The sequence below is a fragment of the Tunturiibacter psychrotolerans genome, from assembly GCF_051013365.1.
Lineage (GTDB): Bacteria > Acidobacteriota > Terriglobia > Terriglobales > Acidobacteriaceae > Edaphobacter > Edaphobacter psychrotolerans_A.
Genome location: NZ_CP132941.1, coordinates 1,610,339 through 1,667,641, shown reverse-complemented (window position 1 = coordinate 1,667,641; position 57,303 = coordinate 1,610,339). Strand labels below are relative to the sequence as shown.

Below are 57,303 nucleotides of genomic sequence, written 5' to 3'. Positions count from 1 at the left end.
CGTGGTTACAGCCCTCCGTGGCTTTTTCAGATACCTCCGGCATCGCGGCGAGATCGATACGGATCTCGCTGGCTGCGTTCCTCGCGTCCCAGATTATTCGTTCTCCACGTGCCGAAATTCCTGCCAGCTGGCAGCGTGGAGAAAATCCTGCGGCGCACCGACCAGAGCACACCGCGAGGACACCGAGATTATGCGACCTTAATGCTCCTCGCCAGGCTGGGGCTCCGCACCTGCGAAGTCGTCCGCTTAGAGCTTGGAGATATCGATTGGGAATCTGGCCAAATCACAATCCGGGGTAAGGGTGGAAGGTGGTCCAAGTTGCCGCTGCCGCCCGATGTTGGCGAAGCCCTTGCCGTCTATCTGCAGCATGATCGGCCACGCTGCTCAACACGCCGATTATTCGTCACTCAACGCGCTCCGATCACGGGCTTGTCCACGGGCTGCGCAATCGTGAAGACGGTGACGCGTGCTCTGAAAAAGGACGGCATCGTTTCTGAACGGAAAGGCGGCTACCTGTTCCGCCATACGCTGGCGACTGAGATGCTCGGCCGGGGAGCATCTTTGCAGGAAATCGGTGAAGTGTTGCGTCACCGGAAGGCAGATACAACACGGATCTACGCCAAGGTGGACTTTCGCGCGTTGCGAAACCTCGCTCAGCCGTGGCCAGGAGGTGCACGATGAGAGATCTGAGAAAAAATCTGCGGGAATACATCGATCTCCGCCGCGCTCTTGGATTTAGACTGCGCAAACACGAACGGCGGCTGAGCGAATTCATCACTTTTCTCGAAGCAAGGCGCACCGACCATGTCACGACCAAACTAGCCATCGCCTGGGCAATGGAGTCTTCGAAAGGCCATAAACACAGTTGCTTTGAAAGGCTGAGCTTCATTCGATCCTTTGCCACATACGTGAGCTCGATGGATGCTCGAACGGAAATTCCACCAATGGGCACAATGCGCCGGCCGGCAGTCGCTCTCCGGCCGTACATCTATACGCGGGAAGAGATCGGCCGGCTGATGGCAGCGGCACGCAACCTGTTTTCACCGCACAAACTCCGCTGTCACACGTATTACCATCTGATCGGATTACTCGCCACGACCGGCATGCGCAGCGGCGAAGCGGTACGGCTCGCAAACAGCGACGTGGACTTGGCCGAAGGATTGATAACGATCCGTGAAAGCAAGTTCGGCAAGTCGCGCGTTGTTCCGCTTCATTCCACGACGGTAAAATTACTGGCCGCGTATAAGGCTCGTAGGGATGCATTTCTCAATAAAGTCGAGGCGCCTAGGTTCTTTATCAGCGAGAGTCGCGGGCCAATCAGCAGTCCCCATGAAAGCTTCCGCGAGATCCGTCGGGCGGCGGGACTGGAGAAAACCCGCAATGGAATTCCTCCCAGGATGCATGATCTACGTCACACGTTCGCTGTCCAGACGCTACTCGCCTGGTACCGGAACGGTGTAGATGTCGAGCGTAATCTGCCGATTCTTTCAACCTTCCTCGGGCACAGCCACGTTGCAAACACCTACTGGTACCTAACGTCCACGCCAGAGTTGCTGGGCGCCGCTTGTGAGCGGCTCGAAACACGATGGAGGAGTTCACAATGAGTTCGACAAATTTCGCGGCATTGCTTGAGACATTCTTCACAGACAGGCTGATTGCTCAACGGCGAGTCAGTCCTCACACAGTGGCATCGTATCGGGACACCTTCCGCCTGCTGCTGCAATTTGCTCATAACGAGTTGGGGAAGTCGCCATCCAAACTCGCCATGACGGATCTGAATACGACGCTTATTGGCGCGTTCCTTGACAACCTGGAGAAAGCTCGAGCCAATAGCTCGCGCAGCCGAAATCTTCGGCTCACCGCGATCCGGTCCTTCTTTCGCTATACGGCGATGGAGTGCCCAGAGCACTCGGCAGGAATCCAGCGCGTACTCGCGATCCCACCAAAACGGCAATCCAGCCGATTGGTTGATTTCCTGACGAGACCTGAGATTGAGGCTCTCGTGGCCGCACCGGATCAAACGACTTGGCTTGGTAGACGAGATCGTGGCTTGTTGCTGTTCGCCATTCAGACCGGGCTTCGGGTCTCGGAACTCATCGGACTCCGACAGGGTGACATCTACTTGGGTCGCGGTGCCCACGTCCGTTGCGAAGGTAAAGGGCGAAAGCAGCGCTGCACTCCGCTTACTCGTACGAAAGTACAGGCTCTCAGGGCATGGGTGCGCGAACAGGGGAGGGACGAAACCAAATTCCTTTTCCCCAGCACTCACGGTGGGCAATTGAGCCATGACAGCGTTCAATACTTGGTTGCAAAGTACCCCACATCCGCGGCGATATCCTGCCCGACGCTGCGAAAGAAGCGGGTGAGCCCTCACGTGTTGCGGCACACCACCGCGATGGAACTATTGCAGGCGGGTGTGGATCGCTCGGTGATCGCCCTCTGGCTGGGACATGAGTCAGTTGAAACGACGCAAATCTATCTTGACGCGAATCTTGCGTTGAAGGAAGACGCCCTTAAGAAGACGTCGCCTTTGAACGCCAGAGTCGGACGGTTCAAGCCAGACGATCAGTTGCTGTCATTTCTGCGAGACCTTTAAAGGAACGGACTATGCCGCGAAAAATCAGGACCACCCGGTGCAGATCCCCATCAAACAACCTCCGAAATCGTCTGCCCACAATGTATGCGGCATAGTCCGGCATTCGACATTGTGGCTCAAGCCGGAGACCGTCACGCAGGTCGAATTCCTGGAGTGGACCGGCGCTGACCATAGCAGGCATACGAAGTTTATCGGCCTGCGCGACGACAAGGATCCACGGAAAGTCGTGAAGAAACCTAGAATACTTCCTCATTAATGACAATCCACAGCACAAACACGACCGCTTTTGACCGAGCCAACTCGCGGGCCGCGGACAAGGTCTAACTCACTCAAGGAGTCGACGACTCCTCCAGGAGAACTCAAATGGGTTTGCTAACGCCGAACAACATCAAAAGCTTCCATTCTTTGTACACGCTCCAGCTGCGCTATCTTCTTTCCACCGAGAATCAGATCGTAAAAGGGCTCGAAGCATGATCGAGCACGCCAACGATCAGCAGCTCAAACAAGCCTTCCAATCCCACTTGCAGGAGACTGAAGTTCACGTCACTCGCCTTGAGGAATTGATAGGTGAAGTGAACGAGGGCGATGTTGATGACAAGAAAGACGCAATTGCCACTGCGCTGATTGGATCAGGCGAGAACATTGTCAGCGAATCAGACGAAGGTCCCCTGCGCGACGCTGGATTGTTGGCTACGGCGCAGAAGATCGAGCACTATGAGATTGCTTCCTACGGATCTGCTCGTGATTGGGCAAATCTTTTAGGCCTTTCGAAACACGTCGAGCTGCTTCAAAAAACGCTGGATGAGGAAAAGCACGCAGATGAGCTTCTCAGCACCCTCTCGCAAAGCACGAACAGCGCTGCTGCCGCCGCTGTGGCTGTTGCTTAACGAGTATTGGATATTATGCATTGAAGGAGGGGCTAGCTCCCCTCCTTTTTTCGTGCCATAAACATGCGAACTCATGGAGCTACTGTTCTTGCATCCAACGGATGAGGAGACCACCATGAATGCTGTTACGAGGCACTTCCATTGCAAAGACGTAGGCTACGACTGTGACTGGCAGCTTGAGGGCCAGAGCGAGGATGAAATGCTTCCAGTCATCGAGAAGCACGCTGCTGAAGTTCACAACTTGACCCACTTCAAGTCCGAAGCCGTGGAACACGTGAAAGAGGCTATTCGAAAGAACGACCAGTGACAAATTTGCTTTCGGGGACATCACTTCACCTCTACCACGGCACCATGGCAGCTCCTCACGTTAACTTGTATTATCGAAGTGCCCCATGCCTACCCCGCAAGAATTCGCTAAGATCGACCCCTCAAAGCCTTGCGCTTGCGATCATCCGTTGTCCGCACATTCCTCGGAAGGTGCTCGCTGGTGCCTTCAATGGGAGTGTGGCTGTACACGCTTCACGACACTGGCGGAGATGGAACAGGTTCGCCGAAAATGCCAATCAACCCTATATACATAACCTCACAAACGCGGCTCTATTTGACTGTTTTGTTAGGAGCATGACAGATAAGCGCTGATCCGCGAGCGACAATCACGCATGCTGGTTCCCAACCGACCTCGTATTCTTACAGCGGATAGGCTCGATGGCAGTTTCCTGATCGCGTTCGATGACGGCTACTGCGCTCTTTATTCCGCAGCCCTGCTCGTTGCAATGAGGCCCGAAGCTGAGCAAGTCAGCGAGACGGATTTGGAGGACTAACGTGGTCTACGCGACGATGCCGCTATCGAACTCGGTGTAATTGTCGAGATGATCTTTGATGACGTGGTAGCACTCACATGCCTTCTGTTCGAGGAGTTTCACGTCCGGAATGGTAATCACGCCCCTGGTATAGGTGATTAGGCCTTTTTTCTTCAAAGCTGCCGCTGCCATCGAAACTGTAGGGCGAGAAGCACCCAGCATGTGGCCCAGGAATTCGTGGGACATTTTGAAGGTGCTGCTGTGCGCGCGATCGGCGCGATCAACAGCCATCGAGCCAGCCAGCCTTTGATCGACCTCATGCTGCGCATTGCACCCGGCCGACTGCATTGCCTGCACGAGCTGGGCTTGCACGTATCTCAAGGTTAGCGATTGGAAGGCTCCGCCGCGTCGAAACTCACTTCTTGCGGCTTCGAGTGGACACGAGTAACCGTGTCCTGCAATTTGGGTGTATACCCGATTGAGACTTCGCTTCGTCCCCATGAGGGCTGAAAACCAATCACAGATTCATACCCAAACATCCCAACCTCAACTTGAGCGCCATTCTCGAAGGTGGTCGTCAGGGACGCCATGCCCTCTTCCACGAAGTAGAGGTACCGAATGGATTCACCAGGAAATTCGATCTGATGCTCCAGCTCGAAGGTAACCGGCTTCAGGGTGAGGCGTTTGATAACTTTTGCGTCTAGATTCTGCAAAACAGAATTCTTATACGGGCTTGCGGGCACAGGAACCTACACTTTCGCCGTTTTCATAAAAGCAACATTTCATGCCCCTATGTTCGGCCGACCATTTAGATTGGCTTTTGTGTTCGATGTCTGACAGATCGAAACGAAAAAGAACGGTCACAATCAGGTTGTATCGTTTATACATCCTTTTCTTGGAGTCATCATGGTCTCTCCCATCTCCGTGCTCGTGTTCGGACGTGACGCGCGTTTGCTTGAAACCAGGAGATGGCTCCTAGAGGCGGCCGGATACCGAGTACGCACGACAGCAGAGTACCCGGAAGCCATTCGAATCTTAGACGCGGCTAACATTAGGCTTCTTATCCTCTGCCACACGCTATCGACCGAAGAATGTGGGCGCGTTCTTACCTCCGTTCATCGTTCCCAAGCGTTGAAAACACTTGCGCTCACTGCCGGAATGTGCGGTTGTCATGACCGCATGGGTACTGAAGTTCTGGATGCGATGGAAGGGCCAGCAAAATTTGTCTCTACCGTTGATAAGTTGGTCCGCTCTACTCCAACCCGGAATTAAAAGCGCCAAATCATCGACCAGTCTGTTAGGCCATAAGACAAATCACTAAAATCTTGCATCACAAGTGGACAGGTTAGGTATTCTGCTGAGCTAAAGGGTGCCTCCTCTCGCGCGAAGGCGTCGGAAAACGTCTGCCAAACAGTGATCTGAGGCCCTAATGGCACAAGGCACAGTTTCGGATCTTGAGGCGAGGTTGTCAGTCGCAACCGAGTCGTTGAAACGTTGGCAAGAAAAAGCGACAGCAGGCCAACTCGCCTTAGAGTTGATGCATGAGGTGAAGAATCCCCTCGAAGCGCTCGGACACTTGACGTATCTCACTCTTAAAGAGCCTGGCATCAGTGAAAATGTACGCAAGTATATGGAGTTAGCCGTAGAGCAGATGGCGACAGTGAACCAGATCGTAGGACAAACCCTTGGCTTCGCTCGGAGCTCTCTTAACCCCACTCCCATGAATCTTGTCGCACTGGCAGAGGCCGCAGTCCGCATTCATCAGCGGGCAATCAAGGCGAAGAAAATACATCTCGTTAAAGATCTCCCAACGGAAGCGCTGGCCGAGGTACACAAAGGAGAGATACTTCAAGTCATTTCCAATCTATTGGTGAATGCTCTGGACGCCTTGCCACCTGAAGGAACTCTCGTTCTCCGGCTGAGGAAGCATCACGGCGAAGTTCGATTCGTCATTGCTGACAATGGTCACGGCATTTCGGAAGAGCATGTGGAGAGCATCTTCCGGCCATTTTTTACAACCAAGCAAGATCGCGGGACCGGTCTAGGACTAGCACTGTCTAAGAAAATCATAGAGCGCCATCAAGGCAGTATTTCCATGCGAAGCTCCGTTCGCCCAGGAAGAAGTGGCACAATATTCAGGATTTCTTTGCCGGCCTGAATGTACGATTTTGACGTTTGGGTGGTGGCCCCAAATAAACCCCCCAGAGCGAAGCGATTCTGAAGAAAGCACAATAGTTCGACTCACAGGCAACAGGCCACATTCTTGTATTCTTTTCGTAATAGATCGGAAATCCTCCGAAGGTAGGAAACAGCCTGGCGAGCGAAGGCGTAGGCTCAGGTCAGCCTTCACTCTGCGCCGACATTCCCGCCAGCGCAAACATCGGCTCTGATCGGAATGCCATGTTATCGATCCTCTTGGTCGGGCTGGACGAGATGCTTCTGACTACACGGGGACTTGTCCTAAAGCAATTAGCCAACACTGACACTGTAGTGCAGGGAAGTCCCGAGGCGGCTTTAGTCGCGCTCGGCAAGCGTAACTTTGATCTCATCATTCTGTGTCATACCCTCGATTCAATCGATGCGAAAATGATCGTCGCCGCCGCGCACTCCTTCACACCGAAAATAGCCGTCGGGCAAGTGAGCGGGGCGCCGCTTAGTGAAGGAAACTATGACGATCCGAATGCAGATTGGATCATAGATCCCCTTCCCCAAGAACTCGTACGCGCCGTCTTGAACTGCCAACACAATCTCTCACTTCCACGAAGAGACCAACGGCGGACCGTCTCATTGAGGAAAACTTACGTAGTCAAAGCACCAGCAAAATACGGGCACCTCCGCCCCCACAAAATTGACTGCAGCCTCAACGGATAACACCCCTTTAAAGCCTCCTCCTACGCGAACTTACCCTACAATCTACCCGCCGCCGTGATCGCAACCCTCAACAACGGCAGCTGGTGCAAACCACGGGTCCGGGGTCTCGGAGCCTCCCCTACTGCTAATTGCGGCGTAGCCCGAGCGTCTAAATTGTGCGCATGCGAGAGGGCCTCAATGTCTAAAGTTGTAAAAGTCAGCAAGCCAAAGGTTACTGCGGTGGGAAATCATCCGACAGAAACAGCGTGGGACGCTCCCGAATTGAAGGGAGTGACTAAAGGCCAAATTCACGAATACTACGAGCGTATGGGGCACGAGGCTGCCGCCCGTGTGAGGAAGCACTCAAGGACGCCCACGAGGCCTGGATTCACGGCTGGATGATGGAGATGGAGGGACAAAACAAACTAGAACATTTGAAGACAATAATAAAAGCAAACAGCCACGGCCGTAGGGGTAGTGGAATGATAAAGACTGTTTGCGTTAGTGCGCGGCGGGAGCTTGGCAGTCACGCTTCGCGAACGCGTTAAGAGAACAAAAGAGCAACAGGTTCTACCTTAGTTGCATCCCATCCGCGTTGCCTCAAAAGGCTTGTAGATAGGAGGGATTTTGTGACCAACTCGCTTAATCGAGATGTTGCGCAAGCAGATTCACGATGCAGAAAGAGAGATCGAAGCAATTGAATGCAAGATTCAGTTCGCCGATCTTAAAACGACTTATCCGCACGAGTATGCCCAGATGCGCTCCGAGCAGGAGGAACACCGTCAGCAGATACTCAAGTGCAAATCCACCCCGGGGCGATCAGCTGGCCGCAGAGCACCCCGAATATTCCTGCGACATTCGATAGAGAATGGCCTTTAGGCATTGTTGCCTAAGGACGACAAAGATCGGCGCAACGTGATCCGAGAAACGTAGAGTGATTAGGATCATGATCTTTGGGAAGCCAACGTGAGGCGTGAATGTTTATGGAAGAAGCCAGCTGGAACGTGAATTCGATTCGCGCGCGCCTTGAACATGTCACAACCTGGCTAAGCAGCCGGAAGCCTGATGTTCTTTTGCTGCAAGAACTGAAAGACATTGAGTTCCCTGCGGCTACATTTCAAGACCTTGGCTACGAGTGTGTAGCCGTGACGCAGAAGGCTTACAACGGTGTTGCGATCCTGTCGACGCATCCGATCCAGACAGTAAGCAAGACTCTTGCAGGAGACGAGGCAGATAGTCACTCGCGTTACCTTGAGGTCATGATCGAGGGGATTCGATCTCAACATCTACCTGCCGAACGGGAATCCTGTAGGCAGTGACAACTTCGCCTATAAGCTTGCGTGGATGGATCGTCTCTATAGGCAACTGAACATTTGGCGGAAGAAAGAAACGCCAACGCTAGTTGGTGGCGACTTCAACGTTATCCCAGAAGATATCGACTGCCATAAGCCTTCATCCTGGATTCGTGACGCCTTGTTTCAGCCTGAGCCCCGCGCTAAGTACCGCGAGTTACTAGAACTCGGCTACGTGGATGCCTTCAGATCGCTACACCCTGGGATCGACCATACTCCGATCGTCATTAGGCTACGTTAGCCTCTTTTGTCTTCGATGCTAGATTAGCGATAGCTGAACAGCTGGGTTATGCGGACTAGGCGACGTTCATGGAGAGTTTCACACGGGTGGCGGAATTCCTCCAGGGAGATATAGACGCGGACGCGGAGCACCAAATGAATAAGCTTAAGACGGCGTTCGGGGCGCCGGCAGTGGACAATAAAAATACCGCCGGAGCTCGCGGACCTACGTTGTTGCAAGATATTTGCGTTGTTTGGCGCGCAAATCAAAGTTCAGGAACGCCACATCGGGAACTGCGCGGAAGCCGATCCATTATTACGAGTTGTAACGAAGGCGTTGCGTAGCGAAGCCTGCTTGGAGGGCCGTGATGAAGTTAGCTAACACACGATGGCTTGGACACACCGGGAAGCCGAAATCATTTGTTTCACTCGCGAGTTTATCTCTCATTTTCTTAGGATACTTCTCGCCGGTCCTCGCGACCGCAGAAACACGAAGCCAGCGTGCCGCCGCGATCCTGCATCGGGCAATGCAAGACCGAAAGATCCCAGGCATGCAGGCAGCCGTGGTCATCGATAGGAGGATCGTCTACTCGCGGTCATATGGCGTTGCGACTCTACAGACGCCTGTCCGAGTGACCTCGAAAACCCTCTTCTCAATAAATTCCATCACGAAGGCGTTCACCGGAATTGCCGTCATGGAGGAGGTGGAGAAAGGGCGGCTAAACCTGTCGGTTCCAATCTCCACTTATCTGACGGACATCCCGGCTACCTGGGGAAGAGTGAATACACTGCAACTTCTTGGCCAGATCTCCGGATTGCCGGACATCGACGCATACGACGACATCGACTTCAGCGGCATCAGGGACGAGAAGGCAGCATGGGCTTGGGCGCTTTCCCAGCCGGCGTCGCCTCCGGGCGAAAAGAGAGATTATTGCCAAACCAACCTTCGACTGGTGCAGCTAATTATCAACAAGCTTGAGGGACGAGATCCCGACGCGTCTTTGATCGACGAGGAACTCGCGAAGGCTCACATGGTAGCCACTGCTTACGGTGATTCTCGAGATGTCATCAAGAACAAGTCGCAGCCGTATCGACTTGGTGATAATGGTGTAATACTCAATCACTTCGAGCGGTTTGGACCGATGATGCGAGCCAATTCGGGCCTCAACACCACAGCAGACGATATGGCGCGCTGGATGATCTCGGTTCTCGATGGCAAGCAGATGAGTCGAGAATCCCGAGAAGTCATGTGGACACTCGTCTCCCTGAACGACGGTTCGCGGAGTTCGTTCGCCCTTGGCTGGGATCGTGAAGAGCACGCCAACTATACGTCTGTCGGAGGGGTGGGAGGAACTAGATCAGCCTTTTCGCTTTACCCCGGTTACAACGCAGGCGTCGTAATCCTCACGAATCTCATGGGCGCGAATCCGGAGGAACTCGCGGATGAATTGGCAGCTTCGTTCGTTCCCGAAATTAAGTTGTCCGGCGTCACGAAGTTTCGTGCCGAAGCGGAGAAAACTCGATACGTAAACCTGGCGACAATGCTCAATGCCGCCAAGGCGCAGGGCGCAAGCAGCAATTTTGACCAGGAGGAGCTTGAGAGTTGGATAGGGAGGCTCTTGTTCAGCAAGAAGGCGCAGCGCGCTCTAGCAATAGCGAAATTCGATTGCGAGCTCTTTCCGACTAGCATTAGGCCGCTGGAATTGATCGCGGAAGCCCAGGGCGCCAGCGGCCAGCTTGAAGCTGAAACTGGAACTTATAGAAAGATCCTTTCACGAGATCCCAGCAACGTGACTGCGCTCGCCTTTTTCAAGAGCAGGTGAGATCGCCAGCATTTTCGGCGGCGTAGGCTCGGTGCATCAGTAGACAATTTCCGACAGCGCCCGCCGGTCTGCAGCGAAGTGACGAGTGTGGATAAGCGTCATATGTATCCAAAAGGGCAGAAAAGGTCTATCATAGATGGAATGGTAGCGACCGTTAAAGAACTCGAGCAGAACGCAACGTCGGTGGGCCAGCGAGGCCCAGCGGAACATCAGCGGAGGGAGCAGATTCTCCAAGCGGCGGGAGAGCATTTCCGGCATTACGGATACCGAAAAACGACAGTTGCCGACTTGGCGAAAGCAATCAGTCTTTCGCCCGCATACATATATAAGTTTTTCGTATCGAAGCAGGCAATTGGTGAAGCTGTTTGTGCCCTTTGCCTCGGAGAGCGAACAAACGCATTGGAGAAAATTGTCCAAGAAACGGCCTCGCCCGTGGAGTGTATGCGTAATATTTACAAGAGTTTAGCTCTTAACGGGGCCGAACTCTTCTTCAAAGATAGAAAGATGCACGATATCATTACGGCTTCATTTGAGGAACATTGGGGCAACCTTGAGGCCTATAACCAGGCTTTGATCGAAATCATCCGGCGTGTGCTTGTCCGAGGGCGCGAACTCGGGGAGTTTGAGCGCAAGACTTCACTTGAAGAGGCGTGCCGCGCTATATATAACACGATGCAGTCATTCTTCCATCCCATTCTGCTCGAACAGAACTTGGATCACCTCGAAGAAGACGCCACGGCGGTCGCAAATCTTGTGCTTCGCTCTCTTGCTCCGTGAAGTATGAGAGTTGATCGTAACCATCACTCAATCGGATGTCTAAGTACGGCCTTGGCTCAAACGATTCGTCGATTATGGAAATTTCAACTTGTCTAATCGCATCTCAGAGTCCTTCACAAGCAATTTCTGGGTGACTGGAACCGCCATGACTCGATACTCGCATCGCGCCATACGAATGCCTCAAGTGGATGGCATGGCGGCGTTCTTCAGTGAAGCTAAGCTGGCCGAGTATCATACCCAGGTCGCCGCTCTCAAATCCACGTCTACTCACTGTTGGGGGACAATGACGGTAGATCAGGGGCTGCATCACCTCAACGTGGCATGCGGACATGCGCACGGTTTCTACAGGCTTGAGGACGAGAGCTACCTCACGGCTCGCACTCTCTTCCGTTGGATACTTGTGGACGGGTTCCCGGAACAGCCCGTCGGGTTGGGGCTACCCACCGGTTTCAAGCTCTCGCACGCCGAGCACTTCAATTTCTTCGAAGAGCAGGCAAGTTATTGACGATCATCCAAGCGGCTTGGAATAAGCGATCGGCGAGCGAGTGGGGTCCACACTGCATGTTTGGGAAGATGTCACTCCGGGAGTCGGGCAGGCTATTACAGATCCATATCGATTACCACATCACGCAATTTGGGGCTTGATTGAGCCCGAGGGCCGTGCGGTTGCGGCTCTATAAGCAAACAGGCCAGCCGGCTGGTAGACAGGATGTCATTGTGATTCCGATTGAGGCATTTCGAACCCTCGAATTGAAACTCGTGGTCAACGGACTTCCGCGAGCGGTAAACGTGGACCCCTGCGTCACTCTACTGGACCTATTGCGGGAATATCTGCATTTGACGGGATCGAAGAAAGGTTGCGATCACGGCCAATGCGGAGCATGCACAGTTCTGCTTGATGGCAAACGTGTGAATAGCTGCCTCATTCTGGCGGTGAGTCGTGAAGGCTCGACGGTAACCACAATCGAAGGGCTTGGATCTACGTCGAAGATGCATCCGCTGCAATCCGCCTTCATCCGATATGACGCTCTTCAATGCGGCTACTGCACTCCGGGTCAGATTTGTTCCGCTGTGGGCTTATTGCGCGAGGGTCAAGCAAAGTCGCGAGATGAGATTCGTGAGGGCATGAGCGGAAATCTCTGCCGTTGTGGAGCTTATATCGGTATCGTCGATGCGATCGCGGACGTTATGGCGTCAGGATCAACTCTCTTAGAGGACCAATGAGACATTTCCGCTATGTGAAAGCAACCGACATAAAGGAAGCGATTGCAATGATGCTGTCGGAACCTAAGGCTGCATTGCTGGCTGGCGGCACCAATCTGCTCGACCTAATGAAATATGACGTCTCGACGCCCACGCTCGTGATCGACATCAACGGACTTCCGCTCCGGGAAATCAGGGAGACCCCTGAAGGTGGTCTTAGAATCGGGGCTCTTGCGACCAACGCGGACGTCGCGTATGACGAACGTATTTCCGCACGATACCCGTTGCTTTCCAGCGCAATACTTGCGGGTGCGTCTGGGCAGCTACGAAATATGGCAACCATCGGCGGCAACCTGCTTCAGCGCACGCGGTGTTCCTACTTTTATGACATTCAAATTCCATGTAATAAGCGCGTGTCCGGCAGTGGGTGTCCAGCTAAGACAGGTCTAAATCGCGGGCACGCCATATTGGGTGCCAGCGAGCTTTGCATTGCAACTCATCCATCAGATATGTGTGTAGCTCTCGCCGCAATTGACGCTGTCGTCATTGTGGAGGGGCTTCGTGGAACGAGAGCGGTCGCGTTCTCGGACTTCCATCGCCTACCCGGCGAGACCCCACAGTTGGACACGAATCTGCTGCATGGCGAGATCATCATTGCTGTGGATCTTCCTCCCATTTCTGCGCAGATAGGGCATAGCTATCTAAAAATTCGCGATCGGCTTTCCTACGCTTTCGCCTTAGTGTCCGTTGCAGCACTGGTGAAGGTAGACGATGGCGTCATAACGCGCGCCGCGCTCTCTGTCGGTGGTGTTGCCCACAAGCCATGGCGGGACAGGGAGGCCGAGACTTTTCTAGTCGGCGCGAATGCCGAGAGAAGCGTGTTTCGCCAATTCGCGGATCGGTTGCTCCATACAGCGGTGGCAGAGGAGCATAACGGCTTCAAGATTGAATTAGCGCATAGAACTGTCGTCCGATGCCTGGAGCAGGCGGCAGCACAGACACCCCAGTCGCAGTCCGATAAGCGGATCCGTTAGGAGAATTCATGGCCGATGAACCCGTCAGTACAGGTAAGCCTCTTGCGCGTGTCGATGGTCCGCTTAAGGTAACCGGAGGAGCAAAGTATGCTGCGGAATACGAAGTCCCGGATTTGCTTCACGGGGTGATCGTTCCCTCCTCAATCGCAAAAGGCAAGATTACTGGCTTCGACACGGAAGAGGCGATGGCCTTTCCTGGCGTAATAAAGATATTCACACATCAGAATCGGCCGTGGGGACCACACTTTAGCCTGTTTTTCAAAGATCCGATGGGGCCTCCCGGCCGACCGTTCAGACCGCTCCATAATGAACGAGTCCATTTTAGCGGACAACCGGTGGCCCTCGTGGTCGCCGACACGTTCGAGGCGGCGCGAGATGCCGCCGCGCTGGTCAGAGTCTCTTATCGTGAAGAGGTCCACGCTACTGATCTTGAGAAAGAAGCGGTAAGCGCATATGAACCGCCAAGGCATCGTATCGGCGTTCCGCCCACCCCGAAGCCGACCGGCGATGCGGGTACCGCCATGGCGGCCGCACCGGTGAAAGTCGAGGCCACGTACCGCACCTCCCCAGAGAACCATCATCCGATGGAACTCTTTGCTACCACCGTCCACTGGGGCGCGGATAACACAATTACCGTATACGACAAGACCCAGAGTCCCAAGAGTGTGCAGATATATCTCAAAACTGCATTCTTGTTCTTCAGGCGCCATGTCCGTGTGCTGAGTCCCTACGTTGGCGGTGCTTTCGGCCTCGGTCTTCGTCCTCAACAATCCGTCTTTTTAGCGGTGCTGGCCGCTAAAGCTCTCAAGCGATCCGTCAGGATCGTCATCCCGAGAGATCAGATGTACACGCTTGGCTATCGAGCTCACGCAATCCAGACGGTAGCTCTTGGTGCAGATGAGTTCGGGCTCCTTCAGGCATTAAAGCAGGACGCAATTGCAGCCACATCCCGCAATGAAGATGCACAGGATCCAATGCTTTACTTCTCGGGTCTGCTGTATCGGTGTGAGAACGTCAGCCTCTCGTACAAGCTTGCGAAACTCGACACGGTCTCGCCTTGCGATATGCGCGGACCTGGAGCGACTACCGGAATGTTCGCACTCGAATCGGCCATGGACGAACTCTCCTACGCTACTGGTCAGGACCCGCTTGCTCTGCGCTACGCGAACTACACCAGCGATGATCAAATGGAGCACCGGAGAATGAGTAGCAAAGCCCTAATGGATTGCTACGCGCAGGGCGCTGAAAAGTTCGGGTGGTCTCTGCGTATCCCCGCGCCACGCTCCATGCGCGATGGACGGGAACTGATCGGCTGGGGCATGGCGACCGGCATTTGGGATGCAGCGCTCTCTCCGCTCCCGGCGCGAGCTACCGTCACCCTGACGGCCGACAACTGCCTCGAAGTCGCAACCTCAGTGACTGACATTGGTACCGGAACGTACACGATTCTCACGCAACTCGCCGCCGACGCGATGCAACTTCCAGTCGATCGCGTTACAACCCGTCTCGGAGATTCGTCCCTTCCTTACAACCCAACTCAAGGTGGATCTTGGACTGCTGCGACCGCTGGATCCGCTGTGCAGGCTGCATGCGACAAGTTGAAGAAGAAGCTTCTCAAGCACTCAACAGGCAGAGATACCTTCAATCCAGGCGTGGTCCCAAGACATCAATTCGTAGATCTTCTCAAAGCAGCAGGGAAGTCGAGTATGAAGGCGACTGCCACGATCACACAGCTCTCCGCAGGCAGGGGGTTTACGAGCGCTACTCATTCTGCAGTTTTCGCAGAAGTCCGCATCGACGAGGAGCTTGGCGTAATTCGGGTGACCCGTATTGTCTCAGCGATTGCTGCGGGCCGAATTCTCAACCCTCTGACGGCGCAAAGTCAGATTAGAGGTGCGTCTGTCATGGCCATCGGTAAGGCGCTTCATGAAGATGCAGCCTATGATCACAATCTCGGTCGGTGCATGGCACACAGCTTTGCCGATTATCACATTCCGTCAAATGCCGACATCTTCGATCTGGACGTGATCTTTGTGGACGAAAAGGACGAAGAGGTCAGTCCGATTGGAGCAAAGGGGCTCGGGGAGATCGGCTCCGTGGCCGTGGCTCCCGCCATCGCTAACGCCGTTTTCCATGCTACCGGCCACCGTGTCCGGGAACTCCCCATCACAATTGATCGACTACTTCCGGGATTACCACGCACGGGCGGACATTAGCAGAACGAAGAACAGCTATTCAGGCGCGTTCAGGCAAGCTCTCCCCCAGTAACGTCCAGAGCCTTCCGGGTAATTGAACCGGCAGAGGGCGAGACCAAGAACATAACAGCCCTGACCACGTCATCCGTTGTTACGGCCTCTTCATAGATGTCTTCTTGGGCGTAGAAGCCGCTCAGGTGGCCTTTACGCGTTTTCGGGTCTCGAACTTCAAGGTGCCAGCCAAGACCACATTCGCAGTGATCTTGCGGCCTGCGAGGTCTCTGGCGAACCCCCTTGGTATAGCCCAGCACTGCCGCGTTTGTTCCTGCGTAATCAGCAGCTCCCACGATTCCCACCCTTTGGGCCAACGAAGAGGTCAAGGCAATGATGCGATCGCCGGGGCGCAGGTTCAGAACAGCAGAGCGTACCAAAGCAATGTAGCCTTGAACATTCATCTGCCATTGCAAATCTAGTGTCCGATTGTTAATTGTTGATTGTCGGTCGTCGATAGTTTCCCGTAATTCGCGAAGGATGAAGTATGAATCAGGATGTCGAGGTGTTTGAACGCCCTTGTCACGTCCCGGAGGAGTGATGCAGCTTGCTTAGTATCCCAGGATCGTGTTTGATTGCCGTTGCACGATTGCCCCGAGCCTTTCTAGGATTTCAACGTGCTCCCTTGCTCTTGCCTGCGAAGCAGATTAGGTAACAGCCACGTCCGCACCGGCGTGAGCAAAGGCAATCGATACGGCTGCACCGACGCCGCGGGTTCCCCCAATTACTAACGCGACTTTCCCTATCGGGGACGACATCTGCTGGAGGTTTGACTAGCTTCAAGAAAGCCAGTGTTCAAAATGCTCGCGTTCGCCGTTAGGGCTCCCGGTAGTGCCATTTCGCTGAACATCCCTAACATGTTCGTGGTGTTCTTCACAGATCGCATAGAGAGAGGCCCGGCCGTTAGGCCGGGCCCAAATTGATCGATCACTCCAAAATGTGCTAGTTCATCTGCTTCAACACCGTTTCGCTAATCGTGGCCTTGGGTACCAGGCCAACGATGCGTTCAACTTCTTTCCCGCCCTTGAAGAGCAATAGTGCCGGGATGCCGCGGATGGCAAACCGGCTAGCCGTTGCGCTGTTTTGATCGACATCTAACTTCATGACCTTGAGCCTGCCATCGAATTCAGCAGCAATCTCTTCCACTGCCGGAGCGAGTGTTTTGCACGGGCCACACCATGTTGCCCAAAAGTCAACCAATACCGGCTGTTCCGATTCCAGAACATCCAGTTGAAACGTGCCGTCGGTGACATCGGTAATATGCTTTTCTGCCATGGTTACTCCTCGTTGCTTTCGCTGCTACTTGCGTGGTGGGTGTGCTCGATCCAGTGCAGCTTTTGTTATCCGTCCCGAGCATGAGGCCGGCAACAGGATGGGGAGATCCCGCCGCTGGCCTGAGCGTTATGCCTCCGCTAAGAGAACTTCTCCCTTGTTCGCCGTTACAGAATTCGGCTTGACGCCATACCAGATCGAATAGAGAGCTGGAAGGAACGAGAGCGTCAAAACCGTGCCGACGAAAGTACCGCCAATCAGGGTGTATGCCATTGAACCCCAGAAGACGGAGAACGTGAGAGGAATGAAAGCGAGAACAGCCGCGAGAGCTGTGAGCAGTACCGGCCTTGCGCGTTGCACCGTTGCCTCGACCACGGCATCGTAGCTGTTCATGCCCTCTTCTTCCTGATTGGATTTGATTTGGCCGATCAGGATGAGGGTATTGCGCATGATGATTCCCGCCAAAGCGATCAGTCCGAGGATGGCATTGAAGCCAAAGGGCTGATGGAATAGAAGCAACGTCGGCACCGTACCAGCAAGCCCGAGTGGGGCTGTCAACACCACCATGAACATTGCGGAGAACGATCTGACCTGCAGCATGATTACGGTAAGCGTCAGGATGATCATGATTGGGAAGACGCTGGCGAGGGCGACATTTGCCTTGTTGGACTCCTCGATGTTGCCGCCAACTTCAATTTTGTAGCCCGATGGCAGTTTGGCAATGATCGGCTGAATGGACTTCAGCAGTTCACCCGATACCTGTGGAGGCTGGAGCCCCTCGGCGATGTCGCACTCCACGGTAATCGTCGTGAGCCGGTCGCGACGCTTCAGGATGGGTTCCTCCTGCCGGACTTCTACGTGTCCGATCTGGCTGATTGGGATTAGCTTCCCATCGTGGCTGATGATGGTCATATCTTGCAGTCGGCTTGGATCGAGACGATCCGCTCCAGCACTCCTAGCTACGATATCGACGGTTCTGATGTCTTCCCTAACCTGCGACACTGGAATTCCAGTGAGCAGGAACTGGATCTGAAGACCAGCGTCGCTTGAGGTCAAGCCGAGGAGATGTAGACGGTCTTGATCGAGGACAAAATGAACAGTGGGAGCCTTTTCTCCCCAATCTTCATTGGCTTGCCGCGTGTTCGGACTGGCCACCATAACCTGTTTGACCTGTGCTGCTATGTCGCGAACCTTTTCGACATCAGGTCCCATCACGCGAAACTCGACCGGCCAGGGCGTGTACGGACCAAAGACCAGTTGCGAAGCGCGGATTCTGGCTTCAGGCGCGATGCCTGCTGCGACTTGTTGCTGCAGACGAAGTTTCAGGGCGTCACGCTGCTTTTCATCCGGTGTCAGAACGATGATCTTTGAAAAGTTTGGGTTGGGGAGCTCAGGGTTGTAAGAGAGAAAAAACCTTGGTGCGCCTCCACCGATGTACGCAGTCACGATCTTTGCTTCCGGCTGCTTACGAAGCCAGTTTTCCACCTTGGCACTTGCCCCGCTCGTGGTTTCAATGCTGCTGCCCTGAGGCAAGGTGACTTCAACCAGCATCTCGGGACGGTCGGAGGCAGGGAAAAATTGCTGTCGCACGAAGCCCATGCCAACGAAAGATGCCACCAGGATAGCCACCACAATGCCCGCTACGAGGAACTTTAACTTGACTGCACCAGCCACGAGCCTGCGGAGTTTTTGGTAACCGGGGGTCGAATAGATGGCCTCGTGCCCTCCCGCGATGGGCGTTACGTTCGGAAGAAGAGTTACGCCGAGGTACGGTGTAAACGTCGCCGCCACTAACCACGACACCAGCAGGGCGAACGCTACAACCCAGAAGATATTTCCCGCATACTCGCCTGCCGTAGACTTACCGAAACCTACGGGCATAAGTCCGATGGCGGTCACAAGAGCTCCTGCAAGACGGGGTGCGGCCGTGTGACCCCAGGAATACCCGGCCGCCTGAACGCGGTCCCAGCCCTCTTCCATCTTGACAACCATGCTTTCGATAACAATGATGGCGTCGTCGACAAGTAGTCCTAGAGCAAGGATGAGTGCACCGAGCGTCACGCGGTCAAAAACGCGGCCGGTAGCAAACATGACCACGAATACAGCAGCAAGTACAAGGGGGACGGCTGCAGCGACCACAATACCCACGCGCCAGCCAAGACTGATCAAGCTCACAATCATGACGACCGCAAGCGCGACACAGAACTTGAGCATGAATTCGTCATAGGCCTCACGGATGTTTACAGCCTGATCCGTGACCTTGCTGAAAACCATACCGGCAGGGAGTTCCGTCGAAATCTTCTTCTGCTCCGCTTCGAGTGCCTTGCCGAGATCAAGGCCATTCCAGGCTTCCTTCATCACGATGCTGAGGACGAGGGAATCCTCGCCGTTGTGCCGGATCATGAAGGTCGTAGGATCTTCGTATCCGCGCTTCACCTCAGCGATGTCGGATAACGTCAATGTGCGTCCGCCCGCTACGATCGGTGTGTCCCGAATTTTTTGTAAGTCGTTGAGCGCACCGTCCAATCGGATGAAGACCTGCTGGTCCTTTGTATCGACCGAGCCGGACGGTGTCACAGCATTCTGCTTCACGAGTGCGTCGAAGATCTGCTGTGGACTGACGCCGAGCGTCGCCAGCCGCGCATAGGAGAACTCAACGAAGATGCGTTCGGGACGCTCACCAACAATATCGATCTTCTTTACACCAGGCACCTGCAACAGTCGTTGGCGCAGCGTTTCTGCTTCACGCGTCAGCGTGCGCAAAGGTAGACCATGTGCTTCTACGGAATAGAGTGCAAAGGTGACGTCCGAATATTCGTCATTGATGAACGGGCCATACGTGCCCTGTGGCAGCTTATGTGCTTCGTCCCCTAGTTTCTTACGAGCCTGGTAAAACTCCTCAGGAACCTCCTTGGGGTTCATGCTGTCCTTCAGGGATACCTTCATGAGGGCCAGGCCGGGACGTGTAAACGTCTCTACCCGATCGTAGGTCCGGAGTTCCTGCATTCGCTTCTCGAGCGGTTCTGCGACTAGATACTGCATCTCTTGTGCGGTCGCACCCGGCCAAACGGCGGCGACTGTGAAAACTTTCACGGTAAACGTGGGGTCTTCAGCTCGGCCAAGCTGAAAGAACGCAAAGACTCCGGCTCCGATTACGGCAAGAAGCAAGAAGAACGTGACGGCTTTTTCGCGTACCGCTATCGCTGAAAGATTGAGGAACGACTCGGTGACTTTCTCCCGGAACTCGGGTCCAGTCGTGTCGTGAACATGGAACTCGCTGTGCTCTTTGTCGTGAAGGTTCATCGTTTAACCTCCGCGCGAACTTCCTCTACGCGAACACGTTCTCCGTCGTGAAGAAGATGGACCCCAAGCGCGATGATCTTCTCGCCCGAATGCACGCCATCTGTCAGAATCGCTTCCTCTTCGGTCAGATTATGTATGTGAACAGGATGGAAGGCGACGGTGTTAGTTTGAGTGTTCAACTCCCAAACGCCGGTGCCTTGACCCAAATCTATGATGGAAGCGATGGGAACTGAATACAGGTCCTCGCTTCCGCCGTCGAGTCGCACCGTGACCGTTGCGCCGAGAGGTGCATTCGCGCCAGGGCCCCCCAGTACATAGCGAGCCTCGAATGTCCGCGTGAGAGGATCAGCGGCGTCAGAGAGTTGTCTCAGCCGGGCGGTTACCCCACTTGTTTGGCCATACACCGATGCATTCGCAGCGGTTCCCAGCTTTGGGCGTACGGTTTCTGGGAGGTTTATTGCCGCTTCGCGTGGGCCGGCATGTGCGAGACGCACGACGGTCTGACCGGCGGCTACCACCTGTCCTGGTTCGCCCATTGTTTCGACGACAGTTCCGTCAGCATCTGCGGTGAGTTTTGAGTAGTCGCCTTCGTCCTGTGCGACATGGGCTTGCGCCTGCGCGGCCTGCAGTTCGGCCTGAGCAGCATCAGAAGCTGCCTTCACTTGGTCATAGGTGGAGGCTGAGATCGCTCCCGTCTTCACCAACCCGCGGTAGCGAGCCTCATCTGCGGCAGCTTCTTCAGCTCTAGCCTTCGCTGCGGCGACCGTCTCGTTCCTTGCGGTAATCGCATGCGAGTAATCGGTCTGGTCGATGGTCATCAAAAGCTGACCGGCGCGGACAAATTGACCGGTATCTACGAGACGCTTTGTGATCTTTCCGGGAATTCGGAAACCCAAGTTGCTTTGGACACGCGCGGTAACGACGCCGGTAAATGAACGAGTGGAGCCGGATGAGACCACCACCTCTGCGACCCGGACTAATTCGGGCTCGGTTCGTGGATCGGCTTCGACCTTGTGGTTGCAACCGGCAAGGCCGATTACATATGCGGCAAGGGCCAGGGCTGTAACGTTGAATTGAAAATTCCTCACTGGTTGACTCTCCTGATGCTCCTGAAGGCGAATCTATACACAAGTGATGAGTTTGTCAATTCGTCATTCATCATAAAATTAGCGATCTTCGCACTAGCTTTGCCACAGCGACGGCCTCCTCCGGCAGTTCTCGCGGATTCTGTTGAACAAGAATCGGATAGTAGAAAGGTTCCATGGTGTAGTGAATTGCCTCGCAGGTCTCATCGAGGGGCGTGTTCCTTTCAAATTCGCCTATTTCGCGTCCGCGAATCACCACCTCGCGAACGATTTTTAGGAGGTCGGAACGGTATCTTTCCGTTGAGGCCCACTTCTCTCGAAATGACAGAGCGATGAGATCATGCATCTTTCGATCCTCGAGAAACATACTTGTAGAGGCTGTAGCTATATTGCTAATAATAAACATGATACAGTCCCCCGGTGAGTCTATCTGGGCCAACATGTTCGCCAAATTCTTGATTAGATCCTCAAGCATCAAGGTACACACGGCTTCTCCGATTGCCTGTTTTGAATCAAAGAAGTGGTACAGGTAAGCAGGGGAGAGCTGGATGGTTTTTGCGATGTCTGCGACGGTCGTTTTTTGGTAACCGTAATGGCGAACATGCTCACTGGCAGCCTGCAAAATGGCCTCGCGTCGACCAAGTTCGAACGAAGTGCGGTGGCTAGTATTTTGACTCATAGTGGATTCAGATTCAGAGCTTTCCATAGTTTTGACCAAATTAGTTGGCCAGCTTAAGCATACAGTTTATTGACAATGTGTGATGATTTCCAATACTCTTCACTAACAATGAATAGCCGCGATCATTCTCGTCAACTAGAAAGCAAGTTTCCCCGCAGCAGTGAGTTCAGCCGCCAGCACGTGGCGGCTGTCAGTTTTGCGGTCCGGCTGGGGTTAGCCCTCACTCTGACTGCGGCAATCAGTGGCTGCCGGGTCGGCCCCAACTACCATGCGCCGTCTGTCCAGTTGCAGCCCTTCCATAACGCCCCGTCGATTGAGGCGAGGACCGACGCCCCACCCGCACCGTCACTCGATCAATGGTGGGTCGGATTCCAAGATCCGAAGCTCACAGAGGTAGTGGAACGGACTTTGGCCGAAAACCTTGATCTGGCGGCAGCGCTGACCCGTGTTCAGCAGGCACGAGCCGTTGCAAAAGGGGCTGGTGCGGCAAGGCTGCCCGCCGGTAGCTTATCCGCTTCGACTACTTCCCTTCGACAATCATTGGAGAGCCCATTCGGTCGCATATCCCCTGTCATCCCGGGATATCAACGCGATCAAAACTACTATGATCTCGGCATTGCGGCCAGTTGGGAGACCGATCTCTTCGGGAGCTTGAGAAGAGGTGCGGAAGCAGCCACTGCAGAGGCGCAGGCGGCGGAGGCTATGCGTACGGGTACACGCATTTCAATTGCGGCTGAAGCCGCAGATGCTTACTTGCAGATCAGAGGTGCGCAAGCGAGGTTGAGTTTCGCGCATGAGCAGATCGAGACCGATCAACACCTCGTGGATCTCGTGCGCCAACGAAAAGATGCAGGCGTTGCGTCCGATCGGGAACTTGCGCAAGCAGAGGCCCTGCTCTCTGGTGCAAAGGCAACGATTCCATTGCTCGATACAGTCCTTGAGTCGGAGCTCAATCGTCTCGATGTCCTGATGGGAGCGCAACCTGGAACCTATGCTGCCGACCTCAAAGTGGTGGCAGACATTCCCGTGGTGCCGAGCATTCCGAATACTGCCGCCCCTATGGATCTCTTGCGCCGACGGCCTGACATCATTGCAGCCGAACGCGAGGTAGCTGCTTCAAATGCCCGAATTGGCCAGTCGCTCGCGGAATATTACCCGAAGCTTTCGCTGTCGGGCATCGTCGGCTCTGAGGCACTCGCACCCGCTCATCTGTTTGAGCAGCAAGGGTTTCAATCGATCGGCGTCGCAGGTCTTCGTTGGAGATTATTCGATTTCGGCAGGGTGGATGCAGAAGTCAAGCAAGCCCGCGGAGCGAATGCTGAGGCCCTATTGCGCTACCGGAGCTCTGTTCTTCATGCCGCTGAGGATGTTGAAGACGCATTCACTCTCCTAGCGCAGTCTGAGAACCGCCGTTCGGAGCTGCTCTTGGAGATAGCACAACTGCAGCGGGTACGTGACCGCTCGCAGGAATCATACAACGCCGGCGTCATTGGCCTCACCGATGTACTAGACGCAGATCGACAACTACTTGCCGCAAAAGACGAGTTGGCAGTCAGTCGTGAGGGTGCCGCCCGCGCAGCAGTAGGGTCTTTCCGCGCCCTCGGCGGGGGATGGCAGCCGTAAGACCGACAAGTCTCTTGAGGTGCATCCTTATGTTCACGCTGAAGCGCAGACTGAAAGCCGCCAATCAAAGCTCTATTAGGCACCGTCGGGAACCCGGTAATTCGGAAGGCGCTGCGAAGCATGGATCTGAGTTGGGGAGCTGTTCATCCAATCATTTGCGCAAAGTTTGTCATGGGAGGAATTGCTATGTTTGAACCTGTGTTTCTTATTGCAGTCGGCTCATTAGCGGTGGTCTCTGGGATCATTTGGATGCGACGTAGAGCTAGACGACGAGAGATGCTCAGTCACACGATCACCCCTGAGACCTTGCATGACTTGCTGGACTCAGACCAGAAACCCGCGGTTGTGGATCTGCGCTTGCCTCTCGACTTCCTTGTGCACACAGAGATAATTCCAGGCGCACAGAGAATCTCTCCGAGAGAGATCGTAGCAAATCCCGACATGCTCTCTAAAGATCAAGACTACGTGCTCTATTGCACCTGTCCAGGTGAGGACACCAGCGGAATCGTATTAGAAACCGCCCTGAAGATGGAGTTCTTGAGAGTGAAGATGCTGGCAGGCGGGCTTGAAGCATGGAAACAGAAAGGGTACCCCGTAGCCCCCTATGACAAGCCATTTCGTCTTGACGTCCAGTAGCAGTTTGGGCCACCGCTGGTCGTGCGCGGTCGCGTGACGAGGCCCCATAGGGTCATCTCAAGAAAGGAAATTTATGTACGCTAAGGCCCTGGGCGCGATGTTCGCTGCTATCAGGGGGTACTACACCAAACGTGTAGAGTCGAGATGTGACGCAGTTGTTTAGGTCTGGCGTATCTGTGTCCGGCCCTTTCGTCTGCCGGTGCCTCATTATCCGAACCGTGCTCCCAATACCCCGGCGGAATCGCAGAGTGCACATTTCGCTCTCTTCCCCCACGATGGCAGCCTTCCCCGATTTTTGGGCGGGTCGGCTTCCGCGTTGCGACTTTCGAGGCCTGCTCAGCGTTCGCTCACGTTACGGGCTGCATACTTGCCAAGTCAGTTAGATGATCCTACAAAGGAGGATCAGCCGCTTCGTTGCCACGGCTGCTCCGATTGCTACCGGCTGGAGCGACCTTGCCGGGCGGGATTCGCACCCGCTGAGAAACGTGCCTTAGCACGGCGCACCCAAAAAAAATCGTACGCTAATGGCAAGTTCCACGTCTCAGACTTCCACGATTAGTGCCCGAACACCCCGGCGAGGTTCGATGAGTGACTCGGCCTGATATCGGCACTTGAAAGCAAAAGCCCGCGAGCCGATAGGCGGGACCAGCCAGAAAAGGATCAACCTCAAGTTACACCCAACCCGCTGTAAAGGTTGTGGCGCTCACGTCTGAGTCGTAGCTGGTCGATCGAAGTTGCATTGTCTGTCGACCAACTACGACGTAGTGCGCTAGCGCCAACCCGTACGTTCATCGGTCCCTCAATCCTCAATCGGGGAAGACCAGAAAGTCTTCATCACTTCCAATCGCCACCCAGGAATTGCCTTCGTCCAGACCGTGTGACGACGACGCCCGTGTCTTGACAGATACCTTGAAATCCGACTCCGTTCTCATCGATCACGAAGGAAAAGTGCGAGGTAAATCCTTCGGAGGTTTCGGTGAAAGTGCCCGTGCAATCGTCACTTACCGTATAAGCGCCCGTTCCGGTTCCAGGGCCTATACTGCCGTTTGTGCTCGCATTGTATTTGAAGCTGACGCCGCCTCTCCCGTCGAAGTATTGCACACCAACCTCGGCGGACGGTCCAAGTATGGAGGCGGGTGCGTTAGCAACAATAGGTCCGATGGAGGTGTAAGCGAAGTGGCCCTTCAGCGTAGCCTCAGAGCAGTCAGCCTTCGCGTTGGGTGCAAAACCCAGGGCAAGTACGGTGAATGCGGCGGTTGTGAGAGCGATGGCGTTGAGTTTCATGATAATCTCCTTTGCATTTCGTAGATTGACTCGATTCAGGGAGAAGAATCGGCCTGACCGCCTCTTCTCCCCTCGTTTGTACTGGCGGAAGTGACAGGCAAAAGCGGCCACGCTTTGGTATATTTCTTTTGCCTGGGGGGAGCGAGGTTATCCATGGACGAACGCTCTGGAGAAATCACCCAACTGCTAAAGGCCTGGGGCGGTGGTGATGAAGCAGCCCTGGGCCGGTTGGCGGAGTACGTCTATCCTGAATTGCGCCTGATGGCGCGTCGTTACATGAGGAACGAAGGCCTGGGCCACACTCTGCAGGCCACCGCTATTGTGCACGAGGTCTACCTTCGCCTGATCGATGTGTCCAAGGTCGAATGGCAGGCGCGTGCACAGTTTTTTGCGATTGCGGCGCGGATGATGCGGCGTATCCTGGTGGACGCAGCCCGCGCCCGCGGTTCGCAGAAACGCGGCGGAGAAGCCAACAAAGTTAACCTGGACGAGACCGCCGTCTTGTTACCGGCCCCGGACCGGTCAATTCTTGCCCTGGACGACGCGCTAACGGCGTTCTCGCTTTTGGCTCCGCGGCAGGCCAAGGTGGTCGAGTTGCGATACTTTGGCGGATTGACCGAAGAGGAAATCGTCATGGCGCTCACAATCTCTCCTCGCACGGTCAGGCGCGACTGGAATTTCGCCAAGGCGTGGCTGCATCGAGAGTTGAGCCATACTGTAAGGGACGATCGTAACCCCGGCCATGACTAAGGAGCGCTTCCGACAAATTGAAGAGCTTTACCACGCGGCTCGCGAAGCAACTGCCAATGAGCGCGCCGCGATATTGGCGCAGGCCGATCCTGAAGTGCGCCGCGAAGTGGAATCGCTGCTGGTAGAAGCAATCGATGGCGACTTTATCGAGCGGCCTGCCATCCAGAACGCCACACACCTGCTCGAGGATTCACCTGTCGCCGAACTGATGGCCGGCGCCATCCTTGGACCATACCGTATCGAGGGCAAACTCGGCGAGGGAGGCATGGGCCAGGTTTTCGGGGCGGTAGACACGCGATTGGGCCGTTCCGTGGCGATCAAGATCGCTCATGAACAGTTCAGTTCCCGTTTCGAACGCGAGGCGCGCGCGATCTCATCGTTGAATCATCCCAATATCTGCACGCTTCATGATGTCGGACCTAATTATCTGGTGATGGAACTGGTAGAAGGCGAAACGCTTGCCGCCCGGATCAAACACGGTCCCGTGCCTCTCGAAATGGTGGTGCGATATGGTGGGCAGATTGCCTCCGCACTGGCGGAAGCACATGCCAAGGGCATCGTTCATCGCGATCTTAAGCCGGGAAACATCATGATCGCGAAATCCGGAGTGAAGGTTCTGGATTTTGGCTTGGCGAAGTCCGTTCAGGATGAATCCCTCACAGCCCGCCAGATGGTGATGGGCACGCCCGCCTATATGGCGCCCGAGCAAAGGCAGGGGTGGCCGGCCGATGCGCGCTCGGACATCTATTCGTTCGGCTGTGTCCTCTATGAAATGCTGACCGGTGCACGAAGCGGGTCGATGCGAAAGCGTCTTCCGTCTGCAAAGCTGGAAAGAATTGTAAGTCGATGTTTGGAAGAAGATCCCGCACACCGCTGGCAATCGGCTGTAGAACTGGAAACGGAGCTGGCTAATATCACTGCCGGCGTAAGCCGGAGGGAGCTTACATTTGCCTTCGGCAAGGGTATTGAGAGCGTCTCCCGAGCCTGGCTGTATGGGGGTGTGGTGTTGGCGATTGCCGCTATCGCCGGCGGAGTGTATTTCTACTTGACGAGAAGATCATCGGCCCCCATCGCGACTGAGGCCGAGTGGACGCCGCTCACCGATTTTGCTGATTCCGTCGTCTCCCCGGCTATTTCATCCGACGGTCGCATGCTGACTTTTATTCGCGGCCCTGAAACCTTCTACGGGCATGGCCAGGTTTACGTGAAGCTCCTCCCCAATGGCGAACCGGTCCCATTGACCCACGACAATCTGAATAAGATGAGCCCGGAATTTTCTCCCGACGGATCGCGCATCGCTTTCACCGCCGCCCCCGGTGTTGCCTGGGACACGTGGGTGGTTCCGGTGCTGGGCGGCGGGTCCCGGCTGATGCTGGCCAACGCCGAAGGCCTGAGCTGGATCGACGAAAAGACCATTCTTTTCTCTTATATCCGCATGGGCATTCATATGGCGCTCGCGACCGCCGGTGAAAATCGTGAAAACAGCCGTGACATCTACGTGCCTCGCAGGGAGAGAGGCATGGCACATCGCTCGGCGATATCCCCCGACCATAAATGGGTGCTGGTGGTGGAGATGGACAACGGCGGATGGCAGCCTTGTCGTCTGGTTCCATTCGACGGCAGCTCAACGGGTCGCATTGTCGGTCCCGCAGGCGGCGGATGCACTTACATGGCCTGGTCTCCCGATGGCGCCTGGATGTATTTCAGTTCCGACGCGGGTGGCCGTTTCCACATCTGGCGGCAACGCTTTCCCGACGGGGTGCCCCAACAGCTGACTTCCGGCGCGACCGAGGAAGAAGGCATCGCGATGGCTCCGGATGGCCGATCGCTGATCACCTCGGTGGGGCAGGCACAGAGCACGATCATGCTGCACGACGCGAAAGGAGATCGGCAGGTCTCCTCGGCAAATTATGCGGAGGGCCCGCAGTTTTCTCAGGACGGCCGATATCTTTTTTATGTGGTCCCGGTTCATGGGGCGGCTGGCCACCAGTATGTCAGCGGAGAGATTTCTCGCGTCAACGGAGAGCTCTATCGGGTGAACCTGGAGACTGGCGCTAACGAGCATTTGCTGCCCGGGTTTCCGGTCAGCGGTTACGCCTTGTCTCCGGATGAAAAGCGAGTGGTGTTTTCCGCGGTCGACCCGCGGGGCCGTACGCATCTCTGGATTGCCGATCTGGATCTTGGCTCATCGCCGCGGCAATTTCCCTCCCTTGTCGAGGAGGACGAGCCGAATTTCGATCAAAACGGTGACATTTACTTTCGCGCTGCCGAACGGGGATCAAATTTTCTATACCGCATGAAAGAGGACGGAAGCGAAAGGGTGAGAGTGCTCCCAACCGAGATTCTTGGATTCATCGGCGTCTCGCCGGACGCACGGTGGGTGATTCTTTATCAAGCTGCCCCCAAAGGTGGGGCTTATTCTGAGACAGTTGCAGCTCCGCTGAGTGGAGCCACTCCAGTGACGATCTGCCACACGGTCTGCTTTGCAATGTGGGGCGATGATGGTAAGGTTCTTGCGATTCACGTCGACACAACGGAGCCCAACAGAACGGTTCTTCTGCCGGTTGCGCCCAGTGGCGGCATGCCCTCGCTGCCCCCCAACGGGCTTGACCTTGACCCAACCAATCAGCTGGCGACTATGAGAGGTGCTGAGACCATCCTTGATAAGTTAATCATTCCTGCTCCAACCTCCACGCAACATGCATGGATGAGCCAGAGTGTCCATCGCAACCTTTACCGCATTCCATTGCGTTAGTGATGTTCTTCGGTTTGTTACCGGCGACTTATCCGTCGTTAAATAGCGAATCTCTACCAAATGCGTCGTCGAGTCAGTCATTCACCAAAGCTCCAGCCGTTCTCGATGAGCGATAAATCGCCGATGCGCTCATTGAGGTAACAGCCCCGCTCGATAAGTGACTCGGCGATTTGGCGTTCCTCGAGAAGTGAACCTGTGCTTCCCGAGTTGTAAGAAAGGGATGGGAACCGCATTTTAGCAATTTCCGGTTCGCGCATTTCGCTCGGGTCCGGGATCAAACGGTATCTTGGTTGGCTTCGATGCTCTTGCTGCAACCTGTCGAGGGCGTATGCTCGGAGGACATACAATTCCATTTCATGTGCCTTGAAACGAGAAAAGGGTGTCCTTGATGTTGCGAGCAAAAGCTGCGTGCTTGGTGTTGTGCTGGTTGTCGATGGTTCCAACTGGTATATGGGCACAGGCGCCGTCTCCTCAGGTCTTTGCAGCGCATGATCCGGGTACCGGGTCGGTCGCGGTGGATGGTCTTTGGGAGTTCCATACTTCCGATAGCCCGGTGACCGGGGAAAAGCTCGCGTGGGCGCAGCCGGGTTACGATGACTCTGGGTGGGAGCGATTGCGGGGAGACGAGACGTGGGGCTCGCAGACCCATCCAGGGCACACCGGTTGGGCGTGGTATCGCAAACAGATCGACATCAGCGGGGCAGGCAGCAAACTGGCGATCCTGGTGCCGCCAGTCGATGACGCTTACGAAATCTTCTGGAACGGCGAGCAGATCGGCGGCTATGGTAAAGTCGAGCCGCCTGAAGACTGGTGGGTGTACGGGCATGAGGCTGTCTATCCGCTGTCTGTTAATGGCGAAGGGAATGCCCGGGGCACACTGGCGATTCGAGTATGGAAGAGTGCACTTTCAACGATTGATCCCGGCGACATGGGCGGCCTCAACGGAGCCCCGGTTATTGGCGATACGACTGTTTTGACAACGCGAATTGCCGCGCGCATGGATCGGAGTGAGCGGCATCATTTGCTTACGCTCCTCATGTCCGCAGTCACCTTTGTCAGCGGCATCTTCGCGCTTTTGCTGTTTATCAAGGATCGCCAGGAAAAGCTCTACCTCTGGCTTTCCATCTACCTTCTGAGCGCGGCTTTGCTTGGGATGGTCTTCTTAAATATCGTGCGCTATGGCGTCTATTATCCCGTGCTCGAGCTGGCGACGGAGTCTTTGAACTGCGCCCGGGACGGCTCTTTGTGGCTCATCTTGTTGTCTCTGTTCGGGTTTTGGAAGGATAGGCTGTGGCGAAGATGGACGATCGGTTTGATCGTGGTGTACTTGGTATCCCAACTGGGGGATGGTGGGATGTTCTTTTTTTGGTGGGATGCAGGTCCGGGCATGCAGTGGATCGACGGAATCTTCACGCTCATCTTCTGCTTTACGCCGCTTTACATGCTGATCATTGTCTCGGTTGGCCTGCTGCGCCGGCGAGTCGAGTTGTTGCCCTTGGCGTTCACTGTCTTTGTGGCAGGGGTATACGCCTTTACGGATCAGATCAGGACACAGGGCGTTCGCTTCACCCACTCTACCTTCCTGCAGGATCACATGACCAGGCTGATCATGCATGTAGGGATTTACGTGATCAACCCACAGTTCGTTATAGATACGCTGTTGTTCGTCGTCCTGGTCGCGACAGTAGGGCGGCACCAGATCAAAGAGCGTGCACGGCAGGAGCAGATAGAACAGGAGGTGAAGTCGGCTCGGGAGGTGCAGCGTGTGCTGGTGCCGGAGACGGTCCCGGCGGTTCCGGGTTACGCGATTGCCAGCGTGTATAAACCTGCGGCAGAGGTAGGCGGAGATTTCTTTCAGGTGATATCGCAGCCTGACGGTGGCGCGGTGGTGGTGCTGGGAGACGTGAGCGGCAAGGGGCTCAAGGCGGCGATGACCGTATCGCTGATCGTGGGCACCATACGGACGCTGGTGGATTACACGCAAAGTCCGGCGGAGATATTGGACGGCCTGAACCGCAGGCTGCGAGGCCGTATGCAGAACGGCTTTGCAACCTGCGTCGTCTTGCGGATCCAAACCAACGGCGATGCGACTGTGGCGAACGCAGGACACTTTGCGCCGCTTCGCGATGGAGTCGAGGTGTCGGCCGCGAGTGGCTCGCTACCGCTCGGTCTGGTAGAGGACGCCGACTATGAAGAGGTCACATTCCGGGTGGAGGAAGGCCAGACACTGATGCTGTATACCGACGGGATCGTCGAAGCACGGAGTGCAACCGGCGAGCTATTCGGATTCGACCGAACGCAGGAGTTGGTTCAAAAAAAATCGACAGCGGACGAGATTGCGGCGACAGCGTGCGCCTTCGGACAGGATGACGACATTACAGTGCTGTCGATCAGCCGGTTGGGGGCGCATGAGCCAGCGGAAGCAGCTCTGTTCCGCTTCAACAGGCAAATAGCGACCGCCTGAACGCTAAGAGATAGCGGTTTATGTTTACTAAACGATCAAGCGCGTTTCGTCGTCCATTGTCTGCCAACAGGCCGAGTCACTCATTGAGGCGACAGCCACACTCAATGAGTGACTCGGCGATTTCGGGTCAGGTGACCGAAGGCATCCTGTCGCTGAATTGTGGAAAGAGCATTTTTCCCTTGGCTGAACTATGAAATGAAGGTTTTAAACCGCTAGAGAATTAACCGCGAATTACTGTCAATTGCTTTCGAAGAGCCGAGAGACCGGATTGTCCTAATCTGTTCAACAAAGACTCTCTCAAGCTGGGCCAGGGTTTTTGCGGGGGTTTCACCCGTAAACTCGGCGAAGTCATGAATCATATGCATCTGGTCGTAATATCCATATTCGTGCGCGACTTCTGTCCACGACTTACTGTCGAAACGTGCCTTATTCTCGAGGGCCGCTTCAAACCTCGCGATTCTCGCGAACAGTTTGGGACGCATACCGACCTGTTGAGTAAATCTCCGCTCAAACTGGCGCATGCTTAATCCCGCATTCAAGGCGAGAGTGGCGATACCCGCGCGTCCTCCAGCGATGATGATCCCATTGGCCGCAGCAGAGACACCGTCGAAGCAAGTCGATGCAACGGCCAGCGGCAACAACGCTTCCTCTACGATGTGCACACGCTCTGTGAAGGATCTTAAGTTGCCAAGCCGTTCCCCGAGTCTTGAAATGAAGCTTCCCAGGACTGAATGCGCCTCAAAGTCAAGGTTCGTCAGTTCACGCATGGGGATGGAGAACAGCCGGTGCATTCCGTCTGGCTGAAAAGCAATCACAAATGTATCGAGGGCTCCGCGCAGTCGCATTTCCAGCCGTCGATACGTCTGAGGCCCTACAACAACAGTCAAAGGGGATCTCACTATAGCCTGTTTTTGATAGAGGAAGACATCGGTCGGATCGTCAAAGTCAAACACGATCATCGGTGTAGGACGAGCAGGGATGGGATGCACCACGGTTGGGCCAGCAATCCAAGCTTTACGCTGGATGTAGAAGCGAATAGATTGTTCAAGGCCCCGCCCAGGCGTTGAAAACTGGCTCCGATGCATAGACCGAATCCTTTCGCCGGATAGCGTTAAGGGCCGCTGGGAAGGACGCTTGACGGTATTGTGCCAGACAATTGGCGAACGGTCTCTGTAAAGATTCGAAAATTAGCTATTGGGAGATCCAGGCGGCGAATCTGTGCCATGCCGGGCTCGGTCCAATGAGGGCTCCCCACATCGGAAAAGATGCGAAACTGCCGACAGCCAGAAGGACTGTGAGGGGATGAATCCGCCCTGCCAGTATGTAGTCTCTCGCAAGACCGGTTAAGAGCAAGATGAAGATGGGCACTAAGACTGCAGGAGGGGTGAGCACCAGCGGCGGGTTGTGACCGATGAGATGTGTGATCGGCGCGCCCATCAGCGAGATGTTTGCATAAAGTATGAAGCGTTTGTGGATCTCTGGTCGCCGCCGATAATAGATTGCGGCTACGGCGAGGGAAGCGAAGAGGAGCAGGCCGCCGAAGTTGAAAATTGATGCTTGGTATACGTCAAGAGATGCGGCGCCATCAGCGTGTTGAACGATGTGTTGATCCCCGCTCAGATCGAAGCCACGCCGCACCATGGCAGCAGTAGTTTCGAAGCCCAAGGGGATCATCAATGCGAGCAGGCCGATTGAAGTAAAGCCAAGTGCCCGATGCCAGCGAACATTACCTTTAGCAACCAGCAAGCTCTGAGTGAGGAAGAGAAGAAGCCAAGCCAAGAATACGATGCCATGCGTTGCGGCGAGGAATGTAAGAGGTGCACGCCGTCCGACAGGATTCACAAGTGCGGGTATGAATCCAGCGAGAGATATGACTAACATCACTATCGCCATACAGGTGAAAAACCATCAACCCACAAATGTTGCCGTTGAAGGGCCGCCGGTGAGGTGGTTGAAGATGCCGCGCGCATCGAACGACACGAGCGGCAAACTCGTCAACGCGCTGCTCCGTCCGTATGGCTATCGAGCGCAAACAGGGTAGGCGAAAGATCGTAAGTCAGACCGCTTGGCTCGACCAGCGTCAGCATGAGCACATTCATCCGGTAATACTTGGCCCAGGTCGCCTGATAGGCTTCGTACCAGCGTGCCAGACTTGTCACAAACTCGGGGGGCATCTTCTGCCAATTCAGTTGATCACTGGCATAAAGCCAAAGATGCTGAGGGGCGCGTTTTTCCGAATTCGCTGTGCTCACATCTTCGGGCGCGACGAAGATCACAAGGGGCTTGCCGCTTCCACGCGTATCAATCCAAACCATGCCGCGCGCACTACACGCATGGGGTACGCATCCATCCATTGTCACGTAACGGTCCTCATCGACCGACACGCCTCCGGGGACGCCGATAAACTCCTCCACCAACTCCGGTACGGATGGGAATTTCCCATGATCCCGCCAGAAGCTCTGTCGTTGAGGAAACGAACCTCGCATCAACGCGCGAAAATGTGGATCCCACTTGTTATCCCCATCCTTCTTTTCCGGCGAGGCAAACGCACGAGCCCATGCGAGATCGTTCGGGGTTTCCGACCTCGCGGTGCTGGCACCCTGAGATGCCGCGCTCCTGGAAAGAAGAATGCTGCAGGCAATCACGATCATCACAGAAATGGTCTTCTTGTTCATCGCTGCCCTCAAATATATTCCACGACACAACGCTCTAGGTGACCCCATCTTGTTCGGCTTCCGCGCTGAGATCATCTCGCATCGCGCAATTCTATTTCGTTCGTCATCGTCGCATAAGTGAGCACCTAAGCTAGGTTTATGGTTGGCACGCTTGCAATCCTCACCGTTCTCTCGACATGCGAAGAGGCAGACTTCCTTTTCCTGAAGCGCGCCACGAAACTCACACGAGGCAATCTGTCTGTACAACTCGTCCTCTTCTCTTCTCAAGTAGAGGTTGCGAGCACGCCTTCTACGGGTACACGGTGCCTGGATGGCCGGGCGCGCTTAGGACTGCATGCCGGTGCAGTGAATCGAGGCTGCGGGATCAGCAGATGAATAAAGGCAGCTTGCGTGTTTCGTATAAGCAATATAGTGTTCTTCCTAAGGAACTCATGCTTTATAACCGCATTGCCGTACTTCGTTCCGAACGTTCGTTGAGCCGTCAGGCACTGGCACAGGCAGTGAGCGTCAATACCCAAACGATCGGATTTCTGGAGCGAGGCGACTACACGCCGTCCCTGGAACTGGCGTTCAAAATTAGCCGGTTCTTCAAACTCCCGGTGGAGGCGGTGTTTTCTCCGGATCCATTTCGGCCGCTGAGCGAACAGGTGTACATGCTGGAGAAAAGGGAGGCATAGCTATGACTGAACCGAAGGCAGGCTTCATTTCAAAGCAGCCGAGGAAGACGCGAACTCGAAGACAATGGCCCTGGCTCGTGGTTCTATCGACAGTTGGCCCAGTGGGCTTCTTCCTAATTGGAATCTTCAATCTTTCTTCGCTAAGGGACAGCAGCCGCCTTTACGGAATGGGGGCAGCGCTTGACTGCCTGCTGGCTTTGGGTCTGGGACTATTCCTGTTGCGACTCATACGTCGCATGTCTTCCGTGGCAACGGAAGAGGACCGGGCAAGATGGTCTTACGGGAAGACGTTTGGGGAACTTACCGAGATGGAGAAGGACCGGGTGAAGCACCAGATGCGTCACGAACTCGAGGCTGAAGGAAAAGTGCAAGATGAGCGAGAAGCAGCGATGCAGCGGGACGCGGAGGGACATGCGTATCGGCTACTTCGACCCGGCTTGCCGGGGCTGGTCTTGGTGTGGTGGGCAGTAGGTTTGTTCATGCCGATCGGGCAGGCGCGCACCGGAGTGCTATTCAGCGCGCTCGCCTCTACTGGACTCGTCATCGTGGTGCTGTCATTGCCCGAGCTGATTCGCGTGTGGATGATGCCGAACCCTCTCGGAGAGCCGCATTTGGTGATGGGTGGGCCAAAGGTATAGCCATGCTGAACGATGCAAAGAACCTCCGGTTCATCGGAATCGATATGCAGGCACGTTGGCGACGGCGAGTCGCTGTGGTGGCGTCATATACGGTCCTTGCTGTGGCGATGCTGTCGATCCAAGCACAAATATGGGATGCCTTCGGACATCCATATTGGGTGATGTGGGTGATGTCGTTTGTGCTGGTCTTTCTAGGTGTTTTTCGTGACGGCACCCTCGTAAAAACTTTCTATGTGCCGAAGCAGTCGCCTGCAGAAATGTTAATGATTGGCAGCCTGGATGAGTGGGCACGATACAGGTATGGGACAACAGGATTTGAGGGGAGCACAGCGGAACAACAAGAGGATCTTCTAAAGAAATATCGTGTCGGGACATACCTGATGCCGCGGAGCGGAAGCCGTGAGCATCGTCCCTGGCTTCCGGATGAGCGCGAGGCCGGCGAGCGGGACCGAGCGTCGCGGAGAACACTGGTTTTGCTGGGCACCTATATGACAAGCATGGCAGCTGTTTATTCAAACCAATCAGACCGCCTGACGAAGACGCAGGATGTTGTGGCCCTGTTACTCCAGCTCGTCGTCATGGCGATTACGCTTCCAAAGGCAATTGTGCTTTGGGAGGAGCCGGACCCGCGCGAAGGTTCCGGGGAGATGGAGCTCATCGAGAAGAAAGCGTAACGACGCCAGAGCGCAGCTGCTGCTGACGTCGCTGCCTGAGGCTTCTGTGTACCATAAGTTTTGGAAGGGTTTGACTTAGGTAAGAGTGGCCGAGACAATTGCTTAAGTGATGTTTTGCTTGTCGCGCATGCATCTTGCAGACGGTGGTAGAAAGGGAGGCAACCATGACTCGGAACTTGCTGTTCAGCATAGCTTCGTTTGTTTTGGGCGTCTCTGTCACCGTTGCACAACAACCACAAACCGTGATTCGCATCAAGCTCCTCAACGGGCTGAATGGAAACCCTTTGAAGCTCACTAAAGTTGGACTTGAAGTTTCGCCCGGCTACCGAAAGATTGCTGTCCAAACGGATCAAAACGGCGTTGCAGCCATAAGCATCTCGAAGGACTCCACGATCTTTACTCACAACACAAAGCTCTACGTCGCCTGCGCCGATGAGCCAGGCGGATTGGTTCACAATGACTTCAAGGTGAGCGAAATTTTATTAAGGGGGATAGTGCAGCCGGTCGCAAAGCCAAACCGATGCAGGAAGACTACTGGCACCTCTGTTCCAGGAGAGCTCGTACTTTTCGTGCGCCCTTGGGAATTCCTGGAGAATAATCCACTCTAGTAAATGCCTCTATATAAAAGGCCTTTTTCATAGCCAAAGGGCACAGAACAGCGAGAGGCTATCAGGGGCGTCGTTCTAATTCTGCTGATGAATGACACTTTTAGGAGGACGGGTGAAGCGACTACTATTGACGCTGGCCTTCTCGGCTTCTGGAATTCTTGCCCAGGACTTCTCCTCACCTGTGACCCTGATCCAACACGTCACCGTCATCAACGTAGTGACGGGCGAAGAGGCCAAGGAACAGACTGTCAAGCTTCAAGGAGGCCGAATCCTCTCTGTCGCGTCGACAGAGCCTGCAGATGGCGCATCTCCGGGTGCGGTCGATGCCCACGGAGGCTTTCTCATTCCTGGCTTATGGGACATGCATGTCCACGTTCATGAGACGGGCGAGCTGCCCCTTTACATTGCGAACGGCGTAACGGGAGTTCGCATGATGGCCGGGGAGCGGGACACGGCAGCTCTACGAGTTGAGCTCTCCGAAAAGAAACCCTCGCCCTTTATTTATTTGGCAAGCGCAATAGTCGACGGCAGATCTCCAATGTGGCCCGGCTCGATCGTCGTCAAGAAGCCTGCGGATGCGCGCCGCACAGTCGATGAGATCAAAGCTGGCGGGGCAGATTTCGTCAAGGTATATGACGGAGTTCCACGCGACGCTTACTTTGCTTTGGCGGATGAGGCGAAGCTGCAGCACATCGACTTTGAAGGCCATGTTCCGGAGACCGTGACAGCACAGGAGGCCTCAGCGGCCGGTCAGCGCTCGATCGAACACCTTACGGGGATTGCCCTGGCCTGTTCGAGCAAACAGGAGAATCTGACCGCCGCGGTCGAACATGCACGCTTCTTCCTCGATCGGCTCAGGGTTGAGGCTGAAGGCTATCGCAGCTTCGACCAGGCAAAATGCCAGGCTCTCTTCGCGGAATTTCGTCAAAACGATACCTGGCAGGTACCGACTCTGACTGTAAATCGCATGTGGGGAAGGCTGGACGACTCCAAGATGACCTCAGATCCCCGATTGGTTTACGTTGGTCGTAGGTCAAGAAGCAGATGGGACGAAAGAACACAGCCGCAGATCAGGCGCTGGAACAATTCGGACTACCAAATGGCGCGGGGGATCTTCGGGGTGGAGGAAAAGATTGTGGGCGGCCTGTACAGGGCTGGCGTACCGCTCCTGGCGGGGACGGATGCGATGAATCCCTATTGCTTACCGGGTTTCAGCCTTCATGACGAGCTAGCGCTCATGGTCGATTCAGGCCTCTCGCCGCTCGCCGCCCTGCAAACCGCAACGATCAATCCTGCTCGCTTTCTGCATCGGACATCTGAGTTGGGAAGCGTTGAAGCGGGCAAGAGCGCCGATCTGGTCCTGCTCCGTGCCGATCCGCTTGCCGACATTCACAACACGACTCAGATTGAGGCAGTGTGGCTGCATGGCCAATACTTCGATCATGCTGCGATTTTAGGTCTGTTGGAAGCTGCAAAGTTGGAGACTAGACATTGACATTGAAAATAACTCTGCCGGTGCATAGTTATCTTTTCGTCCTGTCAGTCTTCGCGATTGCTGCGATAAACCCGCCATTTTTGCTCGGTCAGGTCGTCCAAATTGGCACCTCAGACCCCAATTTTTGCGAGAAGGCTGAACACGTTAAGTCCAATCTTCAACTGAGCATCCCCGTACGCATCTCTGGCCGGGTGGTTGATCAGGCTGGAGCGCCCTTGAAGACCTCAAAAGTCGAGCTTCGGAGCTATCTTTCGGCAAAGCAGCAAATGCCAGTCAAAATCGTCACCACAGATGGCGACGGTCGATTCGATCCTCCGGCAAATATCGCTTGCTTCCTTCGTCTACAAGGGAATTTGAACAGCCCCAGCACTTCAGCTGCCCGAACGAAGAGTGCAAGCTCGCAATAGAACTCAGAGCTAACCCTACCGATCTTCCTCTATCAGTTTGTCCAATCCGCTGATTCTTATTTAGTTTCTATCTTTCAGGCCGTGAGGAAGCTGTGACGTGAGTCTCTGAGATGGGCGTTTCCTAGATTAAGAGCGTAGTCATTCAGGCTTGAACGGGCGTTTCAGTGAGCACAAACGCACAGCACTCTTTCGCTTATCTCTGGCCTAGGTTTACGATGAATCGCAGTGGAGGTCAACTTTGATGAACAGCACCGACCGAAATAAGCTGCGTCATGCTGGGCGAATTCCTCAAGAGACGCTGAATTATTTAGCTTCGAAAAGTCGATGGGATAACAGGCTGCGGTGGTGGGAACTTCCTATCTACCTCACGTTGTCTGTCTTAGTGATTTTGCTAGTCATACTGCTCTTTCGTAGCCACAAGCCCATCGATTCGTTCTTCATCTGCGTGTTGATCTTTGTGCTGTCGACCACATTGCTACGCAGAATTCGACTACGTTGCTTGAGATAGGAAGCCAGCGGCCCAAGCCACGTCGGGATCTTGCTAAAACTTGCTGTTGCCAATTCGTCCCTTAGCAAGCCATCCCGGCCACACACCGCTGCTAGGTAGCGAAACCTCTCCTCTCTGCGCTACCCATGACAACTCCGGTTGTCGAGGGTGAAGATCGCGAACTCCGGTTGTCGTAGTTAACCCAACATTGCCGTCAACAGGGGCAATCTTAGGAGATCCAGAGTCTTGGGAACTTTCTGTGTGCCGAGTGGGTCACGACCTGATCTGCGCATCAGTCGCTAGTCTCTAAAGTCCTCTTATCGGGAAAGTGGAGAGCGCATTCCTGACTTCCTTCATCACGGATTGCCAATCTCCAGGTCTTGGCTGTCGGAACAGCCGAACACTCGAATACCAGGGGCTATCTGTGCGGTTTTCTAGCCACCGCCAGTCGGCTGTGAACGGTAAAAGGATCCACGTTTGTATTCCCAGGGCACCTGCGAGATGCGCTACAGCGCTATCCACCGTAATGACCAAATCCAGCTGCTGCAGCTGGGCAGCGGTATCGGCCATGTCGCTCACAAAGGGGGACAGGTCAATTATTTTCCTCGGAGCTGTGGCTATCTGCGCAACGGCGTCATCGATCTGTAGAGAGAAGAGCTCCACGCCGTCCACCTCCATCAGCGAAACAAAAGTTCGAACGGGACAGAGCGAAAGCGAGCCGCGTCATTTAGAAACGTTGGAGTTCCGCTCCAACACGGCCTAAACCCAACATTGATGTCACCAGCCGCAAAGTAGCCTCATAGTAATGGGTATCTTGGCTCTCAGCATTCGTTCATCATCGAATGGTAGCTTGCGACGAGGACGTTTTTTTAACACAGGACTTACCTGTTGAAAGGCTCCTCCTGAATCCAATGAAAGCCCCTCGTTGTGAGGGGATATGCAGATGGTGCGGTTCGAGCCTCCACCTCGCGATATCGACTGACCGATGAAACGACGGTTCGAACAAGAAATATTGCGAGAACCGTGAATTTCAACACGAGTGCTGTTCTTCTTACGGAATTGTGGCTGAGAACCGGTTCACGCAGGTTTGATGGTTGAGCCGAAGCGTTCAATACGAAAATATTGAACAGGCGTGAGGTATCCGGCAGGATTAAGAACATGGAGAGCAAAAGGAGATTGAGTGAGTAGAGCTTCACTGGAACGTCGTAGCAAAAGTTCAGCATAACGACGTTTAGCATGACGGCAAAAGCTAAGAGGGAGCCGAGCAACGCGGTGCGCCGAAACAGAAGAAAGACCGCGGGGAGAAGCTCTGCACATCCTCCAAAAAAGGTATATGCCGTTGAATATCCCATGAACTTCCAAAGCAGTCCCATAGGGGAGGACCGCCCATAACTTTCTGCCAACTGCGAGTTTTGAAGATGGATAAACTGTGTCGGAATGACTTTTGAAAACGCATAGGAGAGAAGCGCAAAAGCAAGTGCGTACCGTGCCAACACTCGTAACCAGCCGTGAAGACGGATATAGCTGCTCCTGCGTCGGTCGAAAATAGACCAAGTGAGACCCATTACCAGCGCGAGAATAAGAATTACGAGTTGCAAAATGTACGCACTGAAAGTATCTCCGCTCCCTGTCGGCTGTAAGGGGGCTGGCACTCCTACCATCCCGTATACCAGCAGTATCCATGAACGGGAGAACCAATTGACCAGCAGTACGGTGCCAGGCACAGCTCCCAATACGTAGGGTACGTAGTAGAGGACGATGTAACAGAATGAGAAGCGAAAAATAATACGTTCGCTCACATGCCAAGACAAGTTCTGTGTTCCCGCTGAGGGCTCATTAGATATGCTCATTTACTCCCTTTCAAATCAACATACCTTCTTCATCTCAAAGCTCAAGCGTCTTTGTGGCCATCAAAGCATCGCACTTTGAAGTACACGATGCACAGAGTCTATTTATCTACGATAGGTGTCAGAATGCGGTAGAGGGTTGCAGGATGGACGCTGAACGTCCGCGCGATTTCGCGTACGGATTTGCCCTCTTTGACCAGTCTTTTGGCGAGTTTTCTCTGTGCCGCTACCTCGGATCGCTGGAGCTTCGACGTGAGATCAACGAGGGCCTCAACGTCATCGAAAACTGGAACAGCGCCAACAATTTCATCTTCTTCGGTAAAGGGGGCGAGATGGCCTCGAACCGCGCAGACGACCAGGAGATCAGTATGCTTTCGCTTCATCTGCTGCAGATCTCCCTCGTCTACATCAACACCCTCATGATCCAGCAGGTTCTGTCCGAACCTGCATGGTCTGGCCGTCTCAATGCTCAAGACCTTCGCGGCATCACCCCTCTCCTCTATGGCCACGTCAATCCCTACGGCAGCTTTCTTCTCGATCTGCATTCACGGCTGCCCATCGATCCGCCTCGATTTGGTCCTCAGTCTGTCGGCACCCAAATGGGGGTCACCTCAAGAAAGGGAAATTTATGTTCGCTAAGGAGCATCGGAGGCGATTCTAGGCGTCGATGACCTTTGAGAGGATCGTTGCTGAGGCAGTGAATCGCTGTATTCACGGACTGAATCGATCGCATCGCAAGCCAATGCGAGTCCATCTTCCGTAGCCATTTGTTCTCCCACTGCTGTCGCGCGAAGAGAGAAGCGTGAAGTATCCAGCAGCGCCTTCAGTGCTGTTGTTGCTGTTTCGACAGAGTATTCGGTGCGTGCAAGGTGGAGTCCTGCACCCAGCCGTTGCACCCTGACAGCGTTGTCAGGCTGATCCCAACCATAAGGAACGATCAGCATCGGTCGGCCCGACCGCAGCGCTTCGCCCGCCTGAGATGAGCGCGCCGAGCGAGTGTGCCACGATGACGATTTCATCGTAGCCCTGCCCTTCGGCATCCCTGAATCTGGCGATGTAGCGGATGGTGGACATGTAACGCTCGAAGATCCGGGCGCGGGGCGGGGCCTCGCGTGGGGTGTCGCGGAGGTAGGTGTCGACGTCAAGAACGATACCGTCCTTTATCATTCACTGCTTCGATGGACACGGTTTGATGGAGCCGTGTCCTTCTTTACGGGCACGTTGTTTCAGGAGAGCACTTTTATTCCACAAATCTTATCGCTGAGCTCGACGGAACACACGGTGATTGTCCAGCGAAGGTTGCAAGCCTTGAGCAGCAGTTCTCCAATCGCCCTCTCGCGGGATTTGAAACTACGATCGGCGCCGCAGCAACACTCCATAAGGAATCCTTCAAAGTCGCCGAAACAATCAAATACGACTTCTTTGACCTTTCCTGTACAAAGCTCTTGGTGGACTGGGTGCGGACATGGTTTGGTGCTGACCGGTAAGCCAACCGGAGATGGCAGAATCGATCCGGCATTGCCTCCCGAAGCGTCTACCCTGGCAGACAAGTATCCGATGTACCTCTTGACGACCGGATACCACCGATATTGAGGCGACATCTCCTGCAGACGCCACTTCATTACGGCCAGTGTGTTTTCATCCCCAACAAGCAGATCTGCGTCGTTGACCACAGGAATCGTCACCAGAAAGGCCCCGGTCACCATACGAACGGGTTTAAGGCTCGATGATCTTACGCTCGCAACCGCAATTTTCGCGTTCGCAGCGCCCGGGACGGTCTTGGTGGTGAGCCGCCTTACCACTATCGTGAAAATTTGGCCTGCCGTAATGCCCATCGGCAAGTCGATTGTAAAGAGTCCCGCAAAATTCTGGTTGGCTGCCGACGGGATGGGGATATACGTCGCCCCTTTCACCGTTTTGCACGTAATCGTATTGGCGTCAGCTGCTGAGAGAAAATGTGTTACGTAAAGCTGCGACGCCAGATCGAGTACATCCGAAGCCAACACTTGAGGCCAGTAAATGTAGGCAGTGCTTCCCGGCGGAGTATTTCCCCAATCGATCATAATCTCATCGGGGATACCGGTCTTTCTGCCGGCCGCGTTCGTGAAGGGCAGGCTGGGCCTTGTGTCGAACGCTTGCGGTACGCGGTGAGTGGCTGCCGGACCAGGATTTCCGGACTTTGTGATTTGCAAGTTACGCTGGGCGAGTTTGTCGCAATTTCCAGTGGTGGTGGTTGCGGCGCTGGAGTAGGGGATGGGAGCGTTATCGTACGCGATCTGCGCTACCAGGCAATGGTGCGTACCTGGATATAGGGGATTATTGCTGGCGTTAAAAACGTCAAGATAGCATCCGTAGTAGGTCCAAACACTATCCTGACCCGGCCCGGTTGGGATTTCAATCGTCTGAATGTTATTGTTCTGCGACGAGTTGTTAAACGTCGTGTCGTAATCGCTGGTGCCCCCGCTGGTTGCATAAAAGGGCGTAGTCTGAAGGCTCTGTCCAGAGGGATCGGTGAGATTGCCGGACGGATTCGGAGAGATCGGCAAATTGTAATCAGGACTAGCAGGATTCGTACCCAGATTGCTTGGATACGTGGTGTTGGGATTGTAATCGGTATCGTAAGACGGAGCCGTCCATAAGCGGAAGAATACCCGAGTGTTTAAAGCTTCTCCGGCCACGCCCTGAGTATCGCTCGTCATTCGAACTCTGGCGATGGCAAAGTTATAGTTTTGATTGCCGTTGCCATCCAGAGCCACAGTCGATGAAAGAGAGGTCTCGTAGCCCGATTGATTGGTCAACCCGTTCAGAGGGTCGGGCGAAGTCGGCGGCACCGGGACCGTGTAAGCGTCGGAATTATTCAGATACGCCAGCAAGGTTTGAATGTAACTATAGCCCGACTGACCAGCGGCAAAGAGAGGCGCGTTGGGATCGTTGGGCAGGACAGAATTTCCCGCCGTAACGGTGCAAACCCGCAGGTCCTGACTCAAGTACGAAACGGCACTGCTGTCTTCCACGTCAATATTTGAAAAGCGGGGATCGGCGCCGGCCAGCAGATCGAAATTGACCACATCCTGCGAATGGCCCGTAGTGCCCCCCAGCGGCTGGTTTCCATTCATCAGGAAATTCGCGTTCAAGAGATACTGAGAGGGGAATGTTGGTTGCAACGGGATGTCGAACACGACATCGTACGACCACCTCATCCGCTGTATGGTTGTGTTGTCGCTCGGGGCTTCAAGCACTGGGTTGGGCCCTTGTGTTAACGGAGTCAGTTGAATGCTCACGCCGGGAATGATCAAAGGGTTGCCACTTAAATCGGAGAACGTTGGAGTGGGTACTGTGATATTGAAGGACTTGAGAGTATTCTGGCTATATTCGTCCAAGGCCACCCAAAAGGCATTCGAGAAAATTGCCTGTGTGGCTCCCGAACCCGCGGCGTCGATCGCCTCCTGCACTTCATCCTTTCCGAAGGTATTCTTGTTCATGAGCAAGGTAACCGTTCCAAGTGGCAACACGCAGGCGTTGTCAGCCTCGCTCCAGTATCCCTGCATAGTGCATTGAAGCTGATTCACCCAAACGGTAACGAATCCGGAACCCTGCTCGCAGGCGTCCCCTATCTCATCGTCGCCATCTTCAATTGGATTGCCACTACCGTCATTCCCGGGAGCTTTGATCCCGTTTCCGGCTGAGGACCCACGCAGAGTCGGATTACTGCAGCCTTCGACGAGTTCGTGACCGAATGGAGCCACGTCGCTGAGGCTATCGTTTCCGTTCACCCAGGCGTACACACAGCCGATACCGTTGGATGAAAAATGTTGGTGTTGGCCACCAGCACCCGCAATAGAGTTTGTGACACCGTTGGGTGAAATAACCGCGTAGAACCTATTGTGTCCATTGGCCGGGGCGACCGTCGGATTATTTGTGAAAAAATTCGTGAGCATGAACTCGACGTCCGCATCGGTGTAGCCGGTGACGGGCTGCGTGACATTGCTTGCGTTGGGCGCCGAAGGCACGACGAATTGACCCAGCATGGTCCCCGGACCCAGCCCCCGATATTGATTCAACCTTGTCATATACGGGCCGGTGACCACACCCGTGAAAGCCGCATAGTAGTTGTCGATCGACACGTTCGGCGCCGGAGAAGTAACGTTCCAATAGTCCCCCCAGAAGATAACCGTCACTTCCACATTGGTTAAAAGTGCGTCTCCACCATCCGTCGTGCCGGTAACATTGTAATTAGTGGATCCTGGCCCCGTGAAAATCACATCCTCTCCGGTTATCTGAAAAGTGCTAGGATGGTGCGCGATACCACCCGGGGATGGACTTCTTTTGGCCTTAGTTGTTTTTTCGGGATTCTTTTCGCTCTTCACCGAAGCCCCCTTCTCAGCTGCAACAGCGGCACCAATGACACACCCTACATTGCCTGCTCGTGCAGTGGGACGCGATGGTCATATGAATCGGGGTTTCATCGTGGCACCCGAGTGGCTGCGATCATACACTTGAATAATGTCTACTTTTGTGTGTTTTTTCGTGTATTTTATCCAGGAGACTCCCGAGCCTCCAGTTACCACGCTTTGGCGTCAGCCGCGGACCGATGCTCATCTTCCGTGGATTGGCGGTCTTATGCCGGACCGATCGAGTTTCTAACTCCCGCAAACTCCGGTACATGGGCACGGCGCCTGGCATCTTCTGCTGATTCCTGCGCTTGGATTGAGAATGAACGGGGAGCGTAGGCTTGAAACTTCCTGGTCGCGGCCCAAGGTGTCCTTGTCACATCGAACGCACAGACTGGGACGAACTGACTCGATTACTCCGGAGCGACTGTTTTTGAAGGTGCGATTTGCGGCAACATCACGACTAGCGCCGTTGTATTATCAGATGTTTTTGGGCTCACCTGGTCGAAAAACCGGCACGCTAGTACCCCCAAGACCAATTCCAGGCTGGCCACTCAACTTTGCTCATGATAAAGGACGTTATCATGCATCGGATCTCCAGACCGGGATCACCTGCGCGCCGATCGGAATCTGGTACAGCGCACGGTACTCGTGGAGTGCTTGCAAGTTATCTTCAATCGATCTGTAAGCGCAAAGCGATAATGTCGTAGCTCCGCAAAGTTGAACCGTCCATACTTGCCCCTCTGGACAAAGTCCTAGAGGTGCCGATTGGAACAGTTTGTTATGAGCGGAAGCGAATTGCAGCGCATAGAGGTCCTTGCTGAGGTTTTATCTAGGAGGCGCACGGAAGCGTCGGCGGCTACGATCCTGGGTATCGGCACAAGACAAACGCGTCGTCTGGTTGCGGCCTACCGAGCTAGCGGTGGAGCGAGTGTCATACACAAGAGCCGGGGTCGCCCGTCGAACAACAGATTAATAGGTATCTCGATCAGCAGGGCGTCGCGGTCACGAAAAGTTTTAATGCGAGTTCAAGGTCACGTGCCGTTTGAGGCGTGCGTAGCCGAGGATTCGATCAAGACGCGATTGCCCTGGAGCCCAGGGACTGCAACCGAGTCTACGGCAAACTTCTTGAGGAATTTAGAAAGACTCGCGGCGACAGTCTTGCATTCATTAGACCATTTTGCCTTTAGGTGTAGTCGCCGAAGCGGAGTCTGAGCGAAGCCTTGGCGTCCTGTGCGGTGATGGTCTGGAGGGCTTGTGCGGTGGCGTGTTCGAGTTGCGGCATAGCTCGTGCGGCGCGCGCGCGCAGACGGGCTTTGAGCAAAATCTCGTCGGTCTTCCTCGATCAAGTGGCCAATGACCTGTTTGACGCACCAGGCTTTTCGATCGCGATGATGATCAAGCATGCCTTCGGGATACTCCAGAAGGCAGGAAACAATGTCGAGGGTTGAAAGAAGTTGACGTGATAGCTCACTGCACAATGCTTCCTTAACGAACTGCATTCCATTACTCCCTTGGGCGTCCTCTAGTCGAGAGCGCAACTCTTTCGACTGCCTTCGTCCGAAGCGGCAAATCTCTACCGTGAATAGTGAATGCTTCATCCACATCGCATGAGTACTATGTGCAGACTGCGCTGCTCGTAGCTCATGGCGTCCGCGGGGAGGATCCGGGCGGCGGAGGGCGCGGCAGGTAGTTGAGCACGCGTGCGTTCGGTATGTGCCTTGACGGGATGGCGGCCGGTAAGCCAATCCTCGTTGGGGTCAATCACAGCGTCAATAGCCTGAAGCACCCCGACCTCTTCCATGCGCCAAACACGTCTTTGCACAGAGACCGCAGAGAGATTGACTTGGTCAGATATGACGCGCAGCGAAGTGGCGTTGTCATGTCTGCAGGTGCTTATTGAGTGAAAAGTACTTTGCGGTCGACCGTGCTTGCGGCAACAAAGCTGAGTAGACGGCTGCCCTCTAAGGTAAGCGCTGCGATTTCTCTTCGAGACGACCGCTCAAATAGGGATATGGCAAGGGTAGCGACCGCTTTGTCTTTGATGACCTTCCATGTTCCGCGGACGAAACCATCGACCAATACGGTCGGAATGCCTATGCCAATACGCTGGCGGTATTCCTGAGGAATGATTCGTGTTCGATCAGCGTGTGCAAGGAGAATATTGTCGTATTCAGGCAAAAAACGCGGCGGCGCCGGGGTATCGGGGTCCGGCAACAGTCCCTCAGGGACGTCAAATAGCTCACGATTCCGCTCATCATAGAAGGTACGCAAGCGTGGACGGAGGGATTCGAATATTTTGCCGAGCCCCGTCAAACCGGACCATGTCTGGATGTCCGCCACCGTGGCCGGCCCGAACGCCTCCAGATAACGAAGGATCAGCGGTTTGGGCGAAGTATCTGCATCGAAGGGATGGCCGAGCCATTCTTCGGCGGAGGCCCACGTTGACCGGCCACTCAAGCCCCAGAGCCCTCGCGGGGGGCTTGCACCATAGGGATGTGAGTGCGAAGAGCATACGCTACAGACTGACCGTTCAGGTCCGGCAGATGTTGCTCTACTAGCTCTGCGATCGCTGCATGCGTCAACAATCGGTCTTTGATGAGAGCTAGCCCGGTGGAGACAAGCTTTTGAGTATCTATTCCTGAGAGGTTTTTACCAAACTCCGAACTGTGGAGATGACGTTCCAAAACTGGCCGAACGACTGGCCACCATCTGCTGCAGTCGCCTGCGGTTACCAGATGGAGGGTAGAGCGCATCAGCACAATACGCACGACGAGCTTGTTCTTGATCAGTTCAACCAACTCGGACGGGAGAAAGCCGTCGATCCGTGCCCAGAGACCTATATAGGGTGCATTGGGTAACTGAGCCTGCATCCCAGCCAGTCGTTCAATTGTCTCCACCACGGACAGCTTCGATCGGCGTAAGAGAAACTGGCGTTCAAGGAGAGCCCTGTTGAGAGCGCGTTGGCTCAAGACATTGCCGAATCCACTGCGATCATGAAAGTTTGCAGGTTCTTTAGACATTGTGTTGAAGTGTAGGCGATCTCACCAGATCTGACTCATGTGACTAGCAATCGGACTCCCGATTATCCCTGTGCCGTCGTGCGATGCCGCGAACGCCCCTAGATGCCGTAGACACTCGTGAGACGGAAACGTAGTCAGGCTTGTTACGGAATGATCCGCCGTTCTCTGAAGTCTTGCAGTATGTTGAGGAACATTTGTTCCGTATCAATATCTCGTGAAAGCCAAACCTCCGCGCCTTCGAGCCGTCGGCAAAGAAGTCATAGTCCCAAGAGAAGACAAAGTCTCCGAAGCTCCAGGAGGACACGTCCTTGTAGGGCGTGCTGGTCAAGCCATGCTTCTCAACCATGTCCACCCATAGTGCCTCCTTGTCCTTCATGATGACATCAAGATTCATAAATAGCGGCGGAGCTACCTCTAGCGCGAAGAATCGCGCAATGGTCGGCCACATTTCGCTCCAGCGGAACAGATCCCCGTTATTGATATTGAAGGAGTTATTCGCGCATCGTGGCTCCGTGGCTGCCCATATCGTCGCCTTCGCTAAAAGACCTGCGTCTGTCATCTCGATAAGTTTGTCATATGCTCCAGGCTTGCCGGGGAATCGAAGAGGAATACCAAGCTCCTTCGACATCGCCGCATAGACTGCGATGACCATCGCCAGGTTCATCGGATTACCCAGCGCGAATCCACAAACGACTGAGGGCCGAATTGCTGACCATGTCCATGCCTTGCCGGACTGGCGCAGTTCGAGGTGGTTTTGCTGGTCCACGTTAAACTCGGGCGGCATATGAGAAGGATCGCTCTCCTTCGCCGGCGTTTTAAATGGCCCGAGATGCGCTCCATAAACCTTATATCCGTGCATGAGGCTGATGTGCTGGAGGTGTTCAGCAGCAGACTCAACATGTTCCACCACATTCTGTAACATCGCGAGATTGGGAGGAACCAACTCAGCCCATGTCGGTCTCTCTTGATAAGCCGCATAAAAGATGTGAGTGACGTCATGCAGCGCCGGCAGCTTTGCTCGACAGTCGTCCGGGTCAAGAAGATCAACGGATACGTGCCGGAGGCTTCTGGTGTCCTCGCCGGGACGCCGAGATAGACCGATGATCTTCCAATCTCCCAGGGACACGAGATGATCGATAAGATTGCGACCGATCACACCTTGCGCCCCTGCGACCAAGGCCGTTTTGGTTGCGTCTTTCATATTTCTCTCCCCCAAGTGTCTCTATTAACGCGGATCACGTTGTCCTGACACGATTTCCTTCAGAAGTGTTTTTTGGCGGTGCGGGATCGAGTAGTGACAAGTCGACGCCATCCATTGCATAACGCGCAAACAGGAAGTCATGGATCGAGATCACGCGATCGCCGTCGAAATCCAGCGCAACAAAATAGGCAGGCGTTCCGAGAGAGACCTCGCGGTCGTATACGAGCATCGCGGGCCGGCCATCGACGACGGCCGCCGAGTAAGCCCATTGTTTAGCGGCCGCATAGGCAGCGTAGTACTGCCCGACCTCGCTCTTGCCTTGCTTGTGGAACTTCGCGACAAGGTCGAGTTTCACGTCTTCGGCCAGCATCGCGCGGACCATGTCGAAGTCTCCGGTCTTGAACCCCTCGACGTACTTGATCAGGCGTGCGCGCATTCCATCCGACATCATAGGCAGCAAGACGTCGGGATCCCTGGCAAACTCGCGCAATCGGACACGCCCCCGCTGGAGTGCGGATTTCGCGGCGGCTTCGCTCGCACCGGTAATCGCGGCTACCTCCTCCAGCGAGTGTCCCAGCACGTCCTTCAGGATGACTGCGCTCCGCTGAAGCGCCGGAAGACGCATGAAAGTGCGGAGGCTCATCGAGGCGGTCTCATGATCGTGACTGGGGGAATCGGTAGCGGCAATCATGTCGAGGTCCTCGTCACTCTGGATCGTCACACCACGCGCGCGGCGGCGCAGGAAATCGAGCGCCGTGTTGTGGGCGATACGGAACAGCCAGCCTTCAGGGTTGTCAAGGACACCGACGTTCGGCAGCGCGGTAAGAGCTTTGATGAGCGCGTCTTGCACAATGTCCTCGCCATCGACGGCGGAGCCGGTCATGCGTGCGCAATATCGATGGAGCTTTGGCCGAAGCTCACTGGCTAACTGTTCGAACTTCTCGCGCACAGGATCAGTCATTGCATATCGTGTCCTCAGGGTGGCAGGCTGATAGCAATCATACGTCGAGCGGCAGGATGTCGCTCTCGTGGCGAAAGCCGTAGGCGACGCCGTTGCCATAACGCGGATCTCCGAGTAGCTCGGCGACCTGTTCTCCAATCTGCGCCGGGCGCAGAATCGAGCCATACCGTCGCACGACAAGCTCGTCTACGGTGATACCCTCGATCGCCGCGTAGGCGGCGGCCGCCTGATGGCCGAGCGCTGTGCCGGAAATCAGCTGGCATGGCACCAGCACCTGGAAGTGGATCCCGAGGTCGCGCTCGCGCGATACCGCGTTTGCACTGTGGGCCATGAACCACAGCATCCGTTTGGCGCCTATATAGCCTCCGGACAGCCGCAGGGTTTCGGGGGCGATGTACGGCACTGCAAGCACCATCGCCGCGCCGCTCGACATGACCAGAACGCGCCCACCTCGCTTCATCGGAGTGTTGAGTGCGGCCTGAATGCCGACTAGCCCCGCCTTCACATCTGTGTTCCAGATGGTCGAGAACTCTTCCCAGCTCTGATGGTCGATAGGCTTCATGGGCAGCCGAGCGCCTGCGTTAAGGATGAGCACGTCGGGCATCTCTTCGTGGACGACTGAGTTCATCAGCGTGGCGTCGGTTGCGTCACCCGCGATCACCGTAGCACCGGCCTGCTCAGCCGCATAGAGCTTCGCTCGATCGCGGCCAATTGCGGTCACGCTCGCGCCGCAGGCGGCGAGCGACTCGACCATGGCGAGCCCCAGCCCCTGGCTGCCGCCAGTGATGATTACGCGCTTTCCGCTCAGGTTCTGCATGTTCCTTCTCCTTACCCGAATTCGTCCGTGTTCATGGATCGAGACCTATGGAGTTTCCGCACTCTGCTCGGCCAGGGATTGAACATAAATGTCGACGAGAATCTTCGATATGGCGGTGGGTTGTGAAAAGAATGGCGAATGGCTGCTTTCCAATGTGTGCGTCGTTGTCTTGCCGCCGATGGCAGCGTCAACCGTCGCAATCATGTGATCCTGACCGGTCAACGGAATCGCGCGATCCTGTGTGGTACGGATGTAATGGCGGGGCACCGTACCAAATCGTTCAGGCGTGATTTGGGATGGCGCGAGGGCTCCGGCGTTCGATTCGTCGCAATGAAGTTGGGACGCCGCATGCGCGAATTCAGACTCCGAGACGTCGGCGTAAAACGAGGCCTTAAGTAGCGATCGGTAGGCTTCGTCGGTTGACCCGGCATGAATCCGGGTCGCGCCGATGGCTACTGGATCTCCCACGAACAGCCTGGGCGCAAGGGCAGACGACAAACTTTCATGCTGCAGCATCGCGAGCAGCGGCATGCCGTTCGGCACCAGGAACCCGGAAAGATATACGACCGCGAGAAGCAGGTTCGGAACCTGCTCGGCGACCGCCGAAACTGTCATCCCACCGGCCGAGTGCCCGACCAGGATAACTCTGCCGTCGCTGAGTGATGCAGCTTCTTTTACCAGCGCGACTACGGCTTGTGTCCGCTCTTCCTGCGTAACGGCGCCGTTAGGCGATGGCTCGGCGGCGAACGCAGCGGGGTCGAACGGGCGAAGGCCGAGCGACGTTGGTGCTATTGCATTGACCCCGGCCCCAGGAAGGTCAAGCGTCAGAGCCACGAAGCCGTGAGCTTCAAGGATTGGCGTAACCTTGTCCCAAGACGAATGGTTGTGAAATCCGCCGTGGACCAGGACAAATACTGCTTTGGTTGCTGACATTGCTGCTCCCTCTTTCGTTTGCTTTTGCGATCTTTACGATCTGTGTGAGCGGCCATATCGCCATTTTGCACCTCGCCTGCTGAGACGAACAAAGGGTGATGACTTCAAACTTCCCTGTTGTCGAAGAGGAACATTTGAACGCCCGAGTCATCAGGCGCAAAGAGCCGACGATCCACCCCAGCCACTTGTCCCTCCGGGCTTGCAAACGCCTTTTCAATCGCCGCAAGGTCGTCGAAATGCAGTATTGCGATTAGATGAACATCGGAGGTTCCTACTGGCGTTGCGATAACGCCGGCGCTGACCTCGTACTTCCTAAGACCCGGAATCTTCTTGGCCAGAGGTACATGGATTTCGAAGTAATGCTTGTCAAATGCCCAGACGTTCTTCGGTGTCCGGTAAATCACTACCATCCGAGCCATTACAGTTCTCCTTGGTTACTTGGGTGAAGAGAAACTCATTTGCGTGTGCTGTCGACTGCCCTTGAGACAGAAGGCCATCGCCGCGGCCGTTCCTGAATCCGCCGATCAGAGGTTGATGTTGATTCAGTACACCCGCTGCGCTGGCGGAACAGTATTGACTCCACTGATGCGCATGCGGGTTGTAAAGATATAGTGTGAGGCCTTCGAAATGTCCGATCGAACCGTCTGCCTCGATCTTCTCGAGCTGCGCTGGGCCATCCCAAACCTTCCGGATATGCACGGTTCCATTCAGATCCGCCCAGTCCTTGGAACCCGTAGGCGGATGCAGGAGGAGGCGAGTATGAATCTTCCATGCCCCAATAAGGAAATCGAAATCATGCTGCCCGTTCTGCAACTAGCCGGACGGTGTCTGCGCGGGCGCTGCCGCCACAGCTTGGGCGAGTGCGCTCATCGAAAGAAAACAGCCGACGAGCAAGCTTGATAGCAAAATTCTTCCGGCCTGCCGATTCAACATTTTCATCATCATCATCTTTCAGTCCTCCGGAGTCGGGTTTTCTAGGGCGTCTTTGGTAGCCATCATTCTGTCGTTTGTCAGGCGTGGTGTTGGATTCAAACGAAGTACGCCGTTGTGGACTCCTGAGTCTTACACCATGAAGACGATCTCGTTCGTGGAAACGAATCGGTCGGACGCAGAAATTTCACGAATAACCAAAAAAAGTCATCTACCGATGACTTTGAGCCCTCATGGCGGTTTTACAGAGTGGAGTGCCCGGCTTCTTTTGTACCAGTGAAGTTGATTGAAACTGGACTCATGAGGGGCCTGAACAATCTGTACCAAGTCGAAGGTTAGTTTTCAGCTCAAAGGAGCGTTCCATGGCACGAGGGAAGAAGCGACGGCTGTGTCGCGGTAGATCATGCTCAGGCTGGTGAACCAGCCATGCGGCACCCCGCGTTACTATCTAACGCAACGCGAAAACAAAGATGCACTTACCCCGGCCATCATCGATCTAGCCAGCCAGTATGGCCGATATGGTTACCGACGGATCACGGCGCTGCTGATGCGGGACGGATGGCAGGCGAAGCGGCCAGGAAATTCGAACTTGCTGCAAAGCCGGGCGGTCTCAACCGGTCGGTGCAGCACGGGTATCTAGAAACTGTGGGACTACGACTAACATTCACAAGAGAACCAGTCTTCCAGAACTCGCAACCGAAAGACTTCTCGAAACGGAAGAGACTGTGACCGTATATGTTTGAAAGGCAAATCATGACGAGATATCAAAGATCTTATTTAGCGATTATTTTAGTTATTGTCGTCGCGATCGTCCCATACCCGGCCCACACGCAGCCCAAAACCCCTTCCGTAAAATCCCTGCGAGTCTATCTATTCGACTGCGGTCTAATCAAAGGTGAAAATCCTCTGGACTCTGGCTTGAAGAGTGGCGACGTAATGAACGCCGATATGGTAGTCCCGTGCTATCTCATCGTTCATCCCAAAGGAACACTCATGTGAGACGTCGGCGTGATCCCAGACAGCGATTTCACAACCAATGCACCAGTGAGCAATACTGAGGACGCAGACGTCGTGAGTTCTCCAAGACCACTCATACCTCAACTAGCCGTCTTGGGTTATCCGCCCGCAGCCATCACCTACCTCGCATTCTCCCACTATCATTTTGATCATGTGGCCAATGCGAACGCGTTCACCGGCTCCACCTGGCTTGTTCACCAAGCCGAAAGTGACGCGATGTTCGCCGTAAAGCCTCAGGAGCAATCCGCTTACAACCGCCTTAAGACCAGTAAAACCGTGATCCTGACAGACGCTGACTACGATGTGTTCGGTGATGGCACCGTAATCATCAAAGTCTGCTCCCGGCCACACCCCCGGCCACCAAGTGCTGGCGTTGAAGCTGCCGAAAACCGGCCCTGTTCTCATTGCCGGAGACCTCTGGCACTACCCGGCCGAGCGAACAACCTCCGCCGCTCCCAGGTATGAAGCGAATCAGCAACAAACACTGGCGAGCCGAGCGACCATGGAGGCCTACCTCAAGCAGAGCGGTGCGCACCTCTGGATCGAGCACGACTCAGGAACGTTTCGTTCGGCTTAAGAAAGCGCCTAATTACAACCAATGATCAGCGACCGTTTAAGAAAGCATCTTCGCGTCCCAGCTTTGAATGGCGCCTCAATCGTCGACTGCCTTACATGTCTTTCTACGGCTTCTAGCGAACTAGCCAACACAGGTCTTAATACATTGCTTTGAATTCAGGGCTAACCGGAAGCGCTTCTGTCGCTTATGGTTTTGGGTTGGAGGTGGCGAGTTTGCAGTACCGCGATTAAGGCCTCAGTTCCCATGGTTAGGGTGCCGCTGCTCCGGTCTGTTTGAGCTCCAGGTCGCCTTTGTGGGGGCCCGGTTGGATGGTCCAGCCGGGTTTGAGCGTGAGGCTGAATCCCGCGCCGTGGAGCGTGGCCGGGTCGAAGCCGATGGCCGAGACAGTCGCGATGCTGGGCTGCTTGCGCAGGAGGACGCCGCCGCTCTCGACGTTGAGGGTGCCCCAGGCGTCCTCAAGGGTTATGGTCGGGTATACGGTGCCGAGATCACCGAGCGGTACCAGGGACTGGGGTTTGAACTGCATGTTGTAGTGCGCAAGCGGCAGCGCGAGCACAGGGCCATCGACTAGTTTGGCCTGGTACGCAGCAAGCTCAGTTCGCTTCTTCTGTTCGTTGGCAACCTCACGGGCGCGCAGACTGCCGTCGGGGTCATACACTGCCTCCCGCGCCTTTAGTTCGGTGAAATCCGGCGGCGGAAGATGGAGCGCGGTGCTGAGGCGCTGGTCGAAGCGCTCGCCGGATGGGTTGGTGGCGAAGTCGTGCAGCCAGCCAGGGTCGGCCTGATCCAGCAGCAGCCCATACGCGGGCCCGGTAGCGTACGCGAAGGTACGGACAAAGCTCGGAAACTGGACAAAGGCCGAGAGGTCGCGCACGGCGTAGCGGGTCCGCTCCTCGGGCGTGAGCAGGCCGAGCCTGACGCCGGTGTACTCGGCGATGCCTTCATTGGATTCAAGTGCGGCTTCGTTCTCCGCAGCAGCCGGAAAGAGACGATAGCGTTCGCGGCGGAACAGGATGGCGTCAGAGATTGCGGTGCGACGGGCAGCGTGCGCGGGTGCCTGGAGAGCGGCGGCAAGTGCCCGCCATTCGAGTTGCAGGAGGTAGCGGCCGTCGAAGGTGTCAAGCTGTGAGTTGTCGCCGTCGTTCTTCGGGATATGGAGGTCGTCCTGCTGGATGCGATGAAAGAGCTCATGGGCCAGCGTGACGTGGCGCATATCCGGATCTTCGCGCATCGGCCACGGCCAGAGGAGCTCGCACCAACGGGTGCCGGACCAGGTCATCGTGGTGTCGGATATCGGCTCGGATGCTGGCAAGACGCCGGTAAAGACGGAGCCGGATGGCTTGAGGACACCGTCGGCATCAGCCTGGTTGGCGACAACAGAGCGGTCGTCGGGATCGACCAGCAGCATGGGACCACAGAGGGTATGTCCCCAGAACGGCGCCTCCGTCGCGGGTGCAGATCGTATTCGCCTGCTGGAAGATGGACTCCGCCTGTGCGGGATCGATGGCCGCCGCGGCGGGCGTCGGGGCGAGAGCGGCTAAGACCAGGGCAACAATAAGGGCCTGGAAGGAACGAAAGATAGCGGAGGCGGTTGGCCGCATCTTCATCATCATAGGAATATAGTCATAGCAACGATCAAATCCTGCAGAAAATTGCCGCCTGCTGCGCAGCACCAGCATCCGACGTCCCCAGTAGCCCCTGTGACGGCGTAACCTCGCTTTCGCGAGAAGCAGGTTCGGAACCTGGTGGGCGACCGCCGAAGCTGTCATCCCACCGGCCGAGTGCCCGACCAGGATAACCCTGCCGTCGCTGAGTGATGCAGCTTCTTTTACCAACGCGACTACGGCTCGTGTCCGCTCCTCCTGCGTAACGGCGCCGTTAGGCGATGGCTCGGCGGCGAACGCAGCGGGGTCGAACCGGCGAAGGCCGAGCGACGTTGATGCTATCGCGTTGGCTCCCGCGCCAGGAAGGTCGATCGTCAACGCCTCAGGGCCATCGGATTTAAGGATTGGCGTAACCCTGTCCCAAGACGAATGGTTGTGCCAACCGCCGTGGATCAGTACAAACATTGCTTTCGTTGCTGACAACGCTGAGCCCTCTTCGTGTGATTTTGAGATGTGTATAAACGGCCGCCCGCAGTTGTATGCCCTCGCCTGCCGAGTCGAACAAAAGAGGGGCGGATTCAAACTTCCCTGCTGTCGAACAGAAACATCTGCACGCCCGAATCATCCGGCGCAAAGATTTGGCGATCCTCTCCGCAGCCTGCCCCGCCGGGCTTGCAAACGCCCTTTGGAGCGCGCCATGTCG

At 55.1% G+C, this 57,303-nt stretch carries 60 protein-coding genes and 1 pseudogene (2 of these 61 only partly in view); 31 read left to right on the top strand and 30 right to left on the bottom strand.

Features of this window, described 5'->3' with window-relative positions; genetic code table 11:
* The 7 genes from RBB76_RS06905 to RBB76_RS06875 form a co-directional block, all read left to right on the top strand.
* On the top strand, positions 1-202 hold the 3' end of the coding sequence (locus tag RBB76_RS06905; protein WP_429628150.1) for a hypothetical protein. 557 nt of this gene lie to the left of the window's left edge; only the last 202 of its 759 coding nucleotides appear in the window; the start codon falls outside the window, past its left edge; it ends in the stop codon at positions 200-202.
* A complete protein-coding gene (locus RBB76_RS06900) occupies positions 109-681 on the top strand; it encodes a site-specific integrase (RefSeq protein ID WP_433963533.1) in 573 nt (190 codons plus the stop codon). The genes RBB76_RS06905 and RBB76_RS06900 overlap by 94 nt, the downstream gene beginning before the upstream one ends.
* On the top strand, positions 678-1,604 hold the full coding sequence (locus tag RBB76_RS06895; RefSeq protein WP_429628152.1) for a tyrosine-type recombinase/integrase: 927 nt from the start codon (positions 678-680) through the stop codon (positions 1,602-1,604). The genes RBB76_RS06900 and RBB76_RS06895 overlap by 4 nt, the downstream gene beginning before the upstream one ends.
* Positions 1,601-2,596 (top strand): site-specific integrase, encoded by a 996-nt coding sequence (locus RBB76_RS06890; RefSeq protein WP_429628153.1) that lies wholly within the window; start codon positions 1,601-1,603, stop codon positions 2,594-2,596. Before RBB76_RS06895 ends, RBB76_RS06890 begins: the two co-directional genes overlap by 4 nt.
* A 37-nt stretch (positions 2,597-2,633) precedes the next feature.
* Complete coding sequence (locus tag RBB76_RS06885; protein ID WP_429628154.1) at positions 2,634-2,852, top strand: hypothetical protein; 219 nt, start codon at positions 2,634-2,636, stop codon at positions 2,850-2,852.
* 214 nt (positions 2,853-3,066) lie between these two features.
* Positions 3,067-3,483 carry a ferritin-like domain-containing protein gene (locus tag RBB76_RS06880; protein ID WP_429628155.1) on the top strand — a complete coding sequence of 139 codons (417 nt, stop codon included), beginning with the start codon at positions 3,067-3,069 and terminating at the stop codon, positions 3,481-3,483.
* A gap of 73 nt (positions 3,484-3,556) precedes the next feature.
* Entirely contained in the window at positions 3,557-3,790 is a 234-nt protein-coding gene (locus RBB76_RS06875) for a DUF1059 domain-containing protein (RefSeq protein WP_433963532.1), read from the top strand.
* 520 nt (positions 3,791-4,310) lie between these two features.
* Here the strand turns inward: RBB76_RS06875 and RBB76_RS06870 are convergent.
* Both RBB76_RS06870 and RBB76_RS06865 read right to left on the bottom strand, forming a co-directional pair.
* A complete protein-coding gene (locus tag RBB76_RS06870) occupies positions 4,311-4,655 on the bottom strand; it encodes a Crp/Fnr family transcriptional regulator (protein ID WP_429628157.1) in 345 nt (114 codons plus the stop codon).
* Positions 4,656-4,666: 11 nt separating this feature from the next.
* Positions 4,667-4,996: a hypothetical protein gene (locus tag RBB76_RS06865; RefSeq protein WP_429628158.1), complete on the bottom strand. Its 330-nt coding sequence runs from the start codon at positions 4,994-4,996 to the stop codon at positions 4,667-4,669.
* Between the two features lie 716 nt (positions 4,997-5,712).
* Here RBB76_RS06865 and RBB76_RS06860 point away from each other — a divergent pair.
* The 8 genes from RBB76_RS06860 (at position 5,713) to RBB76_RS06825 (ending at position 15,757) form a co-directional block, all read left to right on the top strand.
* Positions 5,713-6,441 (top strand): sensor histidine kinase, encoded by a 729-nt coding sequence (locus RBB76_RS06860; protein WP_429628159.1) that lies wholly within the window; start codon positions 5,713-5,715, stop codon positions 6,439-6,441.
* 1,675 nt (positions 6,442-8,116) lie between these two features.
* Complete coding sequence (locus RBB76_RS06855) at positions 8,117-8,452, top strand: endonuclease/exonuclease/phosphatase family protein (RefSeq protein ID WP_429628160.1); 336 nt, start codon at positions 8,117-8,119, stop codon at positions 8,450-8,452.
* Positions 8,453-9,072: 620 nt separating this feature from the next.
* Positions 9,073-10,527 (top strand): serine hydrolase domain-containing protein, encoded by a 1,455-nt coding sequence (locus tag RBB76_RS06850; RefSeq protein WP_429628161.1) that lies wholly within the window; start codon positions 9,073-9,075, stop codon positions 10,525-10,527.
* An 87-nt stretch (positions 10,528-10,614) separates the two neighbouring features.
* Positions 10,615-11,304 carry a TetR/AcrR family transcriptional regulator gene (locus RBB76_RS06845; protein WP_429628162.1) on the top strand — a complete coding sequence of 230 codons (690 nt, stop codon included), beginning with the start codon at positions 10,615-10,617 and terminating at the stop codon, positions 11,302-11,304.
* An 88-nt stretch (positions 11,305-11,392) separates the two neighbouring features.
* Complete coding sequence (locus RBB76_RS06840; protein WP_429628163.1) at positions 11,393-11,809, top strand: hypothetical protein; 417 nt, start codon at positions 11,393-11,395, stop codon at positions 11,807-11,809.
* Positions 11,810-12,021: 212 nt separating this feature from the next.
* Positions 12,022-12,528 carry a (2Fe-2S)-binding protein gene (locus RBB76_RS06835; protein ID WP_429628164.1) on the top strand — a complete coding sequence of 169 codons (507 nt, stop codon included), beginning with the start codon at positions 12,022-12,024 and terminating at the stop codon, positions 12,526-12,528.
* Positions 12,525-13,541, top strand: a complete 1,017-nt coding sequence (locus tag RBB76_RS06830; RefSeq protein WP_429628165.1) for an FAD binding domain-containing protein — start codon at positions 12,525-12,527, stop codon at positions 13,539-13,541. The genes RBB76_RS06835 and RBB76_RS06830 overlap by 4 nt, the downstream gene beginning before the upstream one ends.
* 8 nt (positions 13,542-13,549) lie before the next feature.
* Entirely contained in the window at positions 13,550-15,757 is a 2,208-nt protein-coding gene (locus RBB76_RS06825; protein WP_429628166.1) for a xanthine dehydrogenase family protein molybdopterin-binding subunit, read from the top strand.
* A 29-nt stretch (positions 15,758-15,786) separates the two neighbouring features.
* Here the strand turns inward: RBB76_RS06825 and RBB76_RS06820 are convergent, their stop codons facing one another.
* The 5 genes from RBB76_RS06820 to RBB76_RS06800 all read right to left on the bottom strand — a co-directional run bounded on the left by RBB76_RS06820 (position 15,787) and on the right by RBB76_RS06800 (position 22,069).
* Complete coding sequence (locus tag RBB76_RS06820) at positions 15,787-16,203, bottom strand: hypothetical protein (RefSeq protein WP_429628167.1); 417 nt, start codon at positions 16,201-16,203, stop codon at positions 15,787-15,789.
* Positions 16,204-16,729: 526 nt separating this feature from the next.
* Entirely contained in the window at positions 16,730-17,062 is a 333-nt protein-coding gene (gene trxA / locus RBB76_RS06815; protein ID WP_429628168.1) for a thioredoxin, read from the bottom strand.
* Positions 17,063-17,188: 126 nt separating this feature from the next.
* Positions 17,189-20,362, bottom strand: coding sequence for an efflux RND transporter permease subunit (locus RBB76_RS06810; RefSeq protein ID WP_429628169.1), 3,174 nt, complete (start codon positions 20,360-20,362; stop codon positions 17,189-17,191).
* A complete protein-coding gene (locus RBB76_RS06805; protein WP_429628170.1) occupies positions 20,359-21,450 on the bottom strand; it encodes an efflux RND transporter periplasmic adaptor subunit in 1,092 nt (363 codons plus the stop codon). The genes RBB76_RS06810 and RBB76_RS06805 overlap by 4 nt, the downstream gene beginning before the upstream one ends.
* A gap of 70 nt (positions 21,451-21,520) precedes the next feature.
* Positions 21,521-22,069: a TetR/AcrR family transcriptional regulator gene (locus tag RBB76_RS06800; RefSeq protein WP_429628172.1), complete on the bottom strand. Its 549-nt coding sequence runs from the start codon at positions 22,067-22,069 to the stop codon at positions 21,521-21,523.
* Positions 22,070-22,306: 237 nt separating this feature from the next.
* Here RBB76_RS06800 and RBB76_RS06795 point away from each other — a divergent pair, with 237 nt between their 5' ends.
* On the top strand, positions 22,307-23,749 hold the full coding sequence (locus RBB76_RS06795) for an efflux transporter outer membrane subunit (RefSeq protein ID WP_429628173.1): 1,443 nt from the start codon (positions 22,307-22,309) through the stop codon (positions 23,747-23,749).
* A gap of 276 nt (positions 23,750-24,025) precedes the next feature.
* The gene (locus RBB76_RS06790; RefSeq protein ID WP_429628174.1) at positions 24,026-24,385 is read left to right on the top strand and encodes a rhodanese-like domain-containing protein; all 360 of its coding nucleotides are present in this window, start codon (positions 24,026-24,028) and stop codon (positions 24,383-24,385) included.
* 834 nt (positions 24,386-25,219) lie between these two features.
* Here RBB76_RS06790 and RBB76_RS06785 read toward each other — a convergent pair.
* Positions 25,220-25,669 (bottom strand): hypothetical protein, encoded by a 450-nt coding sequence (locus RBB76_RS06785; protein ID WP_429628175.1) that lies wholly within the window; start codon positions 25,667-25,669, stop codon positions 25,220-25,222.
* Between the two features lie 153 nt (positions 25,670-25,822).
* Here RBB76_RS06785 and RBB76_RS06780 point away from each other — a divergent pair, with 153 nt between their 5' ends.
* Both RBB76_RS06780 and RBB76_RS06775 read left to right on the top strand, forming a co-directional pair.
* Positions 25,823-26,419 carry a sigma-70 family RNA polymerase sigma factor gene (locus RBB76_RS06780; RefSeq protein WP_429628176.1) on the top strand — a complete coding sequence of 199 codons (597 nt, stop codon included), beginning with the start codon at positions 25,823-25,825 and terminating at the stop codon, positions 26,417-26,419.
* Entirely contained in the window at positions 26,412-29,174 is a 2,763-nt protein-coding gene (locus tag RBB76_RS06775) for a protein kinase domain-containing protein (protein ID WP_433963531.1), read from the top strand. Before RBB76_RS06780 ends, RBB76_RS06775 begins: the two co-directional genes overlap by 8 nt.
* Positions 29,175-29,251: 77 nt before the next feature.
* Here RBB76_RS06775 and RBB76_RS06770 read toward each other — a convergent pair whose 3' ends face one another.
* The gene (locus RBB76_RS06770) at positions 29,252-29,431 is read right to left on the bottom strand and encodes a hypothetical protein (RefSeq protein ID WP_429628178.1); all 180 of its coding nucleotides are present in this window, start codon (positions 29,429-29,431) and stop codon (positions 29,252-29,254) included.
* A gap of 131 nt (positions 29,432-29,562) precedes the next feature.
* Here RBB76_RS06770 and RBB76_RS06765 point away from each other — a divergent pair, with 131 nt between their 5' ends.
* The gene (locus RBB76_RS06765) at positions 29,563-31,638 is read left to right on the top strand and encodes a SpoIIE family protein phosphatase (protein ID WP_429628179.1); all 2,076 of its coding nucleotides are present in this window, start codon (positions 29,563-29,565) and stop codon (positions 31,636-31,638) included.
* A gap of 212 nt (positions 31,639-31,850) precedes the next feature.
* On the opposite strand, the gene RBB76_RS06760 is transcribed toward RBB76_RS06765, so the two are convergent.
* The 3 genes from RBB76_RS06760 to RBB76_RS06750 form a co-directional block, all read right to left on the bottom strand.
* Positions 31,851-32,723 carry a helix-turn-helix domain-containing protein gene (locus RBB76_RS06760; RefSeq protein ID WP_429628180.1) on the bottom strand — a complete coding sequence of 291 codons (873 nt, stop codon included), beginning with the start codon at positions 32,721-32,723 and terminating at the stop codon, positions 31,851-31,853.
* A gap of 106 nt (positions 32,724-32,829) precedes the next feature.
* Complete coding sequence (locus RBB76_RS06755) at positions 32,830-33,519, bottom strand: hypothetical protein (protein WP_429628181.1); 690 nt, start codon at positions 33,517-33,519, stop codon at positions 32,830-32,832.
* Between the two features lie 113 nt (positions 33,520-33,632).
* A complete protein-coding gene (locus RBB76_RS06750; protein WP_429628182.1) occupies positions 33,633-34,313 on the bottom strand; it encodes a hypothetical protein in 681 nt (226 codons plus the stop codon).
* Between the two features lie 138 nt (positions 34,314-34,451).
* On the opposite strand from RBB76_RS06750, the gene RBB76_RS06745 reads away from it, so the two are divergent.
* From RBB76_RS06745 to RBB76_RS06715, 7 genes are all read left to right on the top strand, one after another.
* Entirely contained in the window at positions 34,452-34,688 is a 237-nt protein-coding gene (locus tag RBB76_RS06745) for a transcriptional regulator (RefSeq protein ID WP_429628183.1), read from the top strand.
* Positions 34,685-34,990, top strand: coding sequence for a helix-turn-helix transcriptional regulator (locus tag RBB76_RS06740; RefSeq protein ID WP_429628184.1), 306 nt, complete (start codon positions 34,685-34,687; stop codon positions 34,988-34,990). The genes RBB76_RS06745 and RBB76_RS06740 overlap by 4 nt, the downstream gene beginning before the upstream one ends.
* Positions 34,991-34,992: 2 nt before the next feature.
* Entirely contained in the window at positions 34,993-35,628 is a 636-nt protein-coding gene (locus tag RBB76_RS06735) for a hypothetical protein (protein WP_429628185.1), read from the top strand.
* Between the two features lie 2 nt (positions 35,629-35,630).
* Entirely contained in the window at positions 35,631-36,302 is a 672-nt protein-coding gene (locus tag RBB76_RS06730; RefSeq protein ID WP_429628186.1) for a hypothetical protein, read from the top strand.
* Between the two features lie 164 nt (positions 36,303-36,466).
* Positions 36,467-36,910, top strand: coding sequence for a hypothetical protein (locus RBB76_RS06725; RefSeq protein ID WP_429628187.1), 444 nt, complete (start codon positions 36,467-36,469; stop codon positions 36,908-36,910).
* A 112-nt stretch (positions 36,911-37,022) separates the two neighbouring features.
* Entirely contained in the window at positions 37,023-38,405 is a 1,383-nt protein-coding gene (locus RBB76_RS06720; protein ID WP_429628188.1) for an amidohydrolase family protein, read from the top strand.
* Positions 38,402-38,812, top strand: coding sequence for a hypothetical protein (locus RBB76_RS06715; protein WP_429628189.1), 411 nt, complete (start codon positions 38,402-38,404; stop codon positions 38,810-38,812). The genes RBB76_RS06720 and RBB76_RS06715 overlap by 4 nt, the downstream gene beginning before the upstream one ends.
* A 1,368-nt stretch (positions 38,813-40,180) precedes the next feature.
* Here the strand turns inward: RBB76_RS06715 and RBB76_RS06710 are convergent.
* Positions 40,181-41,023 (bottom strand): hypothetical protein, encoded by an 843-nt coding sequence (locus RBB76_RS06710; RefSeq protein WP_429628190.1) that lies wholly within the window; start codon positions 41,021-41,023, stop codon positions 40,181-40,183.
* Positions 41,024-41,247: 224 nt separating this feature from the next.
* On the bottom strand, positions 41,248-41,451 hold the full coding sequence (locus RBB76_RS06705) for a helix-turn-helix domain-containing protein (RefSeq protein WP_429628900.1): 204 nt from the start codon (positions 41,449-41,451) through the stop codon (positions 41,248-41,250).
* On the opposite strand from RBB76_RS06705, the pseudogene RBB76_RS06700 reads away from it, so the two are divergent.
* Positions 41,365-41,709, top strand: a pseudogene (locus tag RBB76_RS06700) (Tn3 family transposase); the annotation flags it as partial. The gene RBB76_RS06705 and the pseudogene RBB76_RS06700 overlap by 87 nt on opposite strands.
* Before the next feature lie 72 nt (positions 41,710-41,781).
* Here RBB76_RS06700 and RBB76_RS06695 read toward each other — a convergent pair.
* From RBB76_RS06695 to RBB76_RS06635, 13 genes are all read right to left on the bottom strand, one after another.
* Entirely contained in the window at positions 41,782-42,090 is a 309-nt protein-coding gene (locus RBB76_RS06695; RefSeq protein WP_433963530.1) for a glycosyltransferase, read from the bottom strand.
* On the bottom strand, positions 42,056-42,313 hold the full coding sequence (locus RBB76_RS06690) for a hypothetical protein (RefSeq protein WP_429628920.1): 258 nt from the start codon (positions 42,311-42,313) through the stop codon (positions 42,056-42,058). Before RBB76_RS06690 ends, RBB76_RS06695 begins: the two co-directional genes overlap by 35 nt.
* A 59-nt stretch (positions 42,314-42,372) precedes the next feature.
* Positions 42,373-45,408 (bottom strand): hypothetical protein, encoded by a 3,036-nt coding sequence (locus RBB76_RS06685; RefSeq protein ID WP_429628192.1) that lies wholly within the window; start codon positions 45,406-45,408, stop codon positions 42,373-42,375.
* Between the two features lie 1,315 nt (positions 45,409-46,723).
* Positions 46,724-46,861, bottom strand: a complete 138-nt coding sequence (locus tag RBB76_RS06680) for a hypothetical protein (RefSeq protein ID WP_429628193.1) — start codon at positions 46,859-46,861, stop codon at positions 46,724-46,726.
* A 273-nt stretch (positions 46,862-47,134) separates the two neighbouring features.
* The gene (locus RBB76_RS06675) at positions 47,135-47,326 is read right to left on the bottom strand and encodes a hypothetical protein (RefSeq protein WP_429628194.1); all 192 of its coding nucleotides are present in this window, start codon (positions 47,324-47,326) and stop codon (positions 47,135-47,137) included.
* A 107-nt stretch (positions 47,327-47,433) separates the two neighbouring features.
* Positions 47,434-47,997, bottom strand: coding sequence for a winged helix DNA-binding domain-containing protein (locus RBB76_RS06670; protein ID WP_433963529.1), 564 nt, complete (start codon positions 47,995-47,997; stop codon positions 47,434-47,436).
* Entirely contained in the window at positions 47,994-48,440 is a 447-nt protein-coding gene (locus RBB76_RS06665; protein WP_433963528.1) for a DNA glycosylase AlkZ-like family protein, read from the bottom strand. Before RBB76_RS06665 ends, RBB76_RS06670 begins: the two co-directional genes overlap by 4 nt.
* Positions 48,441-48,603: 163 nt before the next feature.
* Complete coding sequence (locus RBB76_RS06660; protein ID WP_429628196.1) at positions 48,604-49,761, bottom strand: SDR family oxidoreductase; 1,158 nt, start codon at positions 49,759-49,761, stop codon at positions 48,604-48,606.
* Positions 49,762-49,795: 34 nt separating this feature from the next.
* On the bottom strand, positions 49,796-50,722 hold the full coding sequence (locus tag RBB76_RS06655; protein ID WP_429628197.1) for an RNA polymerase sigma factor: 927 nt from the start codon (positions 50,720-50,722) through the stop codon (positions 49,796-49,798).
* Between the two features lie 37 nt (positions 50,723-50,759).
* Positions 50,760-51,539, bottom strand: a complete 780-nt coding sequence (locus RBB76_RS06650; RefSeq protein ID WP_429628198.1) for an SDR family NAD(P)-dependent oxidoreductase — start codon at positions 51,537-51,539, stop codon at positions 50,760-50,762.
* A gap of 45 nt (positions 51,540-51,584) precedes the next feature.
* Positions 51,585-52,472 (bottom strand): alpha/beta hydrolase, encoded by an 888-nt coding sequence (locus tag RBB76_RS06645; RefSeq protein ID WP_429628199.1) that lies wholly within the window; start codon positions 52,470-52,472, stop codon positions 51,585-51,587.
* A gap of 104 nt (positions 52,473-52,576) precedes the next feature.
* Complete coding sequence (locus RBB76_RS06640; RefSeq protein WP_429628200.1) at positions 52,577-52,891, bottom strand: EthD family reductase; 315 nt, start codon at positions 52,889-52,891, stop codon at positions 52,577-52,579.
* A gap of 394 nt (positions 52,892-53,285) precedes the next feature.
* Positions 53,286-53,420, bottom strand: coding sequence for a hypothetical protein (locus RBB76_RS06635; protein WP_429628201.1), 135 nt, complete (start codon positions 53,418-53,420; stop codon positions 53,286-53,288).
* Between the two features lie 385 nt (positions 53,421-53,805).
* Here RBB76_RS06635 and RBB76_RS06630 point away from each other — a divergent pair, with 385 nt between their 5' ends.
* From RBB76_RS06630 to RBB76_RS06620, 3 genes are all read left to right on the top strand, one after another.
* The gene (locus tag RBB76_RS06630; protein ID WP_429628921.1) at positions 53,806-54,042 is read left to right on the top strand and encodes a hypothetical protein; all 237 of its coding nucleotides are present in this window, start codon (positions 53,806-53,808) and stop codon (positions 54,040-54,042) included.
* A gap of 368 nt (positions 54,043-54,410) precedes the next feature.
* On the top strand, positions 54,411-54,884 hold the full coding sequence (locus RBB76_RS06625) for an MBL fold metallo-hydrolase (protein ID WP_433963527.1): 474 nt from the start codon (positions 54,411-54,413) through the stop codon (positions 54,882-54,884).
* Positions 54,793-54,996 carry a hypothetical protein gene (locus tag RBB76_RS06620; RefSeq protein WP_429628922.1) on the top strand — a complete coding sequence of 68 codons (204 nt, stop codon included), beginning with the start codon at positions 54,793-54,795 and terminating at the stop codon, positions 54,994-54,996. The genes RBB76_RS06625 and RBB76_RS06620 overlap by 92 nt, the downstream gene beginning before the upstream one ends.
* Positions 54,997-55,243: 247 nt before the next feature.
* Here the strand turns inward: RBB76_RS06620 and RBB76_RS06615 are convergent, their stop codons facing one another.
* From RBB76_RS06615 to RBB76_RS06605, 3 genes are all read right to left on the bottom strand, one after another.
* On the bottom strand, positions 55,244-56,308 hold the full coding sequence (locus RBB76_RS06615; protein ID WP_429628203.1) for a hypothetical protein: 1,065 nt from the start codon (positions 56,306-56,308) through the stop codon (positions 55,244-55,246).
* Positions 56,309-56,354: 46 nt separating this feature from the next.
* The gene (locus RBB76_RS06610) at positions 56,355-57,083 is read right to left on the bottom strand and encodes an alpha/beta fold hydrolase (protein ID WP_429628204.1); all 729 of its coding nucleotides are present in this window, start codon (positions 57,081-57,083) and stop codon (positions 56,355-56,357) included.
* A gap of 95 nt (positions 57,084-57,178) precedes the next feature.
* Positions 57,179-57,303 carry the 3' portion of a hypothetical protein gene (locus RBB76_RS06605; RefSeq protein ID WP_429628205.1) on the bottom strand. The gene runs 112 nt beyond the window's last position, so only the last 125 of its 237 coding nucleotides appear in the window; the start codon falls outside the window, past its right edge; the stop codon is at positions 57,179-57,181.

What these genes read in the sequence shown, in the direction of transcription:
- RBB76_RS06880 (WP_429628155.1), top strand. Translation starts at nt 3,067, where the DNA reads ATGATCGAGCACGCCAACGATCAGCAGCTCAAACAAGCCTTCCAATCC.
- RBB76_RS06690 (WP_429628920.1), bottom strand. Translation starts at nt 42,313, where the DNA reads ATGATAAAGGACGGTATCGTTCTTGACGTCGACACCTACCTCCGCGAC.
- RBB76_RS06695 (WP_433963530.1), bottom strand. Translation starts at nt 42,090, where the DNA reads ATGCTGATCGTTCCTTATGGTTGGGATCAGCCTGACAACGCTGTCAGG.
- RBB76_RS06785 (WP_429628175.1), bottom strand. Translation starts at nt 25,669, where the DNA reads ATGAAACTCAACGCCATCGCTCTCACAACCGCCGCATTCACCGTACTT.
- RBB76_RS06810 (WP_429628169.1), bottom strand. Translation starts at nt 20,362, where the DNA reads ATGAACCTTCACGACAAAGAGCACAGCGAGTTCCATGTTCACGACACG.
- trxA (WP_429628168.1), bottom strand. Translation starts at nt 17,062, where the DNA reads ATGGCAGAAAAGCATATTACCGATGTCACCGACGGCACGTTTCAACTG.
- RBB76_RS06740 (WP_429628184.1), top strand. Translation starts at nt 34,685, where the DNA reads ATGAATAAAGGCAGCTTGCGTGTTTCGTATAAGCAATATAGTGTTCTT.
- RBB76_RS06650 (WP_429628198.1), bottom strand. Translation starts at nt 51,539, where the DNA reads ATGCAGAACCTGAGCGGAAAGCGCGTAATCATCACTGGCGGCAGCCAG.
- RBB76_RS06765 (WP_429628179.1), top strand. Translation starts at nt 29,563, where the DNA reads ATGTTGCGAGCAAAAGCTGCGTGCTTGGTGTTGTGCTGGTTGTCGATG.
- RBB76_RS06890 (WP_429628153.1), top strand. Translation starts at nt 1,601, where the DNA reads ATGAGTTCGACAAATTTCGCGGCATTGCTTGAGACATTCTTCACAGAC.
- RBB76_RS06830 (WP_429628165.1), top strand. Translation starts at nt 12,525, where the DNA reads ATGAGACATTTCCGCTATGTGAAAGCAACCGACATAAAGGAAGCGATT.
- RBB76_RS06895 (WP_429628152.1), top strand. Translation starts at nt 678, where the DNA reads ATGAGAGATCTGAGAAAAAATCTGCGGGAATACATCGATCTCCGCCGC.
- RBB76_RS06760 (WP_429628180.1), bottom strand. Translation starts at nt 32,723, where the DNA reads ATGCATCGGAGCCAGTTTTCAACGCCTGGGCGGGGCCTTGAACAATCT.
- RBB76_RS06775 (WP_433963531.1), top strand. Translation starts at nt 26,412, where the DNA reads ATGACTAAGGAGCGCTTCCGACAAATTGAAGAGCTTTACCACGCGGCT.
- RBB76_RS06750 (WP_429628182.1), bottom strand. Translation starts at nt 34,313, where the DNA reads ATGAACAAGAAGACCATTTCTGTGATGATCGTGATTGCCTGCAGCATT.
- RBB76_RS06755 (WP_429628181.1), bottom strand. Translation starts at nt 33,519, where the DNA reads ATGTTAGTCATATCTCTCGCTGGATTCATACCCGCACTTGTGAATCCT.
- RBB76_RS06730 (WP_429628186.1), top strand. Translation starts at nt 35,631, where the DNA reads ATGCTGAACGATGCAAAGAACCTCCGGTTCATCGGAATCGATATGCAG.
- RBB76_RS06635 (WP_429628201.1), bottom strand. Translation starts at nt 53,420, where the DNA reads ATGATGATGATGAAAATGTTGAATCGGCAGGCCGGAAGAATTTTGCTA.
- RBB76_RS06645 (WP_429628199.1), bottom strand. Translation starts at nt 52,472, where the DNA reads ATGTCAGCAACCAAAGCAGTATTTGTCCTGGTCCACGGCGGATTTCAC.
- RBB76_RS06770 (WP_429628178.1), bottom strand. Translation starts at nt 29,431, where the DNA reads ATGCGCGAACCGGAAATTGCTAAAATGCGGTTCCCATCCCTTTCTTAC.
- RBB76_RS06735 (WP_429628185.1), top strand. Translation starts at nt 34,993, where the DNA reads ATGACTGAACCGAAGGCAGGCTTCATTTCAAAGCAGCCGAGGAAGACG.
- RBB76_RS06825 (WP_429628166.1), top strand. Translation starts at nt 13,550, where the DNA reads ATGGCCGATGAACCCGTCAGTACAGGTAAGCCTCTTGCGCGTGTCGAT.
- RBB76_RS06860 (WP_429628159.1), top strand. Translation starts at nt 5,713, where the DNA reads ATGGCACAAGGCACAGTTTCGGATCTTGAGGCGAGGTTGTCAGTCGCA.
- RBB76_RS06875 (WP_433963532.1), top strand. Translation starts at nt 3,557, where the DNA reads ATGGAGCTACTGTTCTTGCATCCAACGGATGAGGAGACCACCATGAAT.
- RBB76_RS06640 (WP_429628200.1), bottom strand. Translation starts at nt 52,891, where the DNA reads ATGGCTCGGATGGTAGTGATTTACCGGACACCGAAGAACGTCTGGGCA.
- RBB76_RS06745 (WP_429628183.1), top strand. Translation starts at nt 34,452, where the DNA reads ATGGTTGGCACGCTTGCAATCCTCACCGTTCTCTCGACATGCGAAGAG.
- RBB76_RS06655 (WP_429628197.1), bottom strand. Translation starts at nt 50,722, where the DNA reads ATGACTGATCCTGTGCGCGAGAAGTTCGAACAGTTAGCCAGTGAGCTT.
- RBB76_RS06790 (WP_429628174.1), top strand. Translation starts at nt 24,026, where the DNA reads ATGCTCAGTCACACGATCACCCCTGAGACCTTGCATGACTTGCTGGAC.
- RBB76_RS06850 (WP_429628161.1), top strand. Translation starts at nt 9,073, where the DNA reads ATGAAGTTAGCTAACACACGATGGCTTGGACACACCGGGAAGCCGAAA.
- RBB76_RS06780 (WP_429628176.1), top strand. Translation starts at nt 25,823, where the DNA reads ATGGACGAACGCTCTGGAGAAATCACCCAACTGCTAAAGGCCTGGGGC.
- RBB76_RS06630 (WP_429628921.1), top strand. Translation starts at nt 53,806, where the DNA reads ATGCTCAGGCTGGTGAACCAGCCATGCGGCACCCCGCGTTACTATCTA.
- RBB76_RS06725 (WP_429628187.1), top strand. Translation starts at nt 36,467, where the DNA reads ATGACTCGGAACTTGCTGTTCAGCATAGCTTCGTTTGTTTTGGGCGTC.
- RBB76_RS06855 (WP_429628160.1), top strand. Translation starts at nt 8,117, where the DNA reads ATGGAAGAAGCCAGCTGGAACGTGAATTCGATTCGCGCGCGCCTTGAA.
- RBB76_RS06660 (WP_429628196.1), bottom strand. Translation starts at nt 49,761, where the DNA reads ATGAAAGACGCAACCAAAACGGCCTTGGTCGCAGGGGCGCAAGGTGTG.